Here is a 57671-nt window from a genome sequence, read left to right as displayed (position 1 = left end):
CCGCGGCAAAATGAAAAAAGCTCCCCGCTCGGTCGGAGCGGGGAGCCTGGGGACGCGATCGAGAGGGCCGACTACTTGGTATCGCCGCGGGCGTAGATGCTCGCGACGTAGTCGAGGACGTCGCGCGCGGAGACCTCGTTGTAGCCGAAGTATTTCATCATCCGCGTCTTGATGATGTCGATCTTCTCCTGCGTCTCCTTGTCGATGACGCTGGAGACGAGGGTCTGGAGCTTGATCGCGTCCTTCTGATCCTCGAACAGCTTGAGCTCGAGCGCGCGGCGCAGCCGGTCGTTCGTGTGCCACTCGAACTTCTTGCCGTCGACCGCGAGCGCGCCGATGTAATTCATGATCTCGCGGCGGAAGTCGTCCTTCCGGTTCTCGGGGATGTCGATCTTCTCCTCGATCGATCGCATGAGGCGCTCGTCCGGCTCGACGTCCTCGCGCGTGAAGCGATCCTTCACCTTCTCCTTCAAGGTGTAGGCCTTGATCGAGTCGATGTAGTTCGCCGCGAGCTTCTGGATGGCGTCCTCGTCGGCGCTGATGGCGCGCTGGACCTCGTTCTTGACCATCTCCTCGTACTCGCGCTTCACCATGCCGATGCACTCGCCGTAGCGCTTGCGTTGCTCGTCGCTCGAGATGAGCGAGTGGTGGCGCAGGCCCTTCTCGAGCTCGGAGAGCACCATGAACGGGTTGATCGTGCCCTCGCCGATGTCGTTGACGAGCGCGTTCGAGATCTTGTCCTGCACGTAGCGCGGGCTGATCCCCTCCATGCCCTCGCGCGGCGCCTCCTTGCGCAGCTCCTTCACGGTGTCCTGCGTGTAGCCCGGCAGGACCTTGCCGTCGTAGAGCTTCATCTTCTGCACGAGCGAGAGGTTGTGCTTCTTCGGATCCTCGAGCCGCGTGAGCACCGCCCACATCGCCGCCACCTCGAGCGTGTGCGGGGCGATGTGCTTGCCGCGGATCTTGTCGCGGTTGAAGTCCTTCTCGTAGATCCGGATCTCCTCGGACACCTTCGTGATGTACGGGATGTCGATCTTGATCGTGCGATCGCGGAGCGCCTCCATGAACTCGTTCGAGAGGAGCTTCTTGTACTCGGCCTCGTTCGTGTGGCCGAGGATGACCTCGTCGATGTCCGTCTGCGCGAACTTCTTCGGCTTGATCTTGTGCTCCTGCGACGCACCGAGCAGGTCGTAGAGGAACGCGACGTCGAGCTTCAGGACCTCGATGAACTCGACGACGCCGCGGTTCGAGATGTTGAACTCGCCGTCGAAGTTGAACGCGCGCGGATCCGAGTCCGAGCCGTACTCGGCGATCTTGCGGTAGTTGATGTCGCCCGTGAGCTCGGTCGAGTCCTGGTTCTTCTCGTCCTTCGGCTGGAAGGTGCCGATGCCGATGCGGTCCTTCTCGCTGAGCACGAGGCGCCGCACGCGGATGTGCTGCATGACCTTGCCCCAGTCGCCGCCGTAGCGCTCCATCAGCTTGTTGAAGATGAAGCGGCAGGCCGGATCGAGGTCGCCGTCGACGCGCACGTGGAACGTGGGGTTACTGAGCTCGAGCTCCTTGATCGCGCGATCACGCCACGTCGGCGGGATGAGGCGCAAAGGCTCCTCGTGCATCGGGCACTTGAAGCGGCCGCTCTCGGGGCCCGCCATGCCGACGCCGTCGAGGTTCACCCAGTCGAACGTGTAGAGCGCGCCGTCCGTCGACATCGAGTAGTGCTCGATGCCCTTCTTCATGAGGCGCGCGATCGTCGACTTCGAAGAGCCGACAGGGCCGTGGAGCAAGATGACGCGCTTCTCGGGGCCATAACCTTCCGCCGCCGCCTTGAGCACGTGCACGAGGCGCATGAGCGGGATGTCGAGGCCGTAGATGGCGTCCGTGCCGCCGTTCAGCTCGTCCTTGAAGAAGTTGTACCGGACGAGCTTCTTCTTGTTGTCGGTGTACTCCTCCGTCCCGTAACGGATGATCATGTCGTACGCACGCTGGAACGCGTTGCGCGTGACTTGCGGCTGCTTGCGAATGAGCCCCAGGTACTCCTCGAAGCTCCCTTCCCAAGACAGGTCCCGATACAGGGCGTAGTCCTGCATCGCTGCGATCTTGCCCACCAGACTTTGCGCGTCGCCCATGTGGATACCTTACATCACGGATCACGGTGACGCGAACGCGGCCGCGCCGTTCAAGAAGGCCTTCCAGGAAGCCTTTTCCTGACCCTGCTCCGTGAAGAGGCCGAGCGAGCATGCATAAGCTGCGTACGGTCCATCCACAGGCTCGCCCAGGACAGCCGCGCGCTCTCCGCACCGGACGGAGCCGAGATCGTGCAGCCCCTCGACGTTCACGAACACGAATCGATCGCGCCGGGGCGCGAGCGCATTGAAGAACGTCTCGAGAAAAAGCGCCTGCTTTTCCTCCGAGCCCCCGACGACAGACGAGCTCGGATACCCGACGGATTCGAGCACCAAGGCCTTGTCCGCAGCACGCGCGAGGATCGTGTCGGCATGCGCGGAGATGTCGCTCGGAGGCCCCGCCTCGGCGCCGCCGAGCCCGGGCAGATACGAAGCGACCGCGACGTCGCTCGCGTCGAGCAGCGGCAAGAACGAGGGATCCGGAGCGGACACGCCCTCGAACGAGAAGCCCACGCCCGCACGGATGTCCGGCGCCGCGAGCGGATGCGCGCGGACGTAGTCGAGGACGTCGCTCGCGAAGAGCTCGAAGGCCGCGCGCTCGTCGGGGCGCGCGGCGAGGCGGATGTCGACGTCGCGGCCGAGCACGACAAACTGCGCCGCGCCGCCGAGAGCCGCGAACGCCGCGTCGACCGAGGCATGCGCGAAGGAGAGGACCTCGGGCGCGTTCCACGGCATCTCCGCGAGCTCGGGCGGGAGAAACGCGACAGAGCGATCGACGATGACGAGCGAGAAGCCGAGGACGACGCCGCGATCGCTGAAGAAGGTGGCCTCCTCGGCGAGCGCGTTCATGCCTTCGTCGGTGGCGAGCTCCATCGGCGTGCGCCTCAGCATCGTGGCGCGCGCGCCGAGTGCGAGCGCGCCGAGGCGGGCCGCGATGACGTCGCCGGGCTTCGGCGCGCCGTCGCCCATGGGGTTCGGCGTGAGGCCGATCCAGACGGGTGAGGCGATGGCGTCGGGCGCGTCGGGATCACCGGCGTCGCCGTCGGGGAAGGCGTCGGGCCAGGTGGCGTCGAAGGAGGGACCGCCGTCGCCTGGATCGCCCGGACGAACGATGATCTGGGGGTAGCCGCTGTCGTCACACGCGAGCGGCGCGAGGGCGACGCCGAGGGGCACGCCGCCGAGCAAGAGCCAACGAAGCAAAGCGCGCACGAAGAGGATCGTAACGAATTCTTCGCGTGGTGGCTCGCGCGCGGGCGCGCGAGGGCGCTAGGGCGGCCCGCCGTACCGCGGCGGCGCGGGCATGCTTGCCCCGGACGGCAGGCGGGAAGACCACTCCACGACACCAGGCGTGGCTTGCGCGGGCGCCCAGGCCATGCCGCCCTTCTCGAGCACGCCCGGCCACGAATCGACGTACTGCGGAGGCTCGGAGGGGCCGGACGCGTCGATCCAGAGCGCGTGTCCCGTGCCGGGCCTGCGCACGTCGACATGGACGAATTTGCTGTTCGGATAGAAGCCACATCCGACGTCTTCGAGGGTGCGGCAGAGCTGAAAGATCGTGGCGTTCGGGATGCCGTGGACCTGGATGTCCGCGGCGCGCGCGGCCGCGTGCATGCTCTGGTGGCCCGTGCCCGCGACCTTCGCGCCGGGGCGATAGCCGCTGTAGATGTAGATCGGCCGCCAGGGGTACGCGTCGGCGATGCGCTGCAGCGCCCAGAGCAGACGCGGGTGCACGAGGCGCACGTCGCTGATCCACTCGCCCTTGCGCGCGGCCTCGGGATCGGGCTCGTCCGGGAGGAGATCGCCGGGGCGCGCGACGTCGGCCGGGCGCATCATGAGCGCGAGGCGATCGAGCGCCTCGGGCGCGACGGAGCCGTCGCAACGCACGAGCGGGAAGGCGTCACGCTCGCCGGGGCCGCGCACGAACGTCACGGGGCGACGACGGCAACGCCAGTCACGGACGGGCTTCGGCGGCGGCGCCCAGAGCGAGTCGAAGCCGTTCGAAGCGAAGCTCGGCCCGGTCGAGGCGAGCAGCGCCGGCGAACGCGCCGGATCGAGGCCGTTCCACGACCAGGCTGGCAAGACGTCGGGCTCGATGCGGAGGAGCTCGGAGCCCTCCGATGTCACGCGGGAAAACGGGTGCGGCGCGAAGGCCGCGGGCTCGACGTCGAGGAGACGAACGCGGCTCGCTCCGAAGGCGTGAAGGTCGTCGTGCGCGGGAGGTTCGTCCGCGGCGTCGCCTTCCGCGCGCGCAGGGCCCCACGCGAGCTGCCACCACGGCTCGTTCCGCCACTGGCCAAACGGGCCCCAGATGTAGCGGCGCAGCGGGCCGGGGCTCTCGACCTCGGCGTTGAGGTACGAGCGCAGGAGGCCGAGGCGCGGCGCGGACGGGTCGTCGAGCTTGAAGGTGTAGAGCTTGGGCGGCTGATCGAGCAGCGGCCCCGCGTGGGCCGGCACGGCGGCCGCGAGCGCGAGCGCCGCGACACCGATCGCCGGGAGCGTGGACCGGAGCGAACCACGCGTCGTGCGCGCGGGACGCTTCGCCTTTTGATCCGAACGAACCACGACCTTCGTCATCCCAAGAGCTGGCTCCTCCGTTTTGCCACAACCCACGAGGAGGCGTCAGCAATTCCCGCGCTCAAGCAGAAGAGGCGCGACGCAGGCGATCGTGGACGGCAGCCCACGCAGAGCCCGCCGGAGGCGCTTCGACCACGACGCTGTCGCAGCCCGCGTCGTCGAGGCGATGGAGCGCCGCGTAGAGCGCAGCCGCGTATCCCTCGGGGTCGGCGGGCAAAATCTCGACGGGAGGATCGAGCGCGGCGCCAGGCCCACGCAAGGCAGCGCCGGTGATGAAGCCCTGCGCGCGGCGCCTCGCGACCTCGGCGCGCGCATCCTCCGCAGGAACGACGACGAGCGTGGCGCGAGGCGCGTAGTGCCGCGCGGACGTGCCCGGCGAAGGCGCGCGTTCGTCGAGAGAGACAGTGATCGCGCCGGGATCGACGACGTCGACGTGGCGGCAGAGCTCGTCGAGGGAGATGGCGCCCGGGCGCAAAAGAACAGCAGGGCTGCGCGAGACGTCGACGATCGTGGACTCGATGCCGTGCCGGCAAGGGCCGCCGTCGAGCACGAGCGGGATGCGCCCGCTGAGCGATTTCAGGACGTGCTCGGCCGTCGTGGGCGAGAGCGAAGTCGTGCGGTTGGCGCTCGGGGCCGCGATGGGCACACGGCACGCTTCGAGGAGCGCGCGTGCGACGGGCGCGGCGGGCACGCGGATCGCGACGGTGGGTCCGCCCGCCGCGACCTCGTCGGCGACGGCGCCCGGACGGCGCATGACGACGAGCGTGAGCGGGCCGGGCCAGAAGAGCTCGGCGAGCCGCTCGGCGGCGGGCGGAAAGTCGAGCGCGAGCGCGCGCGCCTCGGCGACGCCTGCGACGTGCACGATGAGCGGGTTCGTCGCGGGACGACCTTTCGCTTCGAAGATGCGAAGCACGGCGGCAGGTTCGTCGGCGCGCGCGCCGAGGCCGTAGACGGTCTCGGTCGGGAAAGCGACGAGGCGCTTGCCGCGGAGGAGCGCGGCCGCGCGCGCGACGGCGGGCGGGTCGAAGGGCAGGAGCTCGGTGCGGATCACGGGCGCGGCGATCATGGAGCAAGGCGAGCCGCTTCGCACGCGGCGCGCGGGTTCTTCAAGGCGCGGCGCGAAGGTACCGCGGCTCGAACGGCACGAGGGCCGCGAGGGTCACGAGCGTGACTTGCTCGGCCACGACGCTCATGCCCGCCTGGCAGTCGGGCGGGATCGTCACGACGAACCCGCGCTCGAGCGCGTCCTTCGCGGTGGCGAACATGCCGATCTCGGTGGCGCAGCCCGTGAGGATGATCTGATCGGCGTGGAGCTCGTCGAGCAGCGGCCCGAACGAGCTGCCCGTGAAGGCGCTGTACGTCCGCTTGTGCACGAGGTGATCGCCGAGCGAAGGCGCGATCTCGGGCCACACGTCGCCGCCCTCGGTGCCGGCGACGGCGTGGCGCGGCCACTCGCGAAAGTCTTCGTCGTTGGGCTCGTGCGCGTCGCACACGTAGATCACGGGGACGTTCTTCTCGTGCGCCCACGTGATGCGCTCCTTCACCGCCGGGACCACGTCCCGCGCGCGCGGGACTTCGAGCGGGCGTCCGGGCGTGAGGTAGTCGTTGATCATGTCGAGCACGACGAGCACCGGCCGCCTGGGGCCACGTGCGCGCGGGCGCGTCGCGAGGAGGCGCTCGCGCAGGCGCTTCGGGGGCTCGACGGGCGGCGCGGCGTGCGCGAGGAGCCCGAGGTCTTCACGCAGCGCGGCGAGGTCGGCCGTGTCCTCGGGCGAAGCGGCAGCGAGCGACGCGAGCGCCCTGTCGGGTGTGCCCGCGAGCTGAAGTTCGAGGAGCCGTTCTCTGCCGAGCCGATCCACCATGGAACGTGCTTTTTTTTCGTAGCACGTCCGCGCGGACGAACCCACGGCGGAGGCGCGCGCGGCCGCCAGTTCCTTTGGTCGGGCCGGGAGGCCGCCGCGGTCAGGGCGCGGGCGTACCGCCCTCGGGTGCCCCCTGCGCGGGAGCGGGCGCGGCTTCTGCGCCCACGGGGATCGTCGCCTGCGTCACCTCGCCCGACTTCACCTCGATCGGGATCCGGGTGAGCGCGCGCAGGCCTTTTCCGTGAAGGTCGAGCTCGTACGCGCCCGGCGGCGCCTCGGCAGCGATGCTGGGTTCCCCGTACGTAGGGCCGATCCGAAGGAACGGGCCAGGCGTATCTCCCGAGGAGAGGAGTTCGACGCGTGCTTCGAACGGCGGATGGAGCGGCTTGCCCGCTTCGTTCACGAAGCGAAGCTCGATCGCGCCCGGCATGCGGTCCTCGTGGACGAGCGCGAGCTCGGTGAGCAGGCCGAGGGTGTCGCCGCGCGGGGCCACCACGAAGAGCCGCTCGTAATGGACCGAGCTGCCGGGCGGAAGCGCGACGTCTCGGCCGAAGCGGAGGCTCGCCGTCTCCCCAGTGCCTTCGACCTCGAGCGTGCCGCGGCGGTCGGTAGGCGTGATCGCGTAAGCCACGGCGGTCCCCAGCGCTGCGACGAACGGAGCTTCGGTCGCAGCGGCGATAGGAAACCGCTCCTTGTCGGCCGCTGGCAGCACTTCGGCCTTGCCCCAATGGACGGCGTCTCCGGGGCTCGGGATCACGAGGGGCTCGTCGGCCTTCGACGCGACGACCGTCGAGACGAGGATCACGCGGGCGCCCGGGACGAGCGTGTACCGCGTGGCGATCGTCACGCGTGGATCGCCCTCGGCGTGGCCGAGCGCAAGGACGGACGCCGAGCCGTCACGCCGTGGTTCGGCACTGACCTTCACGCCCGTCAGGCAGCCGAGCGGCGCGCCGAGGCACGTCGCCACGCGACCCATCTCGTCCTCGCCCCCCTTGCTGTTCGCCGCGGCGGCGATCGCGCCGTCCGCGACCGCGATGTTCACTGCGATCGCCCCGTTGTCGAGCTTGAAGTCGCCCTCCGTCGACGCGGGCCCGGCCGCGTAGGGCTTCTTTTTTCCGTAGATGCGCGAGATCGTGACCGCGGCGGGCTCTTCCGTCTCCGGCGCGCAGAACCCGGCCTTGCCCTCGGCTCCGCGGCGAAAGCGGCACATCGCAGCAACGCGCGCGCTTTCGCCGCCGTACATGACGACGCCGCCGCTCTGGATCGGCTCGACGCAGGCGGCGAGCCCGGCCGCGAGGCCGAGGAGGAGGGTTCCGAGCGCGAGGCGTTTGCTGTCGTTGCCGGGCGGCATGATGAGCCTCCGACGCGCGAACGCGCCGGATCTTGGGACGTCATTCGTCGTCGACCATCTCGGGGTAGTCGCCGGGCGCGAGGTTGTCGAAGCGCGTGTACGACGACGCGAACCGCACGAGCACCTTGCCCGTGGGACCGTTCCTCTGCTTCGCGATGATGATCTCGGCGATGCCCTTCGCGTTCGTGGTCTCCGCGTTGTAGTACTCGTCGCGGTAGATGAACATGATCGTGTCCGCGTCCTGCTCGATGGCGCCGGACTCGCGCAGATCGCTGAGCTGAGGACGCTTGCCGTTGTCCTTGTTCGTGCGGGTCTCGACGGAGCGGTTGAGCTGCGAGAGCGCGATCACGGGGACACGGAGCTCCTTGGCGAGCTGCTTCAGGCCTCGGGAGATCTCGCTGATCTCCTGCTCGCGGCTGCTCACGCCGTCGCGGCCCTTCATGAGCTGGAGGTAGTCGATGATGACGAGCCCCACGCGCCGCTCGGGCTGCCCCGGCCCGGCCGTACGGTTGTACTCGGCCTGGATGCGGCGGACCTTCGCGCGGACCTCGAGGAGCGTGAGCGCGGACGTGTCGTCGACCCAGATCGGGAGCGTCGACAGATACGAGGCGCTCTCGGTGAGCCTGCGCCAGTCGTCCGGCTGCAAGAAGCCCTGGCGGAGCTTGCCGAGATCGACGCGGCCTTCGGTGCAGACCATACGACTCGCGAGCTGCTCGCGGGGCATTTCGAGCGAGAACACGCAGACGCCGTAGCCGGGCTCTTGCCGCTCGTACCCATGGTCCTCTTCGCCGGGACCAGCGGCCACCGTGCGCGGCGAGGCGACGTTCACGGCGATGTTGAGGACGAACGACGTCTTGCCCATGCCGGGGCGCGCCGCGACGATCATCAGATCGCCGTCGTGAAGGCCGGCGGTCTTCGAGTCGAGCCGCTCGTAGCCCGTGGAGATGCCCGTGATGCGATCCCCACGCTCGGCGGCGGCCGTGATCTGCTCGAACGCAGCCTTCAAGACCTGCGCGATCGGCTGCACGCTCGTCGACTGCGCGGTGCGCGCGAGCGCGTAGATCGATTGCTCGGCGCCGTCGATGAACTCCTGCACCGTGCCGACGTCGCCGTAGCCCTCGGCCGCGACGCGCTGGCAGGTGGCGATGAGCTGCCGAAGTCGCCACTTCTCGGCGACGACCTTGGCGTGCGCGGCGACGTGCGCCACGGCGGGCGTCGCATCCGTGAGCTGCGCGAGATAACTGGCGCCGCCGATCTGGGCCAGCCACTCGCGATCCCGCAGCCAGGAAGCTATGGAGACGATGTCGATCGGTGTGCCGGCGAGCGCGAGCGCCGTCGCTGCCTCGAAGATGCGCTTGTTCGCGTCACTATAAAAATTTTCCGGCTTTACGATCTCGAGGACTCGATCGAGCGCATCCCGCTCGAGGAGCACCGCCGAGAGCACCGCGGCCTCAGCGTCGAGGTCATGCGGGGGGACACGGCCCGCGACCGGGGCCGGTTCCATCGGTTGGTTCGAACGTCCACGACGCTGCTGACCGATCTGCATGGCACTTCTTCACCAGATGGCCCCAAACAATCCCGAAGATATCCACATGGTGAGGCCCCAAATGGGAGACGCCCCGAAGGGCGGGCCCTCCGAGGCGTCGGGATCGTCGAGCGATCTACCAGGAAACACCCGCGCGCGGTACCCGGATCGGCAGGACGATCGCGAGGAAACGGCGACATCCGCCGACGTGGTGTGTGTGGGTGAGGCACTCTGGGACCTCTCCACGCCCCAAGGCACGTCGCTCGACGATGCGACGCAGCTTTCTCTCGCACCCGGCGGCGGCGCGGTGAACGTGGCGCTCACGCTGGCACAGCTCGGCCTGCGTGCGGGGATCGTGGCGCCGGTGGGAGACGATCCGGTCGGGCACGCGCTCGTGGCACACCTCTCACGGCGCGGGGTCGACGTGTCACGCATGCGACCGACCCGGTCGACGCGGACAGGGCTCGTGTTCCTGACGCACGCGCCGCCGCGCGCCGTGGCGTATCGCGCCGTGCGGGAAGAGGCACTCGCGTTGCGTGACGCCTTGCCGCGCTCCTTCGACGCACGCGTCGTCCACATCTCCGGGCTCTTGCCCTCGCGCGCGTGCTTGCTCGCGCTCGAGCGAGCAGCACAGCGCGCAACGCGCGAAGGGGCGCTCGTCACGCTGGACGCGAACCTCCGGCCTCGGCTCTGGGCCGGCGATGCACTCCGACGAACCGATCCGCGCAGGCTCTTCGCCGCGGCCTCCGTGCTCAAGGTGAGCGAGGACGATCTGCGCCTGCTCGGCGTGTCCGATCCGCAGGATCTCGCGCCGCTCCTCCGGCCCGACACGATCGTGGTCGCGACGTTCGGCGCGGCGACGACGCGCGCGCTCGGACCCTTCGGCGAGGTGCGCGCGGGCGGCCCTGCGCTCGCGGTGGAGAGCGCGATCGGCGCGGGGGACGCGTTCGTCGCGGGGCTGCTCTCGGTGCTCGCGCGCGAGGGGCGCGCGGCGCTCCGGGATCGCGATACGATCGAACGCGCGATCCAGCACGGCAACGAGATCGCGCGGAGGTCGCTCGCGGAGCGATCGTTGGTCGTCAAATGAACGAAGGCCCGGACCGATCGGCTCTTCGCCGTTCGATCCGGGCCGACGCCTGCTCCTCGTGGGATCAGGACTTCGCAGCGACCGTGACGTCGATCGTCGCGGTGACGCTCGTCGCGAGGCGGATCGGAACCTGGTAGGTGCCGAGCGCCTTGATCGTGTCGAGCTCGATGCGACGACGATCCACGGCATAACCCTGCGCCGCGAGCGCCTCTTCGATGTCGCGCGAGGTCACCGAGCCGTAGAGCCGATCACCCTCGCCGACAGGCTTCGTGATCGTGAGCTTCACGTTCGCGAGCTTCTGCGCGAGCTCCTCGGCCGCCTTCTTGCTCTTCGCCGCGCGGGTCTCCGCGACCTTCTTCTCGTGCTCGATGCGAGCGACGTTCTCCGCCGTCGCGCCGACCGCGAGGCCGCGGGGGACGAGGAAGTTGCGAGCGTAGCCCGGGCGAACACGCACGAGCTCGCCGCTCTTGCCGACGTTGGGGAGGTCCTCGGTCAGGACCACGTGAATGTAGTGAGCCATGACGTCCTCCTCGTTACGCCGTCACGGTGAACGGCAAGAGCGCGATGTTGCGCGCCCGCTTGATGGCGAGCGTGACCTTGCGCTGATGCCGCGCGCAGTTGCCGCTGATGCGGCGCGGGACGACCTTGCCGCGCTCCGAGATGAAGTACTTGAGCGCCTGCGGGTCCTTGTAGTCGATGAAGAGCGCCTTGTCGGCGCAGTAGCGGCAGACGCGCTTGCGACCGGTGCGGCGGCGTCCGGGGGCGTCGGCGTTCAGATCCGGCGTCCGCCCGAAATCGCGGTCGTCCATGTCCATGTTGCGGCTGCCCGAATCCATTCCTCGTTGGTTCATGGCTCAGCCTCCCTCTTCCTCGGTGCCGGTCATGTCCGCCTCGCCCTCGAGGTCGTCGAACTCGCCCGAGGCCGGCGCCTCGCTGGTCCGCTCCTGACGACGCTCCGGCTCGATCAGGCCGAGCTGACGCTCCCTCGACTCGTCGCGCTCCTCCTCGATCGGCGGCAGCTCGACGCGCTCGAACTTCACGTCCTCGTCGGCGATCGCGATCCCAGCGAGCTCCACGTCGTTGCGGACGAGGACCGTCTGGTACTTGATCACGCCGTCCATCAGGCGCAGGTTGCGCTCGATCTCGGAGACCACGCGGCCCGTGCCGAGGTACTTGAGGTAGATGTACACGCCGCGACGGTGCTTGCGGATGTCGTACGCGAGCCGGCGGCGGCCCCAGTTCTCGACCTTGGTCAGCCGACCTTGCTCACGGCCGATCACGTCGGACAGACGCGAGCCGACACGCTCGGCGGAGTCCGCGTCGATGTCGGGCTTCAGGATGTAGATCGTTTCGTATTCTCTGGCGCGGTTCGGCGCCGTCACGAGTCGACTCATGCTTCTCCTCTTGGACGATGGCCCCGGAGACATCGTGCCCCGGAGCGAGGATGGCGCGCTCGCCGGTGTTCCATCGGGACGAACCAGCGATCACGCCTCACGAAGGTACGGAAAGCGTCCGGGTTACTCGCCCTCGCGCTTTTCGCCAGGCGAAACCGACGGTTTGTCCTCCGCCGCCTTCGCGTTCGCGGGCTCGGGCGACGTGCGCGCCTCGCTCCGCTCCTTCGCTTGCTTCTTGCCGGCTTTCGGCCGGCTGTTTCGAACGTTCATCGCGGCGTCGAAGCCGCGGGTCGCGACTTCTAGCACAGTTTCCGTCACGAGCTTCAAGATGTCGGGCAGGCGCGAGCGTTCGACCGCGTCGAACGGCGACAGCACGTAGTCCGCCACCTCCCCCCGGAACCCGGCCGGGGGACGCCCGACGCCCACGCGGACGCGCGCGAAGTCGCCCGTGCCGACGTGGGACATGATGGAACGCAGCCCGTTGTGCCCGGCGTGTCCGCCACCGAACTTGAGCCGGACGTCCCCGAACGGAAGGTCGAGCTCGTCGTGCACCACGACGAGGTCTTTCGGGGCGATTTTGAAGAACGCGAGGGCGGGCTGAACGCTGCGGCCCGACTCGTTCATGTACGTCATCGGCTGGAGGAGCACGCCCGGTTCGTCCCCGAGCGTCGCGCGCGACCACACGCCCGAGAACTTCTCGCGGAACGCATCGGCGCGCGCGCGCGCCGCCAGCGCCTCGACGGCCATGAAGCCGACGTTGTGCCGGTGCGACGCGTATTTCTCGCCCGGGTTGCCCAGGCCGACGACGAGCAGCATGACGAGGAGGTCGAGGCCCCAGAGACGAACGTGCCCCGCGGAGTCGCGCGCCTTCGTGAGTGGAGGCGCGCGCCGCGGGGCGGATCGCTCGGACCGTTTGAGCCGAAACTACTTCTTCTTGGCGTCCTTGGCGGGAGCCGCCGCCTTCGCCGCGGGAGCCGCGCCCTTGGCCGCAGGAGCCGCCGCCGCCTTCGCCGCGGGAGCCGCGCCCTTCGCGCCGGCCGCAGGGGCCGCCGCCGGAGCACCCGGAGCGCCCGGAGCCGCGGCCGCCTCCTCGCCCTTCTCGGGCACGGCGACGACGACGACCGTCTGATCGTCGGGCAGGCGCGTCTTCACGCCCTCGGGGAGCGCAACCGCGCCCGCCTTCACCGTGTCGCCGAGGTCGAGCTCGCTGATGTCGATCTCGACGAGCGCCGGAATCTTCTCGGGCAGGCAGCGGATGGGCAGGTTGCGGAAGATCTGCTGGAGGATGCCGCCGCCCGCGACGCCCTTCGACTTGCCGACGCAACGAACGGGCACCTCGACGTCGACCGGCTGGTCGAGCTTGACCTGCAGGAAGTCCGCGTGGACGAGCTCGCGCGAGATCGGGTGATAGCCGTAGTCGCGCACCATGACGGTGAGGTTGTCGCTGCCCTCGACGGCCAGCTCGATGACCGAGTTCTTCCCGTGGGCCGACTTCAGCACCTCGAGGAGGGCCTTCGGAGAGACGGCGACCGGGAACGCTTCGAGGCCCTTGCCGTAGCAGATGGCAGGGATGTTCCCCGTGCGGCGGAGCCTGTTCGACGGGCCCTTTCCGCTTTCCTGACGACGGGTGGCGCTGAGCTTGATGATTTCCATCATGGGACGACTCTCCGGTTCCGATCCGAGGTGCGGCGCTATAGCAGAGATCGATCGGGTTGTGCGCCGATTCCGACGATCCTCCGAGGCGAAGCCGCAAGCCTGAGAGGAAACTGCACGGTTGTCCAGGCGCTTAGGGGGTCACGATACGACGAACGCGAGGCGAGGACGCTAGACGAAGAGGGAGCTCACCGAATCCGAGTGGTGGATCCGGCGGATGGCCTCCGCGAGCAGGCGCGCCACGCTGACGGTCTTGAACTTCCCGCACGCCTTGGCTTCCTCGGAGAGCGGGATCGAGTTGGAGACGATGACCTCGACGAGCGGCGACTCCATGATCCGCGACAGCGCCGGGCCCGAGAGCACGGCGTGCGTGGCGCAGGCGGCGACGCTCTTCGCGCCCGCCTTCATGAGGGCGTTGGCCGCGTTCACCAGCGTGCCCGCCGTGTCGATGATGTCGTCGAGGATGAGGCAACGCTTGCCCTCGACCTCGCCGATGATGTTCATCACCTCGCTCTCGTTCGCGCGCTCGCGGCGCTTGTCGATGATGGCGAGCGTGCCGTCGAGGCGCTTCGCGTAGGCACGCGCGCGCTCGACGCCGCCCGCGTCCGGCGAGACGATCACGCAGTCGCGGCTGTAGTGCTCGCGAAGGTGCTGATCGAGGAACGCCGGCATCGCGTGGAGGTGATCGAAGGGGATGTTGAAGAACCCCTGGATCTGGCCCGCGTGCAGATCGAGCGCGACGATGCGGTGCACGCCCGCGGCCACGAGAAGATCGGCCACGAGCTTCGCCGTGATCGGCGTACGCGGCGCGGCCTTGCGGTCCTGCCGGGCATAGCCGTAGTACGGAATCACGGCGGTGATGGAGCCCGCGGAGGCGCGCCGGAGCGCGTCCACCATGATGAGCAGCTCCATCACGCTGTCGTTCACCGGCGAGCACGTCGGCTGCACGACGTACGTGTCCACGCCACGAACGTTCTCCTGGATCACGCAGAACGTCTCCCCGTCGGAGAACCGCGAAACGCGGCACTTCCCGAGCGGGAACTCGAGGCACTGGCAAATCTCCTGCGTGAGCGTGGGGTTCGCGTTCCCCGAGAAGATGCTCACTCTCTTGAACATCGGCCAGCCTCCCTGCCTACCGGTTCGGTCGACGCTCAGCCTGTCCGAGCGACCACGACAACCCCGAACGCCGAAGGGTCAACGGCGGCGCGGCTCTACCAGCCACCCCTACTTCCGTCAAGGATCTTCTGGTCAATGCGTCCAGACACGACCTCGGCTTTGCGCGGGGCCTCGGGTTTGGCTAGGTAGCGCGATCGTGGATCGGCAGAGCGGCTCCCAGCGCGGCGAGACGAGCGGACGTACCGGAACCCTCGTCGTCATCGGCAACTTCGACGGTCTGCACCGAGGTCATCGCGCTGTCCTGGATGAAGCCGCCCGGATGGCCGCCGAGCGCGGGCTCGCCCCGGTGGTCCTGACGTTCGATCCACACCCGGCCGAGGTCCTCGGCCGCAAGGCGCCTCCGCTGCTCACGCCGCTCGCGCGCAAGATCGCGCTGTGCGAGCGCGCCGTGCCGGGCCTTCGGGTCTCCGTGGCGCACTTCGATCGCACGTTCGCCGCGCAGGGCCCGCGCGACTTCGCCGAGCGCGTGCTCGGCGATCTCGATGCGCGCGTGGTGATGGTCGGGCAGAACTTCCGCTTCGGCGCGCAGCGGGCCGGCGATTTCGCCGAGCTCGAGCGGCTCGGCAAGGAGCTCGGCTTCGAGACGCGATCCCACGCGCTCGTCGGCGACGAGAAGGGACCGTGGTCGAGCACGCGCGCGCGAGAGGCGATCGCGCGGGGCGATCTCGACGAAGCGCGACGCATCCTCGGGCGATGGCACGCGCTCTCGGGGACCGTCGTCGCCGGAGACAAGCGCGGGCGGACGATCGGCTTTCCCACCGCGAACATCCTCGACGCGCCAGAGGCGCTCCCCCCGTTCGGCGTGTACGCCGTGCTGATCGATCGTTTGCCCGCGGAAGGGGCGGGCGAGCGCGGCGCGACGGCGCTCGGGCGCGGCGTCGCGAACCTCGGCGTGCGGCCCACGGTCGATCCGACGGCGGCGCGCCCGCGGCTCGAGGTGCACGTCTTCGATCGCGACGAGGATCTGTACGGCGCGCGGCTGCGTGTGCACCTCGCTCGGCACATTCGTCCGGAGCAACGCTTCGCGGGGCTCGACGCGCTGAAGGCGCAGATCGCGCGGGACGCCGAGGAGGCGCGCCGCGCGCTCGAAGGCATCACGCCCGATCCCGACGCGGCCCCGGCCTGGGCTTGATCCCCGCGCGTCATCGCACGCACCGCACACGCGCATTCAGCGTCGCCGGCTGGTGATCGATGCGGCCCGTGAGGCCGTCGAGCAGCCATGCGTCGGTCGGCGCGGCGGCGACGGGCGTCGACGACCAGAAGCGGCCCTCGCCGTCGGGGAACGACGTCGCCGCGGACATGGGCTCTGCCTCCTCGCCGTGGCCGAGGCTCGCGAGCTCCTTGATGCTCGGCAGCCGGAAGCCGGATGCGCCGCCGATCGACAGCGACGCGCAGAACGCGAGCGCGCCTTGCCACGTGCTCACCTCCGGCGTGCTCACGCGTTGCCACACGAGGCCCGTGCGCCTGTCGATCGAGGTCTCGCCGTCCGCCCCCTCTTCGAGGCACGTCACGCGCAAAGGACCCTCGACGCAGCGGACGCGCGCGGTGAGCGTGCGATCGAGCGACGTCATCGCTCCGTCGACGAACCCGACGGCCCACACACCATCCATCGCCGTCGTCGCGGTCCAGTAGAGATCCGTGGACGACGTGGGGACGTAGATCTTCGAGGGATTGATCGCGGGCCCGTCGCGCCCGTAGTCCACGAGCGAGACGAGCTCCACGCGGGAAGGCAGCCGCGTGCCTCCGCCGAGTTTTTCGCATCGCGCGCGCGCCTCCCCCCACGACACCGGCGCCGGGGCCGCGCCGCTCTCCCACACGAGGTCGAGGATCTCGTCGCGCACGCCGGCGCCCTCGGCCCCCCCGAACGGAGCTTCCTCGTAGCTCGGCAAGACGCCGAGGACGCGTCCGTCCTGGCCCGGCGCGAGGCTCGGATCGTCGCAAGAAACCGCGCCGGATCCGTCGGAGCAGAACAGCGTCGCCGAGTCGGGGAAACCCACGCCGGCGCCCTCCGCGCACGCGCCCGCAGGCCCGACCGACGGCGCGAGCGTGCGCGACTCGATGCCCGCCACGATCTCGCAACCGAGCGGGCCCACGAGGAGGAGCGACCCCACGGCGAACCGCGAAAGCGTGGGGATCGCCGATCGTTTTGTCCTCAAAATGTTCCTCCCAGGAGCAGCGTCGCGCCCGATCCCGCGGACGGCGCGATCGCGATCGACGCGCGTGGATCCTCCGGGCTCTTCGAGCGCGACACCCAGTAGAGGGTCGCGCTCGTCAAAAGGCTCAGCGTGCCCACGCCGAGCGCCACGTCGGCGATCCGCGCCGACGTCCGCGCGTCCTTGGCCACGTCGAGCGACGCCGCGCTCGGGCACAGGAGGTCCGGGCACCGCGCGCGCGCCTCCTTCTCCTTCATCAGCGCGCGGATCCCGAAGAACGCGCCCGCGCCGAGGGCGCCGATCGACAGCCCCGCGGTGACGTGCGCCGCGATGCGCGCCCCCGAGGGACCTCGCGACGGCGCGAGCGCGGGCACGATCACGGTCACGCGCGCGCCCCGCGCGACGCGCACGCTCGTCCTGAACGGCTCCTTCCCTTCGGCGGTCGCGACGACCACGTGCTCGCCGGGATCGACCGGCGCGGGCTCGCCGAGCGACGCCTCCCCGATCGACGCGCCGTCGCGCTCGATCACCATCCCCGCGACGCGCGCGCCGGGCCCGAGCACCACCACGAGCCGCGCGAGCTTGCCTTCGAGCGCGTCGAGCCGCTCGTGGGCGATCTCCGCGCGATCGGGCCGCGCATCCGTGCGCGCCCACGCGAGGGCCTCGCCGAGCTCGCGGTACGCCGTCGCCGTCTTGCCTTCCGCCTCGTGGCAGAGGGCGAGGTTCAGGATCGTCCCGCCGCCCGGATCGAGCCGATGGCTCTCCGCGAGCTTCGGGCAAGCCTCGGCATACCGCTTCTCCACCATGAGCTGCTTGCCCTCGCGGAAGAGGACCTCCGCCTCCGTCGCGGCCTCGTCGGCCGCGCGGGCGGTCCCCTCGCCCGCGAGGACGATCGCGGCGAGCCCTGGGAGGAGAAGTCGATTGGCGAGACGAACGTATCTTTTATTTGCGGCTGCCGAGTGGATCAAGGAAGCTCCCTCCTTTGCGGCGCCCCGCGGGGCTCCCAGAGGTTCGATAAGGCAAAGTCGTGCCCCCCTTTGGCTCCTTCGCGGACGGGCTCGGCGCGGGAGCCGCGGTCTCGTCGAGGTCCAGGGTGGGAACCGCGCTCGGGCCGTCCGGCGCGACGACGACCGCGGGCTCCACGGGCCGCTCGGGGGCCGCGTGGGCCTTGCCCGGCGAGGGCGCGACGGCGTCGGGGGCTTCTTCGCGCGACACGACGAGCGCCCCCACCACGAGCAGCGTCACGCCGAGCAAGCCGAGCCCCGCGCGGAGACGCGCGGAGCGCCTGAGCGCCGCGGGAATGAGGGCCGTCGAGAGCGCGCCGGGCGGGCCGTCCACGTCGCGGCTGCCGGCCGTACCGACAAACGCCTGGAGTTTCTCCGGAGGAATGCCGATCACCCGGATCACCCTCCGCACGCTGGTCTCGCTGCGCTCGGGCGCGAAGGGCCGGAGCGACGCGGCGAGCTCGGCCACGTCGGGCGTGCGTTTGCTCGGGTCTTTTTGCAAGCACTGGAGGATCGCCGTTTCGAGCCCCTCGGGTATGTCGGGACGAACATCCCGTACCCGCGCGGGCGGGTCCGCGGCGATGCGGAAATAAAGCGACGAGATGGTCTTCGCCTCGAAGGGGCTCTGGCCGGTCAAGAGCTCGTGCAGGACGATGCCGAGGGACCAGATGTCGGTGCGGGGATCGACGTGGGTCGGGTCCCGCAGTCGCTCGGGCGAGGTGTACCGCGGCGAACCCACCACGAATCCATTGCCCGTGAGGGTGACGACGTCCTCCGGCTGCACGGCGTCGCCCCGTCGAAGAAGCTTGGCGATGCCGAAATCGAGGACCTTGATGAGCGGCGACCCGTCGGCGCGGCTCGTGAGAAAGAGGTTCGAGGGCTTGATGTCGCGATGGACGATTCCCATGGAATGCGCCTCGGCGAGCGCCTCGCAGGCCTGGAGGATGTAATCGACCGCGTCCTCGACGGGCAGCGGGCCGCGGCGGCCGAGCACGCCCCGGAGATCGATTCCGGTGAGGTATTCCATCACGACGAACGGCGAGCCCGACGGCAGGGTGCCCATGTCGAGCACGCGCGCCACGTGCTCGCTCTTGATCGCGCTCGCGGCCCGCGCCTCGCGGAGGAGCCGCGCGACGGAGACGTCGCTCGTGGCCACCTTGGGGTGCAGGAACTTGAGCGCGACGCGCTGCCGGAGGCTCGCGTGCTCCGCCTCCACCACGACCCCCATCCCCCCGGCGCCGAGGATCCGCAGGACCCGATACTTGTCCGCGACCACGTCCCCCGGGCGCGGCAGCGAGGCCTCGCCGAGATCGACGTCGACGTCGATCGCATATTCCGCGCTCTTCATGCCCCCCATGATCCCCGGGTTTTACGATAGCGCGCGGGGGCGGAAACTCAATCGAAGGCGGGCGATCACGACACTTCGTCATCGCGCGCCGTTCCGGCCGAAACCCTTGGAATGCGGACGATCTCGGATTGGTTTGTCTTTAACGCACAATGGCGCAGATGCCCCGGACGGGGAATACGTCTCCCCTGCCCCGGGCCGTCCCGGGCAGCCGCCCTAGGGGCGGTTCTGTTCGTCCCGACTGCCGGGCGAGACAAAAATCCCCTCGGCCCTCGGCTTCTGCTAGAGCCTGCCCGTGACCGACCTCGTCGTCTTCCCATCCGACCGCCCTCTGACGGGCAGTGTCCCGATCCCGGGCGACAAGAGCATCGCCCACCGGGCCATCCTGTTCGCCGGTCTCGCCGAAGGACAGAGCCGCATCGAAGGCGGTGCGCTCGGCGCGGACAACATGTCGACGCTCGCCGCGCTCCGCGCGATGGGCATCACCACCGAGCAGCAAAACGAGACGCTGCTCGTCGGAGGCAAGGGCCTCTACGGCCTGCGCGAGCCGAGCGAGCCCATCGACTGCGGCAACTCCGGCACGACGATGCGCCTTCTCTCCGGTGTGCTCGTCGCGCAGCGCTTCGCCACGGTGCTCGTCGGCGACGAGTCGCTTTCGCGCCGCCCGATGGAGCGCATCGCGAGGCCCCTGCGCCTGCGCGGCGGCCGCATCGAGGGCAAGCTCGATCCGAAGCGCGTCGGTGAGATCACGGCGCCGCTCCGGATCGGCCCTCTGCCGGAGCCCAACGTGCTCGGGCCGCTCGAGTACGAGATGCCCGTCGCGAGCGCGCAGGTGAAGAGCGCGATCCTGCTGTCGGGCCTCTACGCCGACGGATCCACGTACGTGCGCGAGCCGCTCGTGTCGCGGGATCACACCGAGCGCCTCATGCTCGCGCTCGGCGTCCCGCTGCGCACGGTCGGCGCGATCATCGAGCTCGATGGCCCCTCGTTCTCGGGCAAGCTCCCGCCCTTCTCGATCACGGTCCCGGGGGATCCCTCGTCCGCGTCGTTCCTCGTCACGGCCGCGCAGCTCATCCCTGGTAGCCGCGTGACCGTGCGCCGCGTGGGCCTGAACCCGACGCGCACCGGGCTCTTCGAGGTCCTGCGCGACATGGGCGGCTCGCTCGTCCTCGAACCGAAGGGCGAGGAGATGGGCGAGCCGATCGGCGATCTGCATGCCGGCGCGGCGGATCTGCGGCATGGAAGGCTCGGCGGCGAGCTCGTGGCGCGGACGATCGACGAGGTGCCGATCCTGTGCGCGCTCGCGGCGCGCGCGAGCGGCACGACGCTCATCGAGGACGCGGCGGAGCTCCGCGTGAAGGAGAGCGATCGCATCGCCATGATGGCGCGCGTGCTGCGGGCGTTCGGCGTGACGTGCGAGGAGCGGCCGGACGGGCTCGCCATCGAAGGAAAGCCGGAAGGCAAGCTCAAGGCTGCGGACATCGAGAGCGGCGGCGATCACCGCATCGCGATGGCATCGTGTGTGCTCGGCCTCCTCGCGGACGGGCCCACGCGCGTGCGCGACGCCGACAACATCGCGACGAGCTTCCCGCGGTTCGTCGGTACGATGCGCGCGCTCGGGGCACGGATCGAGGTGGAGTCGAGCGGAGGAACTCCATGAGCAGCGGACGGCAGAGGGCAGTACGCGTCGCGATCGATGGGCCGGCAGGCGCGGGCAAGAGCACCGTCGCGCGCAGGCTCGCCGAGCGGCTCGGCTACCTGCTCCTCGACACGGGCGCGCTCTATCGCACGGTCGCGCTCGCGGCCGTGCGCGCGCCGATCCGCTGGGACGATCGCGAGGCGCTCGGCGCGCTCGCCGAGGATCTCGTGGTCCGCAAGCGCATGGTGATCGAGCGCGCCGAGGGCGCGACGGGCGGCGGCAGCGGCATGCGTGTCCTGCTCGACGGCGAGGACGTCTCGACGGCGATCCGCTCGCCCGAGGTGAGCCTCGGCGCGAGCCGCGTCTCGGCCGTGCCCGCGGTGCGCGCGGCGCTGCTCGACATGCAGCGCGGCCAAGGCGCCGAGGGCGGCGTGGTGCTCGAAGGTCGCGACATCGGCACGGTCGTCTTCCCGGACGCCGAGGTGAAGTTTTTCCTGACCGCCTCGCCCGAGGTGCGCGCGCGAAGGCGCTACGAAGAGCTCGTCGCGCAGGGCAAGGAAGCCACCTACGAGACCACGTTCGCGGACGTCGAGCGCCGCGACAAGGCCGATACGGAGCGACCCGTGGCGCCGCTCCGGCAGGCCGACGACGCGCTCGTCGTCGACTCGAGCCACAGAGATGTCGCCGAGCTCGTCGAGGAGATGGCGCTTGTCGTCGAAGCGCGCGAGCGCGCCGGCTGAGGTGCTCCGCCGCGCGTTCGTGCTCGGCCTCCTCGCGTTCGCCGCGGCGTGCGGCGGCGAGGTGCCCGCCCCGAAGACGCCGTCCCGGGGCAAACGCGACCTCCTCGATCCCGCCGAGCTCTTCCCTGCCGATCTGGATCTCGTGCTGCGCGTCGATCTCGGCCGCATGCACGCGCAGCTCGGCCCCATGGCGGACGCGCTCCGCGCGCGTGTCGAAGAGGAGAGCGGCGGCGAGGAGGCCCTCGTCTCGCAGGCGATCGCGCGCGCCAAGGTCGTGTGGATCGGCCTGCGCGCCGCGGACGTCGAGGTCGGGGATCGCGTGCTCGTCGTCGAGGGCGAGGTGGAGGACGTGCGGCCCGACCCGAAGCTCTACCGCCTCGTCGATCCTCCGATCGCGGACGACGTCCGCACCTGGGAGCGCACGGGGCCCCTCGGCCGCGCCACGACCGCGCGCATCCACGTCTTCGCGGGGCGCACGATCGTGTTCGTCACGCCCGTCGAGGTGGACAGCGTCGAGCGCGTGCTCGCGAAGGGCCCGGACGAGCGCCGCCGTGATCCCGCGGCCGAGGGCCTGATCAGCGCGGACCTGCGCGCGCGTCGGCTACCGCCTTCGCTCGAGCGGCGCTTCCCTTCCATCGCGTCGATCATCGGCGGCCTCGAGCGCGCCCGCGCGACCGCTGCGATGGTCGGCGACGCCCTGCGTGTCGACGCCGAGATCACGGCCGGCACGGGGCAGGCCGCGGGCAAGGCCGAGAACCTGCTCCGCGCGCTGCGCGAGGGTGGGCAGGGCAGCCGCTACGCCGCGCTCTTCGAGGACATGCGGATCGAGCGCGTCGATCGCGCCGTGCGTGTGCGCTGGGACCTCTCCTCGGACGTCCTGCGCGCCTTGCTCGAAGGCAAGCTCGCGGCGCCGGAGAAGATGCAAGACGAACGCTGAACGCTTACCCTCGGGGGCGATGGCCGACACGCTCGTGGATCCGATCGAGCCCGTCCCGCCCACGCAGCGCGATCCCGAGGCGCTCGGGGCCGCACCTCTGCCGGAAGCACCCGCGGTCGCTCCGCCCGAGCCTCCGCCCGAGCCTCCGCCCGAAGCTCCGCCCGAGCCACGCGCCGAAGCGCCGCTCCCGAAGCCGCACGGATCGCGCATCGTGCTCGTGGGCGTGGCCGCGGTCTTCGTGGTCGCGGCGATCGCGGCGCTCGCGTTCTGGAACTTCGTCCTTCGGTACCGGCCCACGGCGCGCGCGCACGTGCCTGCGGGGACGAACATCGCGATCCGTCTCGAAGCGGCGGACATCGTGCTCTTCGGGCCCGTGCGCGAGCACCTCTTGAAGCTCGCGCTCGACGAAAGCAGCGCGCCCGAGGCGAAAGCGCCGTCGCGCCCCTCGCGCGCCGCCCGCATCCAGGATCAAACGGGCGTGCGTTTGCCCGCGGACCTGCGCGAGGTCGTCGTCGCGTCGATGGACGGCAAGAGCTGGGTCGCGCTCCTCGGCGGTCGCATCGAGCGCGGGCGGTTCGTCAAAGGACTCGCGGAGGTCGCGCGCGAGGAGGGATGGACGGGGTATCGCCGGGAAGGCGAGCTCTTCGTGGGGCCTTCGATCGTGATCGGACAGGCGGACGACGGGACGATCCTCGTCGGCACGGATCGATCGATCGTGGAAGCCGCGCTGCCTGCGACGGAGGAGGGCCAGAAGCTCGGTTTGCCCGAGAAGGGCGCGGTCACGTTCGCGATCGCGCGGCAGGCGTTCGAGGCCTTGTCGGGGGCGAACATGATCACGCCACGCGCGTCCGTTCTCGGCACGGTCGAGCGAGCCACGGGCACGCTCGCGCTCGGTGGTTCGCCGGAGCTCGTCGTTCGACTCGAACCGACGAAAGCCGCGGATGCGCCGAAGCTCGAGGAAGGCGCACGCGGGCTGCTCGGCGATCTCGGACTCGCGCTTTTGCTCTTGCCGGATGTCGCGGGCGAGAAGGAAGCGCTCCGTGGGACGACGGTGAAGCGCGAGGGGAATGTCGTCGTGCTGCGCGCGCCGTGGCCGTACGAGGGGCTGGATCGGGCGACGGCCACGCTCGCGGACAAGCTCCGAGGAGCGGAGATCCCTGGCAAAAAGCCTTGATCTCGCGCGCCCCGGCCGAACTCCGCGTTGCGGATCGGGTCGGACAAAACGGACGCCTTGGGGGCATCGGATTGACAAGGCGCTGGCATCGGACTAGAGGGACCGCTCTCCCGGATCCGGCTCGACGCCCGACGTGTGCCCGAGGCCGGCTCAATTCGAGCCGCACGCCCGCGCGGCGCATCGCATCCGAGCTCCGGGAAATCCTAGGGAAGGACGGTTTCAAGAGACCAGATGGCAAGTAACGCGAACGTGGAGATGACGGGGTCCGACATGGGATCCGGCATGGAGAGCTTCGCCGCGCTGTTCGAGCAGCGGGTCGAGTCCGATTTCGCGCGCGAGGGCGAGATCATCGCAGGGACGGTCGTTCAGGTCGGCCGTGACTCGGTGGTGGTCGACATCGGCGGCAAGAGCGAGGGCGTGATCCCGCTCCGAGAGTTCGCGGACGCCACAGGTCAGGTCGGCGTCAAGCCCGGCGACAAGGTGGACGTCTACATCGAGAGCCGCGAGAACGACGACGGCCTCGTCACCTTGTCGAAGGAAAAAGCCGACAAGATGAAGGTCTGGGATGAGATCTCGAACGCCTGCGAGGCGGACGAGCTCATCGAGGGCACCATCAGCCAGCGCGTGAAGGGCGGCCTCTCGGTCACCATCCGCGGCGGCGTGAAGGCGTTCCTCCCGGGGTCGCAGGTCGACCTCCGCCCGATCCGCAACTTGGACAAACTGATCGGCCAGACCTACAAGTTCAAGGTCATCAAGTTCAACAAGAAGCGGGGCAACATCGTCCTGTCCCGCCGCGTCCTGCTCGAGCGCGAGCGCGACGAGATGAAGCAGAAGACGCTCGAGACCCTCACCGAGGGCATGACCGTCAAGGGCACCATCAAGAACATCACCGAGTACGGTGCGTTCGTGGACCTCGGCGGCATCGACGGCCTGCTCCACATCACGGACATGAGCTGGGGCCGCGTGAACCACCCGAACGAGGTGTTCAACGTCGGCGACGAGGTCACCGTCAAGGTCCTCAAGTACAACCCCGAGACCGAGCGCGTCTCCCTGGGCCTCAAGCAGACCCAGGAGGATCCGTGGAACCACGCCGAGGAGGCCTACCCGGCGGGCAAGAAGGTCCGCGGCAAGGTCATGTCGATCACGGACTACGGCGCCTTCGTGGAGCTGGAGCCGGGCGTCGAGGGCCTGATCCACGTGAGCGAGATGAGCTGGACCAAGAAGGTCAAGCACCCGTCGAAGCTCCTCGAGGTCGGCCAGGAGATCGAGTGCCAGGTGCTCGAGGTCGACGCGCGCGCCAAGCGCATCAGCCTCGGTCTCAAGCAGCTCGAGCCCGATCCGTGGATGCTCTTCACGGACAAGTACCACCCCGGCGACAAGATCGCGGGCAAGGTCCGTTCGCTCACCGATTACGGCGTGTTCGTCGGGATCGAAGAGGGCGTCGACGGCATGGTCCACAAGAGCGATCTCTCGTGGTCGGTGCGCGTCAACAACCCGAGCGACCTCCACCACAAGGGCGACGACGTCGAGGCGATCATCCTCTCGATCAACCACGACGAGAAGAAGGTCTCCCTCGGCATCAAGCAGCTCTGGGACGACCCGTGGCCGACGATGCTCAGCGAGTTCGCGCCCGGCCGCGTGATCGACGAGTCGCAGGTGATCAGCATCGTCGAGTACGGCATCTTCGTGCGCCTGCGCGAGGGCGTCGAGGCGCTCATCTCGACGGGCGACATCCTCGAGCCCGAGGGCACGAAGATCAAGGTCGGCGACCTCGTGAAGGTCGAGATCTCGAGCGTCGACACGATCGAGCGCCGGCTCTTCGCGACGATGAAGAACATCGGCGTCGAGAAGCCGCAGCCCGCCGAGCGCCCGAAGCGCGCGAAGAGCGCGGGCGGCGGCGGCAGCGCGGCGGCCGAGGAGGAGAAGAGCGTGGCCGGAACGGTCGGCGATCTCATCCGTGAGAAGCTGGCCGGCAAGCTCGACCTCAAGAACAAGACGAAGGATCAGGAGTAATCCTGCCCCTTCCCTGGTGACCGTTCGCGGCGCCTTCCCCCAGGGAGGCGCCGCGCGCGTTTTGTCCCTACGATCGGCGCATGACAGGACGAACCCTCGTCGCGCCCGTGGTCCTCGCGGGGCTCCTCGCCGCGCTCCCCGCCCACGCAGAGCCCCCGACAGACCCCGATCCTTTCTTCGGCCGCGACAAGGCCCTGCACTTCGGCTTCTCGGCCGCGCTCGCGGGCGGCGCGTACGGCGCCTCCGCGCTGTACGGGCTCGACGGGCGGGCGAACCGCGTCGCGGTCGGCATGGCCGTCGCGCTCGGTGCTGGGTACACCAAGGAAATCCTCGACGCCGCCAGGTTCGGCACACCCTCGTGGAAGGACTTCGCCTGGGATCTCATGGGGACGGCGGTGGGGCTCGGCGTCTCGCTCGCCATCGATTACGCCCTTTCACCTTCCCCGACCGAGAAATCCGGTAGGCCAGCGCCCGCGCGTTGATCGCCACCGGCCGGTGCCGGTGCTAGCGTGCCGCGATCGATGGGCAATCCGCTCTGGGCGCCGTGGCGCATGGAGTACATCCTTTCGAAAAAGGGTGGATCCTGCGTGTTTTGCGGCATTGAGGCCGCTCCATCCGAGGAGCTCCGCGCGCGGCTCGTGGTGTGTGACACGCCGCGCGCGTTCGTCGTGTTGAACCGTTACCCGTTCGCCGCCGCGCACCTGCTCGTGGTGCCACACGCGCACGTCGACGCGCTGGAGAAGCTCTCGCACGAGGATCATCACGCGCTCTTCGATCTCGTGCGCGAGGCGACGGTGCGACTGCGCGCGGCCGTGAAGCCCGAGGGGCTCAACGTGGGGTTGAACCTCGGCGCGGCTGCGGGCGCGGGGATCGCCGAGCACCTGCACGCGCACATCGTCCCGCGCTGGAGCGGAGACACGAACTTCATGCCGGTGCTCGCCGACGTACGCGTCGTGCCGCAGTCCCTCGAAAAGACGCGCGACTACCTCGTGCCGTTCTTCGCGGATCTGCCGGGCGTGCGTTTGCCCGCGGCGGGCGAGGGAGCCGGAAACCCGTGAGCGAAGCGCCTCCGCCCATGTCTCTGCCCCCGGAGCGCAAGACCGCGCGCCGCATCTTCCTCGCCACGAGCGCGGTGCTCGTCGTCGCGCTGTGCATCGTCGCGCACGAGGTGATGCTGCCGTTCGTGCTGGCGCTCGTCGTCGCGTACGTGCTGACGCCGGCGGTGCTGCGCGTCGAGCGCATGCGCGTGCCGCGCTGGGCCGCGATCCTGCTCGTCTACGCGCTGACGCTCGGCGTGATCGGCGGCTTCATCGGGATGATCGTCCCGCGCCTCGTCACCGAGGGACAGGCGCTCGCGGCCGAGTGGCCGAACCTCACGCGCAAGGTGCGCAACGAGTGGCTGCCCGCGATCGACTCGCGCCTCGTGCGCTGGTCGGGACAACGCCCCGCGGAGCAAGCGGCGCCGGAGCCCGCGCCGAACCCGAGCCCGGAGATGGGCGCGGGCGAGCCGGGCAAGCTCGACGCGCGCGCGGACGAACGACCGCCGCTGCGGATCGTGAAGCGCGACGACGGCTCGTACGACGTCTTCGTGAGCGAGGACCTGCGCCTGCACGAGGTGCAGCACGGCATGTGGGAGGTCCAGAACCAGGAGCCGAAGCGGCTCTCGAGCGCGGGCCTCTTGCGCGAAGGGTTCGACAAGGGCCTGCTCTACCTCCGCCAGAACACGACCGTCGTGCTGCAGATCGGCCAGCGGATCGCGGGCGCGATCTCGCGCGGGATCTTCAACCTGTTCATGACGTTGATGCTCGCGGGGTACATCATCCTGACCCACGAGAAGATCCTCGCGTTCTTCCGCGATCTCTGGGATCCGCGGTCACATCACACGTTCAATCGCTTCATGCGGCGGCTCGATCGGGGCCTGTCCGGCGTGGTGCGCGGGCAGCTCCTCATCTGCCTCGTGAACGGCGTGCTCTCGGCGATCGGCTTCTGGCTCTTCCACCTGAAGTACTGGCCGATCCTGTCGATCCTCGCGGCCGTGATGTCGCTGATCCCGATCTTCGGCTCGATCCTGAGCTCGGTGCCGGCCGTGCTCATCGGCTTGACGCAGTCGCCCATGACGGCGGTCAGCGTGCTCGCGTGGATCGTCGGCATTCACCAGCTCGAAGCGAACTTCCTGAACCCGAAGATCATCGGCGACGCGGCGAAGATCCACCCGGTCCTCGTCGTCTTCTCGCTGCTCGTGGGCGAACACTTCTTCCAGATCACGGGCGCGCTCTTCGCGGTGCCGTGCATGTCCATCGCCCAGACCATCTTCCTGCACTTCCGCGAGTCCACGATGGGCCTGTCCGATCCCATGTCGACGCACCCGCCCGCGGCGAAGGTGCGTCCGGACGTGACGGAGAACCCGCCCGCACCCGACGCGGGCGCCGCGGGCTGACGAAGTCGGGAGGGGCCGCGCTACTGTTTCCCGCGGCACGTGGTATGAAGCGCTCGCCTTGAAGACGTCCGACAAGCCGAAGAGCAACACGCAGGAGAAACCGAAGACCGCGGACAAGCCGAAGGCCGCGGCGAAGCCGGCGAGCGCGAAGGACGCGCGGGAGGCGCTCATCGCGTCCGCGCGCGACAAGCAGGCCGCGCAGCCCGATCCGCTCCAGATGCTCGAGCCGAAGAAGCTCGCGGTCCGGATCGGCATCCCGCTCGCGATCGTCTGGATCATCGCGCTCTTCATCTCGGGCTGGATCTCGAAGGTCGTGGCGCTCGTCGTGACGATCGCGGTCGCGGCGCTCGTGGTCTGGGTGGTCCGGTACGCGAAGCGCTCGCGCGCCGTCGCGAACCTCGTGCGCGGCGCGGACACGCCCGAGGCGCGCAAGGAGGCCATCGAGAAGCTCGAGAGCGAGTTCGGCAAGGACGACCCCGCGGCCGTGTTCGCGCGCGCGCAGCTCGAGCTGCAGGAGGATCCGAAGAAGGCGCTCGCGACGCTGGAGAGCATCAAGCTCGAGAAGGTCATGCCGCCCGTCGCGGACGAGGCGCGTGCGCAGCGCGCGATGATCCACCTCGTGCTCGGCGAGACCGAGGCGGCCAAGGGCCTCGTCGACAAGATCGATCTCGGCAGGCACAAGGACGCGAAGAGCCGGGCGACGATCGCGGCGATCGTGGGCGAGGCGTGGGCGCGCGCTGGTCAGGCGAAGAAGGCCGTGGAGCTGCTCGACACGCTCGATCCGAACGACGCGACCTTCGCCGAGATCAAGCCGCAGCTCTTGCGATCGCGCGCGTTCGCGTACGCGTGGACGAACGACACGAAGCGGATGAAGCAGATCCTGCGTCAGCTCTCGGCGATCAACCCGCAGTACCTCGCCTCGTTCATCACGAAGAAGAAGATCGCCGGCGGCGTCTCGCCGAAGGGCGTGCACCCGCTCCTCGAAAAAGAGGCGTTCGAGATGATCTCGAAGAGCGGCATGATCCCGCGCAAGATGGAGTACCGCCGGTCCTGACGCGCTACGGCTTGAGGTAGCGCTGGACGGTGCTCAGCAGCGTCTCGATGCCGACGGGCTTGCGCAGGTAACCGTTCGCCTGGATCTTCGCGGCCTGCTGCCGCAGGTTGCCGTCGGCCGAGATCACGACGACGGGGATGTCGGCGATCTTCGGATCGCTGCGCTGCTCGGTCCGGAAGAGCCATCCGTCCATGATGGGCATCATCAGGTCGAGCAGGATGAGCTGCGGGCGCGCGCCGTCGCGGAGCAGGTCGAGGGCCTGCTTCCCGTTGCTCGCCCCGCGCACCTCGTAGCCCTCTTCCTCGAGGATTTGCGCGATGGTTTCGCGGATGTCGGGATCGTCCTCGACGATGAGGACACCGCGGCTTCCCTGCTCGATCGTCCCCATGGTCCCCACCCGGCGAAGGCGTGCCACTCTACTGAGCCGGTCCCAGCGTCGCTAGGCTCCCGGCCGAACGCACGGAGCGAATTTGCGTAGGCAATCGCTCAAAACAATTCGCGTGTGACAGGAATCTCCATCATGGCCCACGCATGCACCTTTTGTCGTATTGCATCCGGTGAGCTTCCTGCCCAGCTCGTGCTCGACGAACCCGAGGTCCTCGCGTTCCTCGATCGCAGCCCCGTGTTCCCTGGCCACTGCCTCGTCGTGCCCCGCGCCCACGTACCAACGCTCCTCGATCTGCCCACGCCCTCGATCGCGCCGCTCTTCGGGGCGGCGCAGCGCGTGGCCCGCGCGATCGAACCCGCGCTCGCGGCCGAGGGGTCCTTCGTGGCGATGAACAACAAGATCAGCCAGAGCGTGCCGCACCTGCACGTGCACGTGGTGCCGCGGCGCAAGAAGGATGGGCTCCGGGGGTTCTTCTGGCCCCGCGCGAAGTACGAGAGCGACGAGGAGATGGCGCGCGTCGCGGAGGCGCTACGTACGGCGCTGCGACATCCCGCATAATGCGCGCATGAGTGACCCCCCCCCCTCCTCCCGCCCACGCTCGCCCGTGCGCGAGGTGGCGAGGCTCTGGTTCGGCCTGGAAGCGCCGGTCGGCAGGCGCGCCTATCTGCTCACGGGCGCCACGTTGATGGTGCTCAAGTACGGCATCGATGCGCTGCTCGTGTACCTCGCGTCCGGCGTGCTCTTCTCACCGCTCGCCTACCTGAGCCCGGCCATCAGTTTGCGTACGGAGGGCATCCCGAACGCACCTTCGTGGCTCTTCGTGGCGATGGGCATCGCGACGCTGCCGTTCCTCTGGATCGGCGTGTCGATGAGCATCCGCCGCGCGGCGAACGCGGGCCTGTCGCCCTGGGCAGGGCTCACGTTCCTCGTGCCGGGGCTGAACTACCTTGCGATGCTGGTCTTGGCGGCGATCCCCGAGCGCGGAGACGCGTGGAAGCCGGACCCGACGTCGCCGTATCGAGCGGGCGGGCCGCAAGAGAAGATCCAGCCGAAGATCGAAGGGACGCTGCGGAGCGCGCTGCTCGGCATCGTCGCGGCCGTCGCGGTGGGGCTCGGGATGGCGGGCCTCAGCGTGTACGCGCTGGATCTCTACGGCTTGTCGCTCTTCTTCGTGACGCCGTTCGTGATGGGCGCGGTGAGCTCGTTCCTCCTGAACCGCGAGGCGCCGCAGCCGCTCCGGCGCGCCGTGACGGTCGCGTGTTTGTCCGTGGCGCTCACGGGCGCGGCGATGCTGCTCTTCGCGCTGGAGGGGCTCGTGTGCCTCTTGATGGCCGCGCCGATCGCGGGTGTGGTGGCGGTGATCGGCGCGATCCTGGGTCGCGCGATCGCGCTGCAGGCGAAGACGCCGCACAGCCACGCGGCGGCGGCAGTGCTGGCGCTGCCGGGGCTCGTGGGCGCGGAGGCGGCGGTGGTGCAGGCGGATCTGCGCGAGGTGAAGACGGTGATCGAGGTGGACGCGCCGCCGGATCGCGTGTGGGAGAACGTGATCGGCTTCGGCGAGCTCGCGCCGCCTGCGGAATGGTTCTTCCACACGGGGATCGCCTACCCGGTGCGAGCGCGCCTCGAAGGTGAAGGCGTGGGCGCCGTGCGGTACTGCGAGTTCTCGACGGGCCCGTTCGTCGAGCCGATCACGGTCTGGGACAAGCCGCATCGCCTCGCGTTCGACGTGTCGAAGCAGCCGCACGCGATGAAGGAGTGGAGCCCGTTCCAGTACGTGCACGCGCCGCACCTCGACGGTAGTTTGAGGTCCAAGCGTGGACAGTTCCTGCTGACGGAGCTTCCGGGCGGGCGAACGCGGCTCGAAGGGACGACGTGGTACGAGCTCGAGATGGCGCCGAACGTGTACTGGGCGTTCTGGTCCGACAGCGCGATCCACGCGATCCACAAGCGCGTGCTCGAGCACGTGAAGAAGCTCAGCGAGAAGAAGTGACGCCCGCGGGCGGGGCTAGGCCTCCACGCCCACCCGCCCCGCGCCTCCATCCACCGTGATCTCTTGCCCCGTCGTGATCCGCGACGTCGCGCCGGCGACGCCGACCACGGCCGGGATCCCGTACTCGCGTGCGACCACCGCGCCGTGCGACATGCTGCCGCCCATCTCCATCACGAGCCCGCCCGCCGTCAAAAACAGCGGCGTCCAGCCTGGATCCGTGGAGGGCGCGACTAGGATCTCGCCGGGCTCGATCTTGGCGCCCACCGGATCCAGCACCACGCGCGCCTTGCCCGTGACACGCCCCGCGGAGGCAGGCGTACCGGACAAACCTCCTTCGCCCGACGCCGCGGCGGCCATCATCTCGGGCTCGGTGCCGTCCGAGAGCAGGATGCGCGGCACGTGCTTGCGGCCGATCTCCTGCGTGATCGTGCGGCGACGCGCGGCCACGAGCGCGCGGAGATCCGTGCCGCCGGTGACGGCGCGTAGCTCGCGCAGATCGAGGAGAAACACGTCGTCCTCGGCGGCGAGCTTGCCCTCCTGCACGAGCAACCGGCCCGCCTGAAGGAGCAGCGAGCGCGCGTGCGCGATGATGCGCACGATCCCGAACTTCGGCGCCTCGCGGACCCCCATGAGCCTGCGCACGCGGTCCGCCGCGAACCGCACGACCTCACCACGCAGGGCGCCCTTCGCGCGCGCACGCGCCACGAGCTCCTCCGCCTTCCGCTCCGCCTCGCGCGCGCCGCGCTCGAAGGCCACGTCCGGCGGAGCCGCGTCGTCGCCGAGCGAGAGGTAGTTCGCAAGGCTGCCGAGGATGTGCGTCGGATCGTCGCGCCAGCGCGGCACGCCGATGTCGATCTCCGCGACGCCGCGCGCGCCCCAGCGCGCGAGGAACGCCGCAAGCTCACGCTGGAGCACGGCCGGCAACGAGTGATCGGCGAAGCGCTTCGCCAGCGCAGCAGGCGCCTCCGCGCGCAGCGCGCTCCGGGACGCGGGATCAGCGCCCACGCGGCGCGAGAGCGCCCAGAGCTCGAGATCCATCTCCGTCGTCGGGTTGTTCGGGAGCGACCGCAGGAGCGTGTGGACCTCGGCCTCGTCCAGGTCGTCTCCGAGCAAGCTGCGCAGCACACGCAACGCGACGAAGCCGACCGCGACGCTCGGCATGTTCAGGAAGATGAAGAAGGGTACGCGGAGCATCCGCTCGACGGCGTCGAGATAGGCCGACGGAGGCGACCCCTCGGCAACCGCGCCGAGCGCGATCGTGGCATCGGCATCGGCCGCGATCCTCGCCGCGACTTCGTCGGGCTTCACGAGCCCGCGCAAGACCTTCCGCGGGGCACCGATCGACACGAGCGCACGGGCGACGCTGCGCGCGGTCTTCCAGGAAGGCGTGTGCACGAGGCCGAGGCGCTCGTCTTCCAGGAGCGTGCGCACCACGGTGCCCGTACGCGCCTCCATCCGTGTCGATGCGAAGAGGAAAACGCGGCGACCAAGCGGATTGCGAATGACGCCCGTGATGTCGAGGAACAACCGGTTCGCGCCGATGGCCCAGAACGGCGCGCCGTCCAGGGGATCGCCGTCCCAGAGGCCCATCGCCTTCGCGGCGTTGCCGGAGAACGCGCGCCAGAACTGAAGGCCCATCGGCGAGAACGGCCGGAACACGCCCTGCGCCACGTTGAAGCTGAAATAGACACGTGGGCCTTCCTTGGAGGACCAAGGACCTTCGGGGATCGGGAACAACGTGGTGATCGGGCGCGACTGCACGAGGAGGATCTTCCCTTCGGGATCGATCGCCCACTCGATGTCCTGCGGCGCGCCGAAGTGCGCCTCGACGCGCGCGCCCATGGCCGCGAGCGCGCGCGCCTCCGCGTCGGAGATGCTCGCCTCGGCCGAGCCGTCCGCGCGCTCTTCATGGCGTGTCCCGCCGCCCGGGAGCGCTTCGATCACGACACGTTTGTCCCCGAGGCGGCGCGTGACGATCTCGCCCGTGTCGACGCGGACCTCCAGATGATCGGGGTTCGTCGCTCCACTCACGACCGCCTCGCCGAGCCCCGGCGCCGCGTCGATCACCGCCTCGCGGCGCCGACCCGTCACGGGGTTCGCCGTGAAGAGCACGCCCGCCGCGCGCGCATGCACGAGGCGCTGCACGACGACCGCGAGCGATACGTCGCGTGGATCGATCGAGCGATCCGCGCGATACACGACGGCGCGCTCCGTGAAGAGAGACGCCCAGCAGCGACGAACGGCGTCGAGCAAGGCCTCCTTGCCGAGCACGCCGAGGTAAGTGTCCTGTTGCCCGGCGAAGCTCGCGTCCGGCAGATCCTCGGCCGTGGCCGACGAGCGCACGGCCACGGGCGCGCCGCCGAGCTCGACGTCGTACGCGCGGACGCACGCCTCGGCGATCGCATCGGGCACCGTCACGGACGAGAGCGCGGCGCGGATCTCGGCCGCGAGTATCGCGAGGCGGGCGCGATCGCTCGGCTCGGCCTTCGCGAGCGCTTCGAGCTTCGCGCCGATGTTCGCCGCTTCGGCCGCGGCGCGGAACGCGGAGGTGGTCAGGACGAACCCCGGCGGGACCGGCGCTCCGGCGCGGATCATCTCGCCGAGGTTCGCAGCCTTTCCGCCGGCGATGGGGAGCGAGGATCGATCGAGCGCCGAGAGCGGGAGCACCGTGCCTTCTGTCGTCATCGTCGGACCTCCTTTTTCGTCATCCTTTGCGCGGCCTCGCCGAGGACGGCGAAGGCCCGCAGGACGAGCGCGTGCTCGTCCTCCGAGAGCGCGGCCATCACGCGGATTTGCGCGTCCGTGCGGCGATCGAGCAGCTCCGCCACGAGGCGGGCCGCGCGCGGGCTCCGCGTGACGCGCCGCGCGCGCCGATCCTCGGGATCCTCCTCGCGCGTGAGCAGCTTGCGCCGCACGAGCTGATCGACGAGGCGGCTCGTCGCCGAGGGCGAACGGCCAATGAGCTCCGCGAGCTCCTTCAACGTGCGGGGCACGCCGTCGTCGAGCAGGAGGAGCACGCCGAGCTGAACGAGCGTCAGATCGACCTCGTCGAGCGAGGCGAGCGCCCCGATCAGGAAGTCGCGCGCCGTCGCCATCCGCGTGACGCGGATGCTCTCTCGCAGCGCTCGGCGGTCATCGGCCTTCATGTGCACGATTGGAATCGTTGCATCCATGCACATAATTGACCAGAAAAAAGGAGCCCGTGCGTGCGCCGGGCTCCTTCGTCGGGGTTCAGAACTCGCAGTGGCCGGGCGTGCGCGGGAACGGGATGACGTCCCGGATGTTGCCCATGCCCGTGCAGAGCAGGACGAGGCGCTCGAAGCCGAGGCCGAAGCCTGCGTGCGGGGCCGTGCCGTACTTGCGGAGGTCGATGTAGAACTCGTACTCCTCGGGCTTGAGGCCGGCCTCCTTCATGCGCTCGAGGAGCACGTCGTAGCGCTCCTCGCGCTGGCTGCCGCCGATGATCTCGCCGATCTGCGGCACGAGCACGTCCATGTTGCGCACGGTCTTCTTGTCGTCGTTCAGGCGCATGTAGAAGGCCGTGAACTCCTTCGGGTAGTCCGTGAGGATGACGGGCCGCTTCAGGTGCACCTCGGTCAGGTACCGCTCGTGCTCCGTCTGCAAGCTCGATCCCCACTTCGCGGGGTACTCGAACTTCTGGCCGGACTTCTCGAGGACCTCGATCGCCTCGGTGTACGTCATGCGCGCGAAGGGGCCCGCGACGATGTTCTGGAGGCTCTCCTTGAGGCCCTTCTGCACGAAGCTGTCGAGCAGGTGGAGGTCCTCCTGGTTCTGTTCGAGCACGGCGCGGATGACGTGCTTCAAGAACTCCTCGGCGATGTACGCGTTGTGATCGAGATCCGCGAACGCCATCTCGGGCTCGATCATCCAGAACTCGGCGAGGTGGCGCGTGGTGTTCGAGTTCTCGGCGCGGAACGTGGGGCCGAACGTGTAGATGTTGCCGAGGGCCATCGCGTACGTCTCGCCCTCGAGCTGGCCGCTCACGGTGAGGCTCGTGCGGCGGCCGAAGAAGTCCTGCGCGTAGTCGATCTTGCCCTCGGGCGTGCGCGCGATCTTTTCGAGGTTGAGCGTCGTGACCTGGAACATCTCGCCCGCGCCTTCGGCGTCGTTCGCCGTGATGATCGGCGTCTGGACGTAGAAGAAGCCGCGCGAGTGGAAGAAGTCGTGCACGGCCATCGACAGCGTGTGGCGGATGCGCGTGACGGCGCCGAAGGTGTTCGTGCGCGGCCGGAGGTGCGCGATCGTGCGCAGGTAGTCGAAGCCGTGGCGCTTCTTCTGCAGCGGGAAATCCTCGGACGCGAAGCCGTAGACGTGCACGCGCTCGGCCTTGATCTCGATCGCCTGCTCCTTGCCCTGGCTCGCGACGACGATCCCCTCGACGCGCAAGCTCGAACCCGTGCCGAGCTTCTTCACCTCGGTCTCGTAGTTCTCGAGCGTGCCGTCCGCGATGACCTGCAGATTCTTCAAGCAGGAGCCGTCGTTGATCTCCAGGAAGGAGAAATTGTTCTTCGCGTCGCGGCGCGTGCGGACCCAACCACACACGCTCACGCGCTGACCAACGGGCGACTGCTTGAAAAGCTCCTGTACGCGATGGATCTGCATGGCCTTTCCTCGATTCGACGCCTTCGGCGTCCCCAAACCCCAAAGCACCAGACCTCGCGCGGCGCAAGGGGCTTGCCGGATCGAGGCTCAGCCAGTCTCGATCGGGAGGGCCGCGTCCCGCGACCAGTCGCTCCAGGATCCCTCGTACAGAGCGACGTCTTCGCGGCCGAGGATCGCGAGGGCGAGGAGATCGTGGCAAGCGGTGACGCCGGAGCCGCAATAACAAGCGACGTTCTTCGCATCGAGCGCGCCGAGCGCCCGGTACCGCGCGGCGAGCGCCTCGCGCGGCAGGAAGGCCCCGCCGGGCGCCACGAGGTTCTCCACGAAAGGCGCATTCCGCGCCCCGGGGACATGCCCGGCGCGCGCGTCGACAGGCTCCGATCGGCCCTCGTACCGCTCGCGAGCCCGCGCATCGAGGACGACGGCAGCAGGTAGACCAAGCGCGGCGAGGCGAGCGACGTCGGCTTTGTCCACGACGGGTGCGCCGCCAGGCCGAAGCGCGAGGAGCGGCGTGGGCGTGATGCGAGGAGCGTCGGTCGTGAGCGCGTGGCCAGCCGCGATCCACGCGCCGATGCCGCCATCGAGGACACGACCGCCAGGATGCCCGAAGTAGCGGAGCAGCCACCACACGCGCGCGGCGATCGAGCCGCCGGCGTCGTCGTACGCCACGACGATCGAATCTTCGGTGACGCCGAGCCGCGAGAGCAGCGCTGCAAATTTCTCCGGCGCGGGCAGCGGATGACGGCCGGGGCCGCGCGCCGGATCCCCCGCGAGCTCGGCGCCGAGATCGACGAACGAAGCGCCGGGGATGTGGCCTGCGTCGTACGCGTCGACGCCGCGCTTGCCCGAGAGATACCAGCGCACGTCGACGACGCGGACGCGCGGATCGGACGCATGCGCCGCGAGCCAATCCACCGTGACGAGCGGACCTTCGGACATCGACGCCTCCTTCGACGTGCGGCTAGAACGTACCCGACAAACCCACGCTCCCCGGCCCGATGTACGGCACGATCACGGGCGCGAGGTGCGCATCCTTCTTCGGCGCTTTCTTCCCACCGCCCGAGGGCAAGAGCCAGAACGTGAGCGCGAGCGCGCCCATCACGCCGCCGCCGATCGCGAGGCCGAGGCCCGCCGTCTGGAACGTGCGTCGCTCGTCGTCGCGCGCCTTGATCTCGCCGTAGTCCGTCGCAGGCAAGCTCGTGCCCGGCTCACGTAGCGCCGCGAGGTCCTCGATCTCGCTCGTGCGTGACGCCGCCGTGTAGAGAAGCACGCCCGAGGCGGCGCCGAGCCCGACGGTCAAGCCGGTCGCGATCCACGCGAACGTCCGGCCGCCGCCCTTCGTCGGCGAGAGCGCCACGCGCGCCACGCTCCCACGTTGCACCGTGACGGTCGTGCTCGACATCGCGCCGTCCACCTGCATCTCGACCTCGTGCTTGCCCGGCTCGACCGCGACGCGCCCGTCATCGTCGGGATCGACAGGCTTGTCGTCGACGAGCACCACGGCCGAGCCCGGCACGTCCCCGAGCGCGACGATCGCCTCCTCGGCAGGAACGGTGAGCGTCTTCGTGAGCGCGGTCGTCGCGAGATCGCCGAACTTGTCCTGCGCGACGATCGTGATGTCGAGCTTGGCCTTCGGCCGGATGAACGAAGGATCGAGCGTGCCGCGCAGCGGCCCATCGGGCGAAGGCGCGAGCGGCAGATCGAACGAGCCTTCGATCGCGCTCGATCGAACCCGCGCGATCACCCGCAACCACGAAGGCGCGGCGCTCGCCGTCGCCGAGATCCGCACTGGCGCCCACGCCACCTGAGGCGCCTCGATCTCGAGGTCCGAGAGCTTCACGCCCGCACGCTCGATCCGCTCTTTGCGCGCGGTCTCCGCGGCCGCGCGGCAAGCCGTGCGCACCTTCGGCGACTGATCCCGCGCGACCTCGGGATCGTAGCCCGCCGCGACGACCGCCTTCGCGCACGCCTGCGCGCCCGCGCCCTCGCCTTTCGTGACCAGCGCGGCCTGCGTCTCGAGCAAGCCCGCTTCCACCGCGAGCGTCGGCGGGATGTCCGACTTGGGCAGCGTGCTCAGCGTGCGCAGCGCATCCGCGAACGCGCCGTTCTCGACCTGCTCGCGCGCCCTCGCCACGACGCTCGCGAGATCCTGGCCCCGCGCCTCCGTCCCGACCGCGCCGAGCGCCGCACACACCGTGAGAGCCACCGCGACTCGCCCGAGCCGAGCGCCCATGCTCCGCCTCCCGTTCTTCATGGCAAACCCTACTCCGCCCTGCGCAAATCCACCCGGACCGACGACGGTTTGCCCGGCTTGATCGTGACCGACAGGCTGCGCGACGCGCCGAGCTCGCTGTTGCGCAAGACCACCGAGTGCGGGCCCGGCGCGAGCGAGATCGGCGCGAGCGGCGTGGTCCCGACCGAACGACCATCCACGCTCACGTCGGCCCAAGGCGAGACGGACACGACGAGCGTGCCCGGCTCGTTCGAGCTCGCTTCCTCGGGGGCCGCAGACGCGCTCGGCGCAGTCGACGAGCCTTGCCCCTGTCGCTTCGGATCCACGTTCCGCGCGCCCGTCCCCTGCGCGACCGTCGCCGTCGGCGTGGCCGAGGTCGCGCCCGTCGAGGAGGGCGCAGCCAGCGCCTCGGGGCCCGTCGTGCTCGGCGCGGCCGCGACCGTTTCCGTCGGCAGAGGCGCGGCCACCGACGGCGACGCCGACGCGACGGCTTGATCCGTGCGCGGCCCCGACGCGCTCCGCGAGAGGACGAAAAAGGCCGTCACGCCGCCGAGGATCGTGAAGCCCGCGAGCGCCATCACCGGCAGGACCATCGAGCGGCGCCCGCGCGCCTGCAAGCTCGACGGCGCGCCCGCCTCCGCGAAGGTCGAGACGTTCGTCACGCCGAGGCCGCCGCTCGTCGGGTTCGATCCAGGCCCCGATGCCGTCGCGCCCATCATCGAGGGCGTCGAGATACGACCCGCGCCGGTGCCGGGCTGTCCCGTGCCCGCGTACGTGCTGTACGAGGCTTGCCCCGGCGCGTCCGACGAGCGCGTGGTCTCCGCGGGAAATCCGCTCGGCCGCTGCGCGCCCGTGCCGAGCTGCATGCTCCACTCCTGCGGCCGCTTCGTTTGCCCCGTGCCCGGCGCGCTCGATCCAGCGGCAGGCGCGCCCGCCACCTGCTCGACGCGCGCGCGAAGCTCGGCTTGCGCTTCCTTCACGGCCATCGGCCCGAGCGCGCGCAACGCCTCGTCCATGAGATACGCGAGCTCGCCGCCGTCCGCGATGCGCCGCCGCGGATCGATCTCCGTCGCGCGATCGATCGCGTGCGCGAGCGCGTCGGGGACGCCCGGCATGACCTCGTGCACGCGCGCGACCGGCTCGCTCGCGATCATCATGAGGAGCTGCGTCTGCGTCTCCGCTTTGCGCAACCTGCGCCCGAGGAGCCCCTCGAAGAGCGTGATGCCGAGCGCGAAGACGTCGGCGCGGCCATCGAAAGGCTCGCCGCGCGCCTGCTCGGGCGGCATGTACGGGAGTTTGCCCTTGAACACGCCGGTCTCGGTCTTTTCACCGCCGAGGCCCGAGATGCGCGCCACGCCGAAGTCCGAGAGGCGCACGCGGCCGTCACGCGCGACGAGGATGTTCGACGGCGTGACGTCGCGGTGCACGACGCCGACGTTGTTGCCGTTCTCGTCGCACATGCCGTGCACGGCCTCGAGCGCCCGCGCGACCTCGCGGCCGATGTACGCGACCGTCGCGGGCGCGAGCGTGCCTGTGCGCTTGAAGATGCGATCGAGCGCGGCGCCGTCGACGAACTCGAGCACGAGGTAGAGCCCGCCCTCGGCGTTGCCGAGCTCGATCAGACGCACGACGTTCGGATGATCGAGGCGCGCGATCACCTGGGCCTCGGCCACGAACGAGTCGGTCGCGATGTCGCCGAGGTCGCCCGCGGTGAGCAAGCGCTTCACCGCGACGCGGCGGCGGAAGTTGCGCGGCCCTTCCTCCTCGGCGAGCCAGACCTCGCCCATCGCGCCCTTGCCGAGCATGCGGATGAGGCGGTACTTGCCTGCGAACAGAGGCTGGGAGCCAATGGAGCCGATGCTCATACGCGCCTCAAGGTGCCGCCGGGGGCTCGGGCTCGGGTAGGATGGCCATGCGGATCGTGGCCGATGTTTCGTCCGTCTCGAGCCAGCCGACGAAGAGCTTGCCCGAGGTGAGGACCGCATGGAGCGCGCCGATGCTGCGCGTCGAGAGCCGCGGAATCGAAGCCACGCGCGTCGTCGCGGCGGTCGCCGGATCGACGAGGTAAACCGCGAGCTCGGGCGCATCGACGGCCTCGCCGGGCGTCACGAGGATGGGCTTTGCGCCTTCGCGGCCGATCCACGCAGGGCGCGGCGTGTCGCGCAGGCCGGGGAGCGCGCCGATCGAGGCCTCGCTCGGCGGCATGGGATCTCCGATCACGGGCGCCGCGACCGTGCGCAGCTCGGCCGGTCCCGACACGGGATCCGTCGGCTGTTTGTCCCCCGTGCGCGACGAGGGCTCGACGTACGTGAGCGACGCGGCATCGGCGGCGACGGGGACCGCGAGGCGACCGAGCTTCACCTCGGCTTCGCCGCCGTCGTCGGGCAAGAGCACCGCGCTCGGCCGCTCGTTGTCGAGGATCCACCACGCGCCCGTGTTCACGGCGAACGCGCCGAGGACGCCGACGGCGACGGGCAGCTGCGCGCGGGCTGGGTGATACGTGGGATCGGGCGCGAAGAGCGTCCCGTCCTCCTGCATCGAGAAGACCGCGAGCTCCGCGATCGTCTCGAGGTTGTTGTCGAGGATCGTCGTCCGCGATCGCACGTAGCCGAGCTCGACACGATCGCCGCGGTGAAGGAGCTTCGGAAAGCTCACCGCGCCATACCCCACGGTCGCGAGGCGCTCCTCCGCAGCCCACGCGGACTCGAACGACGCCGGCTGATCCTCGCGGCCCTCCGGCGGCAGATCGACGCGGTACGTGACGAGGCGCGGCTCGAGAATGGGATCGTCGGGGAGCGAAGGCGCGCTGATCGCCACGAGCACGCGATCACCGCTCACGGGCAGGACGTCGAAGTAAGGCTCGAGCGACTCGGCGTCGGCGACGAAGCGACCCACGATGTCCATGCGCGGGCTCACGGCGCCGTCGGGCGCCACGCGCGCGCCCACGAAGCGCTGCCCTTCGTCGGAGTACGCATACGTCTCCCACACGACGAGCACGCCCGAGGCTTGCGGCACGATGCGCACGTCCGATCCACGCAGGTACGGGACGGCGCCGACGGTGATCGGAACGGGCGTGCCCGGCAGCGCGCAGACGCCGTGGATGCAGTCGTATCCCTCGGGGCAAGCGCCGCCCTCCGCGCAGAGCGCCGGCATCTCCCCGTACGAAAGTTCCCCGCAGCCCGCCCCGAACATCCCGAGCGCAGCCACCATGGCGCCCGAAAGAACCCGTCCCCTCGATCCCCTCAAGGTGCCCCCTGTCCTTCCGCCTTCTCGATCCGCGTCCCTCCGCTCGGCCGCGAGAGCCCCCGCACGCGCGCCGATCGACCGAGGAGCGTCCCCATGCCCCCGCGACGCAGATCCGACACGCCGATCCAGAGGTCCATGTTCGACTCGTAGAACTCGGTCCACGCGACGTACGCCTTGTCGCCGAGGCCAAACGCGCGCGCCGTGAAGACCCCGCCCGTGCTCGTTCGCGGCACGCTCGCCACGATCCGCAGAGGCTCCGTCGGCGAGCGCCACGCGACGTCGATCGTCGGCATCGCCGGATCACGCGACACCGGCGCGACGAGCGCGCCTCCCTCGAACGGGCTGCCCACGAAAGGCGTCGTCGTGTCCGGCAGCGTGAAGCCCTTGTCCTCCGTGGCCATGCCCATCGCGGAGGTGAACACGTAGCTCACGGCGTACGTCGCCTTCGCCGGATCGTAGTCGCCGCGCCGCAGCGCGAAGACGCCGTCTTTCCAGCCGAAGAGCGGCTCGTCGGTGGTCGGCGCGAAGTCGGTCATCGAGCCCATGCCGCCCATCGCGGTCGCGGGATCCAGCGTCGAGAGCGCGTAACTCTCGAAGCCCACGCGCACCGTGAGCATGCCGCCCTCGTCGCGGAAGATCTGGCAGTCGCCGGAGAGCGGCGGCACGTTGGCCGGCAGGCTCGCCGACGCCTTCCACGTGGGGTTCCAGAGCGAGCCCTGTCGTTCGAGGTGCAAGACCTCGACGCGCCCGCCGCCGGACGGCACGGTCCACGCGATGTTCAGCGTGGTCCCGTCGATCGCGGCGCCGACGTACGGAGGCTCCACGCCGCCGAGGAACGGCGTCGTCGTCGAGAAGAGTTTTTCCACGGCGGGCGTCGAGCCGCTCGCCGACGTGCGCTCGATCCCGAGCAGCTCGAGCGTCGTCTCGTCGGACTCGACGTTCGGGAAACGCACGAGCACCACGCCGTAACGACCGTCCGGCAGCGGCACCACGGCCGAGGAGATCGTCGCGCCGCCGTACGTGAAGAGCGCGCGTGGCTCGGACAGCTTGCCCTCGGGCGAGACGTGGATCTCGTAGATCCCGCGCGCGCCCGGGGTGAAGCCGTCGTTCACGATCAGCGTCGCGCCCTCGCCCTCGGCCGAGAGCCAGAACATCTCGGGTGGGTTGATCCAGGCGACGCGCTTCGGCCTGCGGCTCGTGGGGCTGGCGCCGTCACGCACGCAAACCGTCGCCTGGCACGAGTACCCTTCGGGGCAGAGCCCGCCGGCTTCGCACGCGAACGGCACGTCGCCGAGCTCGGGCGTGCAGCCCGCGCCGAGGAGCGCCGAAAGGACCAAAACGTAGCGGGCCGTCCGCCCGATCATGCGAGCAGTCTACCCCCGGACCCGGCCGTTTTGCGTCGGAAATACGCGGCGCCCAGGTCAGCCTTCGTGCGCGCCGCCGGGCGTGAGGCCCAAGGGAGCGGGCGGTTTCGACCCGCCCGCCTCGCGCCGCGCCCCGTCGAGATGGGGAAACCACTCGAAAAACTCGTGCAGATGGGCGTGCCTCTCCGGCTCGATGTACTCGAAGACCACCCCCCGATCGTTGATCTCCCAGAACTCGTTGGTGGTCACGGAGAGCATCTCGTTCTTGATCGAGCGCAGCCGATCGGGCCGCTCGTCGCGCATGTCGGCGTGGATCCGCCGCGCCAGATCGATCTCGCCCTTCTGCAGGTAGTACGTCGCGAGCTTGACCTGGGCCTTGCGCACGCCGCGGAGCGACTGCTCCTGCTGCGCGACCTCGGCCTCCTTGTCGACCTCGAGGAAGATCTGCAAGAGCTCGTCGCGCACGTCCGCGCCGAGATCGTAGGCGAGCTCGTTCAGCGCGCAGAGGTCGAAGGCCACGGTCTCGGTGACGAACGCGAGCTTCATCCCGTGGGCCGTCTGCGCGTAGTACTTGAAGTGCCCCGCGATCCGGAGCGCCTCGTCGCCCCATCCTTGCGAGAGGATCTTCTCGCCGAGGTAGCGGTACTGGTTCAGGCAGTTGTACGCCGCCGGCACGTCCCGCGCGTTCAGCGCGCGGCGCATGTACGTGTTGAAGAACTTGATCACCGTGGCGAGCGCGGCCCGATCCTCCGCCGCGAGCGCCGCGAGCCCGATGTACCGCGTGCCGATCGCGATGCGGTTGACGATGTCGGGCATCTCCGTGAGCGCCTCGCGATAGACCATCAAGAACTGCCGCAGCGCCTTGTATTCGAGCCAGGTGCGATCGCTCTGGAGCTTGCCGAGCGCGACCTCGTTCATGCTCACGAAGTCCGCGTCCTTGAGGAGCCGCCCGCGGATCGAGAACCAGCGATCGTCGAGCTCGCGCTTGTGCGGCATGTACGCGACGACGAGATCGCAGATCGCGTCGACCGTGTTCGAGGCGATGCCCTTGTCCTTCTGCTCGATCGCGTTGAGCCCGATGTCGGCGAGGTGCTCGAGCGCCGAGAGCGCGGTCATGCGCCGGCCGTCGACCTCTTCCTCGGACTCGCCGCGCGAACGGAGCAGCGCCTGCGCCACGCCGCCTCTGCGGATGCGCTCGACGATCTTGTCGGGCTCGAGGAAGTCGAAGACGTAATTGAAGTACGGCGCCATCACGAGCAGGCTCAGCGTGAGCAGCACGATCGAGCCCATGACGCCGAAGCGCGGGACGAACGAGTGCGCGGGATCGGGCGCCTGCCGGATCGCGTAGTTCACCCAGAGCGAGAAGACCGCCGAGACCACGAAGAACGCGATCACCGCGCGATTCGTACGGTCCCGAAAGAACATGTCCGTGATGCGCGGCGTGTACCGCGTCGCCGCGAGCTGCACGATGATCGACGCGACCGTGATGACGATCCCGAGGATCGCCGCGATCACCTCGCCCGCGCCGCCCATGATCCGGCTCGCGTCGTCGGGTGACATCGCGTCGAAGAGCGCGGTCACGCCGCCGGGCTGCGTGCGCGAGAGATCGACGAGGCGGAGCGCGACGAACGCGGTCACGCTGACGATCGCGAGGATCGACAGCGGGTAGAGCCACAAGCTCTTCGAGAACGCGAGGCGAGCTTTACGCACGGGCCTCCTCGAGAGGACGAGAGCGCGGCTACGGGCTCTCGCCGCCCTCGAGGTCCTCGGCCAAGTAGCTCAGGATGACCTCGTCGAGCGATTTCTCGCTGATGAGATCCTCTCCGAAGATCGAGGTTCCCTGCGCGGGACGCGCGGTCGCGAAGATGGCCGGCGGGCGCGTCTGCGCGTATCGACCCGCCGAGGACGGCGACGACGCGGGCTCCGGCGTGCCGAGCGCGCGGTAGACGCCCGCCGTGAAGAGCGCGCCGCCCTTCTTGACCGACGTGGGCGGCGGCGGGACGTCCTGCGTCTGCTGCACGAACGCCGGCGTCTCGGCCGGCTTCATCTGCTGCTCGAGCCCGGCCAGCGAGGCATCGATGTCCGCAGGCGACACCGACGCGAGCGGCGGCCGCGGCGAAGGCGGCGGATTGCCACGAAGCGCGGCCTGCAGATCCGACGCGTTCATCAGCACGGAGGGCCGCTGCGGCAGATCCGGCTTGAAGCTCGGCGGAGGCGCCGCGGGCTCGGGCGCGGGAGGAGCGGGCGCGGGCGCCGCGGCGACCGGCGCAGGCGCCGGAGCGGGCGCTGCGGCCTCGGTCTTCTCCTCGAAAATGTGGTCGAACTGCCCGTCTCGCAAAGCGACGAACATCGCCTTGTGCTGATCCTTCATCAGCTGACGGACGATCTCCTGCACGTTCGCCTCGTTGAGGTGCTCCGCGTAGGAGGTCTTCAGGGTCTTCAGGATGCGCCCGCCGTCCGCAAAAAGATGCGTGATCACGTGCGGGTGACGGTGCCCCGAGTCTTCCGTTTGAATATGGAAGACACGTCCCTTGTGTTTGACGTTGTTGTTGAAGCCGAGAAGCGGTGAGATGACTTTCACGGCGATCGATAAGGCTCCTGAAGGCCCGAAGAGACCCTACCATAGGGTCCGCCGACGCGACCAGGAAACGACGCGCGGATCGACACGACAGCTGGAATCCTGCGCGCCGGGCGGCGCGGCTCTCCCGGATTGTCGTCCTTCCTCAGGGAAGACATCGCTCGAACTCGTCGGCGTTGTTCGCACGCATCGCACACTCGGCCTCGTCGACGGTGAGGTACACCGGACAGCGAGCAAACTTGGGATCTGTCGAGGCGATCGTCCGCGCCTGGGTCTTGCGCGCGACGAGCTCCGATGCAGGGGGCTTCTCGTCGATGGCGTGGACGATGTGCTCCACGTAACGATCGAGCAGGGCCGCGCACGTGTCAGGCGTCGGGTGCGCCGCCAGGGAGCGGCGAATCGGCTTCGACAGGACGAACCCCACGACGAGGAGCACGATCACGACCGTCGCGATCACCTCGGCGCGGCTCGCCGGCGCGCTCATTCCAGGCACCGATCGACCTGCTCGGCCGTCCCGGCCTTGCGCACGCACTCCATCGCGCGCTGCGTGATCCTGCGGCCGACGCACTTGCTGACGAGCTCGTCGCCCCGCGCGGCGCGGACGGCGGCCGTTCGCTTCTGCACCTCGGCCGGGTCGGTGACGTTCTGCGCGGCGAGCTCGATCGCGGCGCTCTTGTCGAAGATCTCGTCACACTCGGCGCGCGTCGCCGGGCGACCGCACCCGACCCCGAAGAACCCGAGCGCGAGCATCAGGGAGGCCCCGGCGAGGCCCCTCCTCGCGCTCGAACCACCCTGCTCCGTTACCCGCTGGCCCATGGCGTCGAGACCTTGGCGTGCCTCCGCCCACGGCGCAACCTCGCCGCGCGGGGGGCACGGCCTCGCACCAAGGGCCCCGCCCGAATTCTGGACGCTTGTAGAGGCCTTGCTAATCTCGATCCGTGAGCAAGGCGAAGGACAACCCAGCTTCCTTCGCCCCCGCAGGAGCGGGGAAGACGGCCAAGCCAAAGGCGCCGCGACGCTCCTCGCGCGAACGCGAGCCGGACGTCCCTGCCGCTGCCACGGAAAAAGTTTCCGCGCGGCGTGAGCGCGTGAAGGTCGCGACGAAGAAGCGGCCCGCGCGGCCGAAGTCCGTGCTCGCCGAGGACATGCTCCGCCGCGCGCTCGAAGCGCCGACGCCGCGCTCGCGCGCGCTCTGGGCCCGGCGCGGCCTCGCGACCCGCGCGCAGCTCGATCGCACGACGCAGGCCATGCTGCTCCGCCAGCTCTACCTCGCCTATTACGAGGAGGGCCGCTTCGTGCAGGCCGCCGCGATCGCCGAGCAAGCCCTCACGCTCGACGTGCTGCCCGACGTCGGGCATCAGGACGCCGCGCGCGCAAAACAGGCGCTCGGCGACGTCGAGGGCGCGGCCGCGCATCTGCGCCTCGCCGCGCGCATCGGCCCCGCGAGCCGCAAGGCGTTTCACTACTGGACCCTCGGCAGCCTGTTTTACCTGCACCACCGCTACTCCGAGGCGATCGCCGCGATGTCGCGCGCCGCGCGCTGGGGCACGACGGACAAGCCTCTCTACCAGGGGCACCTCGCGCTCTCGCGGCTCGCGCTCGGACAAGACGTCGACGGGATCGGCGAGCTCATCGAGAGGCTCGCCGTCGCGCCCGCGGGCCAGGGGTACGGCCGCTTCGTGCTCGGCCTCCTGGCCTTGCATGCCGGCCGACCGGACGACGCCCGCCGCTGGCTCGAGGCCTTCGTCGAACGCACCACGTCCGGCCGCAGGGCCGCCGCCATCGCGCTGCGCGGAGAGATCGAGGCCGCCCGCCAGGCGCTCGCTCGCCTCCCGGAGGTTTGAAGCGCGTCTTGCTCGTGGCTCGGGCCGAACGTCCGACCCTTTGGTAACATACGCGCCGTGCGACCCGCCTTTCGACGTGCTCACGCTCTGTCTGCGCCGCGATCGCTCGCGCCGCTCGCCCTCGCAGCGCTCGCGCTCGGGGTGCTCTTGCTCTCGCCGTCCGCGGCCTTCGCAGCCGAGGACAGCCGCGACCTCTTCACACGCCTGCGCGAGGACTACGGCCTCATCGGCGGCGCGGTGGGTGCGTTCGCCGGTGGCCTCCTCACGTGCCTCACGCCCTGCGTCTACCCGATGATCGCGATCACGGTCAGCGTCTTCGGGGCCAAGCAGGCGTCGAGCCGCAAACAGGCCGTGCTGCTCTCGCTCTCGTTCGTCATGGGCATCGCGGTCCTCTTCACCACGCTGCTCGTCGGCGCGGCGCTCACGGGTGGCCTCTTCGGCTCGGCGCTCCAGAAGTGGTGGGTCAACGTCGGCATCGCGCTCGTGATGGGCGCGATGGCCGCGTCGATGTTCGGCGCCTTCGAGCTCACGCTGCCCGATAGCTTGATGCAGCGGCTCTCCAGCGTCGGCGGCGTCGGCTACGGCGGCGCGTTCGCGCTCGGCCTCGTGAGCAGCCTGATCGCCGCGCCGTGCACGGGCCCTGTGCTCACCGGCGTGCTGCTCTGGATCGGCAAGACGCAGAGCGTGGTGCTCGGCGCGCTCGTGGGCTTCTGCTACGCGCTCGGCCTCGGCCTGCCCTTCTTCCTCGTCGGCGCGTTCGCGGTCGGCCTACCGAAGAGCGGCAAGTGGATGGTCTCGGTGAAGTCGTTCTTCGGGACCGTGCTGCTCGTCTGCGCGCTCTACTTCCTGCGTTACGCGATCCCCGCGATGACCAAGGTGGCACGCCATGACACGATGTTCATGGTGGCGGGCGGCGGCGCGATCCTCTTCGGGATCCTGCTCGGCGCGGTGCACCTCGACTGGAGCGACGGCGGCCTTGGCGTGAAGATCCGCAAGGCGCTCGGCATCGCGGCGGCGACGGCCGGCGGCTTCGTCCTCTGGATCAGCATCGAGCTGCCCCCCGAGACGCCGCACATCGTGGCGACGGTGGAGACGGCGCCGGGGAAGAAGCTCCTCGCGTGGGAGCACTCGGAGAAGGACGCGACGGAGAGGGCGCAGCGCGAGAAGCGTCCCCTCATGGTCGACTTCACGGCCGACTGGTGCGGCGCTTGCAAAGAGTTCACGAAGCACACCTTCTCCGATCCACGCGTCATGGAAAAGGCGGGCAACTTCGTCGCGGTCAAGTTCGACGCGACCGACGACGAGGATCCGCAGGTGGATCAGGTGAAGAAGAAGTACGGGGTGGTCGGGCTCCCGACGGTGGTCATCTACGACTCGAATGGCAAGGAGCGGCAGCGGTTCACCGAGTTCGTCCCTGCCGAGAAGTTCCTCAAGGCCATCGAAGGCATCGACTGACCGACGCGCCCACGCCACCTCGCATCCTCCCCTGTCGCGAGGTCCGTCATGGGTATCGTCATCCGGCTTCTCTCCCTCCTCGTCACGCTCCTCCTCGTCCTTCCTGGTTGCTCCGGCGGTGAACCGCTCCGGGGCAGCCTCGTCGTCGGCGTCACGAGTGATCTGCGCGTCGGCGTGGACGTCCTGCGCCTGCACGTGATCCGCAAGGTCAACGGCGCGATCGTCACCGAAGAGGATCTCTTCTCCGACGGCGCGTCTCCCTTTCAGCTCCCGCTCGAGATCGGCTTCGCGGACCTCGAAAACGGCGATGACGTCGACATCGAGATCGAGGCCTTCGGCAGCACGAGCACGCCGCTCCTCGTCCGCACCGCGGGCAGCACGATCCAGGCGGGCCGCACGCTCCTCTTGCGCGTCGACCTCGCCGCCGCGTGTGCCGGCTCGACGGCCCCGAGCTGCGACGCGTCGCAGACGTGTACCGGCGGCGTCTGCGGCGCTTCGTACGTGAGCTCCGCGGTGCTCGAGGACTACCGCTCCGACTGGTCCAAGGGAAAGGCCGACACCTGCAAGCCGAACGATGGCCCGCCGACGCTCCTCGTGGGCAAGGGGCAGGCCGATTACCTGCCGACGAGCGACTACGATCTCGCGCAGATCGAGGCAGGTCCGCAGGGCGGCCATCACATCTGGATCGCGCTGCGCATGAAGAACCTGCGCCAGTCCGGCAGCATCACGACGCTGTCGGGCCACGTCGACGAGCTCAACCTCGACATCAACCCGTTCACCGTGATCTTCACGTTCGACCCCGACGAGGGCGGGTACTGCAAGCTCTACGGCCTGCGCTTCCAGCTCGACGGCGGGACGGACATCCAGCAGCTCCTCGGCAAGACGCTGCTCGTGAAGGCCAGCGTCAAGGACAAGGACGGCGACGTCGGCACGGCCGAGCGCTGGGTGAAGCTGTCGTCCGACATCCTCTAGTCCCGAGGGGGACGCCTCGCGTCCCCCTGTCGTCTGGGCAAAGCCCAGACGATTCACCCCCCGAGCGAGCTCGCTTCGCGATCTCGGCGCCGACGAATCGGCGCACGATCATCGCGTCGCCGTCGCGCCCTCTCCGCTCCGCGTCGCCTTCCACCGCGACCAGAAGCCGCCCGTCAGCACGTCGAGCGTGCTCTCCGCCTCCATCGCCGTCAGCGTCGCGCGTGTCCGCACCTCGGGATCACGCGCCTCGTCGTCTCGCTCCACGCACGCGCGTTGCCACGTGAAGAGCGCTTCGAGGACACGGGCTTCGAGCTTGTGCCTCGCGCCGGCGCGCTCCTCGCGGAGGCGCTCGAGCGCGACCTCCTCATCGGCGAAGACCAGCCGGTCGAGGCGAAACGTCGCCCGCGCTTCGAGCCACAGGCTCGATCCACCGGAGGCCGTGACGCGATCCGGATCGTACTCCGTCGGCGCGAGCGCGCGCGACTCGTCGAGCAGGCGCGTCACGCGCAGCCGAAGCTCGGGCAAGAGGGCGGACGCGCGTGCACGGGAAGCCACGCGATCGACACGCGCGACGTGCTCTTCGAGGCGCGCATGCTCGATCGCCGCCGACACGACGGCGCGCGCGACGGCCGGCGAGATCGAGAGCTCGGGCATCGCGCGTGGTGCCTCCGGCGGCGCCTGTGGATCGATGGGAGGCGCGGGCTCCTTCGAGGGCGCGGCCGGATCCGCGCTCGTGGCCTTGGCCACGCGACCACGCGCGCGCCGCGTCCCTGCGGACTCGGCGAGACGTTCGAGCGGAACCCCGACGAGCACCATCGCGCCGAGATCGTTTTTCCCCTCGTCGCGACGCACGAACGACGCCTGCAACGAGACCCAGAGCGATCCCTGTGACGCGCCGTCGCTCCAGAGCTCGTGCGTGGAGGCGTCGTCGAGATCCGCGACCGCGTGAAACGCCCAATCGTCGTCCAGCGACGTCGACGCCGCGCGCGCCGGCGTCACGTGCACGATCACGAGGAGCGCGGCGGCAAGGGCCAGGAGACTGGAAGACCGAACCTCGGAGCAAACTCGTTGGACCATGCGCCTACATCGACGCGGGCCGCGACGAGTTGCGCGTGATCCGACGAGGGTCGTCGCGATCTACCGTTCGCGGGTTCCGGGACGAACCTGCTCGCTCGCGCCGCCACGCGGAAGCTCGCTCGCGCCGCCGCGCGGAAGCTCGTTCGGCCTCGAAGCCCCGACCGACGCGCCGCGGTCACCGAAATCCAGCGTGGGCCATCGATCGCCGATCGCCTCGATCCGCCCCGCGGCGCCCGCCTGCGCGGGGGCCGGGGTGCCCGTGAGGATCGGCCCGAGCATCGCTTCGATCTCGGCAGGCCCGGGCGCCCTGGCCTCGGCGCGAACCGCCTGTGCAGCCGCGACGCCGACCGCGCCGGCCGCGCGTCGCTCGGGCGTCCATCGCGCGACGCGGAGCGAGACCGACGTCGTGGGTTCGCTCCGCGACGTCATCACCTCGGCGCCGATGGCGAAGGGCTCGAACATACCGTGCGCGAGCCAGCCGATGCTGACGCGCACGTTGGATCCCGGGCGCAAGTTGCGGAGGTAGGCATCCCCGAAGAGCGCGTCGATGCGCAGATCCCGCTGCTCGACGATCGGACCATCCCAGCTCGGCGTGACCTGGATCATGCGCACCACGAGCGAGCCGTCGGTGTGCCGCGCTCGCGCGCGCGCGAGGCTCACGGGGCGCACCTCCCAGTAGAGGTAGATCGTCGCGGGATCGACGGCGATCGCCACGATCTCGTCGACGTCGTAGCGCTCGGGCAGCGGCAGCTCATCGATGGCGTCCGCCTCTTGCGCGGCCCACGCAGGCGCTTCCGCCGCTTCCGCTTCCGCTGCCGCGACCGGCGCCGCTTCCGCTGCCGCAACCGCAACCGGCGCCGCTTCCGCAACCGCAACCGGCGCCGCTTCCGCTTCCGCTTCCGCGACCGGCGCCGCTTCCGCTTCCGCTTCCGCGACCGGCGCCGCTTCCGCTTCCGCCTTCGCTTCCGCCGCGACCTCGACGACCGCGGCTTCCGTCGTGCTCACATCTTCGGTTGGCTGGGGTTCGCTGTCCGTCTCGCTTGGCGTGGTCACGGCTTCCTCCCGCATCTCTTCATCGACGGCGGACGCCGCTCCTCCGGCGACGAGCCGCTGCCTCAGCACGCGCGCTTCCGTGTGCTCGGGCTCCCGCGCGAGCACCTCGTCGAGCACGCCGATCGCTTTGTCCACGAACCCCTGCGCCGCGTAGATCTCCGCGAGCGTCACCGTCGCGAGCGGGGGCGGCGCCGTCGGCCAGCCCTTCGCGGGCGGCGCGCTCCGCACGGCGCTCGCCACGTCGGGCAGATGCAGACCTCGCTCGATCACGCCGACGAGCAGATCCCTCGCTCGCCCCATCCATCCACGCGACCTCGCGCGGTCCCGCTCGCTCCGCGCCGTGCGCGTCACGATCTCGTCCACGAGCTCCGGCATCGTGAGCGCGCGCGGACGGGCCACGCCGAGCTCTTCTGCCAGCGCGATCAGCTCCTCCCGCGTCAAACTCTCGAGCTCGTGCCGCTCCATTTCGTGCGCAACCTAGCACGAAGCGTGACGCGACGAGAGCGTCCCAGGCGGGGAGCCATTCGTCGATTCCGTTCGTCCGGAGCATCCCCGCAGAATGCCTTCGGAAAACCGCCGAGCCCCGGGCGGCCTCGCACTAGACTTCGAAGCATGACGCCGCCTCATGTGCTCGCCTTCCGCGGCCAGGACCGCGTCGAACGAAGGCCGGGCACGCGCGCGTCCGGCTGGGCGCATTTCGCGTTCACGAGCCTCGCCTCGCTCGCCGTCGTCGTGTACGCCGCTTCTCGCGTCGAGCGTGTCCGGCTCCTCGAAGCGCTCGTCGTACCGAGCACCTTCCTGTTCGCGAACCTCGTCGAGTACCTCGTGCACCGCGGCCCGATGCACCGCCGCAAGAAGCTCCTGCCGATCCTCTACGAGCGCCACACCCTGCGGCACCACCGCTTCTTCACGCACGAGGCGATGGCCTGCGACTCCGCGGCCGACTTCTCCCTCGTGCTCTTTCCCCCCGTGATGATCCTCGTGGTCCTCGGCGGCGTGGCCCTACCCGTCGCGCTCCTCCTCTTCGCCGTCGCCACTCCGAACACAGGCTGGCTCTTCGTCGCCACCGCCATGGCGTACTTCCTGACCTACGAGTGGCTCCACTTCGCCTACCACCTGCCGGAGCGCTCGCTCGTCGCGCGAAGCCCCCTCGTCCGCGCCCTGCGCCGGAGGCACGCGCTCCATCACGACCTCGGCCGCATGGCGCACGAGAACTTCAACATCACGTTCCCGCTCTGCGACTGGCTCTTCGGGACGCTCCGTCAGCCGAGAAACGACGACCGAGAAGGCTGACGCGCGTCCACCCACGCGGGTCACGATGACCAGCGCCCGGAGGCGCGCGTCAACCGCCGCTGGTCGCGATGACCAGCGCCGCCCCGACGCGCATCAGCACACGCTGGTCACGATGACCAGCGGCCCGGGGCGCGCATCAACACCCGCTGGTCACGATGACCAGCGGCCCTCGACGCGCGTCGACCCACGCGGATCACGATGATCAGCGCCGCCTCGACGCGCATCAACCGCCGCTGTCCACGATGACCAGCGGCCCGGGGCGCGCGTCGATGGGCACGAGAGATGATTTTTGGGGGTTTCGGGGAGCGGGGGCGAGAGCTGGGCTCAGCCCACCGACTTCATCATCGCGACCGGGGCCGCCGCGTTCGCGCGGAACCCGCCTGCCGCGAGCGTCTCCACCGGCGTCTTCCGGCGTGCCGGCTGGTTCAGCTTCGCGCCGTCGAGCACCGTCTCGCAGAGCTCGCCGAAATCGTAGCCCTTCGCCGCCGCCGCGCGGGCGAGCAGGCCGTCCGGCGAGAGCGCCGGCAGCGTGTTCACCTCGAGCACGTACTCGTTCTCGCCCGCCGTCACGAGCAGGTCGACCCGCACCGCGCCCGTGCAGCCGAGCCCACGCGCCGCGCGCTCCGCCAGGTTCTGCACGTTGCGCTCGCGCTGCGGCGAGAGCGCCACCTTCACGAGCTCCGCCCCGGGCCCCTCCAGCATCGCCTTCGGCGTCGCCACTTCCACCGAGCCGAGCACCTGCCCGTCGAGGATCGCGACGTTGATCTCCACGCCCGTCACGAACCGCTCCACGAGCGCAATGTCGTCGTACTCGAACGCCTGCTCGAGCGCCGCCCGCAGCTCGTCGAGGTTCGTCACCCGGCTCACGCCCTGGCTCGAACCCTCGCCGCGCGGCTTCACGATCGCCGGGAACCCGAACGAGCCGTGCAGGCCTTCGAGGTCCGTGAGGTCCGCGTCCTCCGACACCGTGTAGTACGGCGGCGTCGGCACGTTGTGCAGGCGGAACATCTCCTTCGCCTTCAGCTTGTCCATCGCGAGCGCGCTCGCGAGCACGGACGAGCCCGTGTACGGGATGCGGAGCAGCTCGAGGAGCCCCTGCACGCAGCCGTCCTCGCCCATGCGGCCGGAGAGGGCCAGGAAGGCCACGTCGATCCGGGCTTTCTGGACCACGGACGCGAGGTCGGGACCGTAACTCTCGCCGAGCGACAGGCGCACCACCTCGTGGCCACGCGCCGACAGCGCCTCCGCGACGGCATGCCCGGCAGACAGCTCCGACGACGAGCCGCCCATGATCACGCCGACCCGCCTCCGCATCGATCGCCTCTTCATCGAATCCACCTCCGTCGGCGTGAACGCTCGGACCACGTCACGACCTTCAAGTCGGCGGGTATCAGACAATGGATGAAGGGGTCAACAAAACGGACAACTTCGGATCTGCGCGAGGTCGTTCGGAAATCAGACAACTTCGACGAGGACCGCCGTGATGTTGTCCTTCCCGCCTCGCCCGTTCGCGAGGTCGATGAACCGCGTCACCGCCTCGCTCGCACCGAGCGCCGCGATCTCCGGGATCTCCTCGGTCCGCAGGTAGCCGTGCAGGCCATCCGAGCAGAGCAGGTACCGATCCCCGGCCCGCACCGAGATCACCGCCTTGTCCACCTCGACGTAGTCCCGGTTGCCCACCGCGCGCGTGATCACGTTCTTGTGCGTGGCCTTCGCCGCCTCCGCAGGCGTCAGCAGGCCTTGCTTGATCTGCCAGGCGAGGAGCGTGTGATCCTCGGTGAGCTGCACCGCGGTGCCCTCGCGGATCTGGTAGATGCGGCTATCACCCACCTGCCCCGTCACGAGCGATCGACCGAGGAAGAGCGCCGCGCTGATCGTCGTGCCCATCCCGAGCTTGTCGCGCTCGAGCTCCGCCATCGCGTAGATGAGGTACGTCGCCGCCTGGATCGCCCCCTCCATGATCCGGCAGGCCGCGCGCCCCTGCGCCTCGTCGAGCTCCCCGTCGATGGTCCCGAGCGCCGTGATCCCGCGCTTCACCATCCCGTGGATCGTGTCCACCGCCTGATGGCTCGCGACCTCGCCCGCAGCATGGCCGCCCATCCCGTCCGCCACGATGTAGAGCCCGAGCTCGTCGTCGTGGAAAAAGGCGTCCTCGTTGCCCTTGCGATGCTTGCCGATGTCGGTCTGCGCCGCGGAACGGACGGGCCACCGCCCACAGAGCGTCGGCGCCTCGTTCTGACGCAAAGCGTCGTTCCGGTCGTGCGGTGTGCTCATCGTGGAGCTCGTGCTTCTTCCGACGATAATCCGCCCCGGGCCCCCCTGTCGAGAGGCCCGTCCGCTCGGGTAGACTCCCTCGTCACCCATGTCTGCGCGGAGCTTTTGCACGAGCGTGACGTCTCCCGACGGGCTCTTCCGCGTGCTTCGGGAGACACGCGCAGCCGTCCCCTCTCCGGCAGGTGGGCTCGTCTTCGTGACGGGCCCACTCGTGCCGCACCTCCGCGCGCTCGCGAGCCGCGTGGCGAGCGCATGGAAAGGTGTGCCGACCGTGCTCGTCCCCGGCGCCGGCGTGCTGCACGAGCGCGCCGAGCTCGAAGGAGTCCCCGCCGCGAGTGGCCTCCTCTGGAGCGGAGGACAAGCGACGCCGTTCGCGCTCGGCGACGCGGAGGATGCACCGCGCGCGCTCGGCGAGTCGATCGGGCAAGCGCTCGGCGCGCGCCCTTCCTCGGCGCTGCTCTTCCACCGGGCCGACGGCTTCGACACGAGCCTGCTCGAAGGCCTCGCGGTCGCGGCGCCCTCGGCGCGTGTCTTCGGCGCCGGCACCGTGGGCGCAGGGGGCATGGTGATCACGGCGGAGGGCGAAGAGCGCGCGGCCCGCGCCGTGGGGATGACGCTGAAGGGGCTCGCCTCGCCGATCGTCGCGTCCTCGCCTGCGTGCCGCCTCGTCTCGGATCTCGCGCCGATCGAGGAGGTCAACGCGGGCATGGTGATGCGCCTCGGCGGACGCGCCGCGCTCGACGAGCTCTCGCGCTGCGCGCCCGGCGCCGCGAGCCCCGGCGCGCCCTCGCCGCTCGTGTTCGCCGCGCTCGTCGAGCCGGACGACGTCACGGACGACGGACGCCCGCGCTTCGTGATCCGGCCCGTGCGAGGGATCGATCCCTCGCGGCGGGGCGTGATGATCGGCGCGGACGCGCGCCCCGGGCTCCACATGGCGTTCGCGGTGCGGGACGCCCAGACGGCAAAGACCGACCTCGAAACGATGGCGCGCGTGGTCTCCAAGAACGCGCTCGGCGCGGCGCCGCGCTTCGCCCTCTACCTGACGTGCGCGGGCCGCGGCCAGAGCTTGCACGGCGTGCCCGACGCCGAGGTGCGGATCCTCCGCCAGCGCTTCGGCGACCTCCCGATCGCCGGCATGCACGCGGCCTTCGAGATCAGCCCGCGGGAAGGCCGTCCCTCACGGCTCGACCTTTACACGAGCGTGCTCGCGCTCTTCCGCTCGCCGAGCTAACCCGCGCGCCACGCTTCGAGCATCCGCGACACCCGCTCGTCGACCATCACGCGCGCGGCCTGAAACTCCGGCGTCCCGCGGAGCGGCTCGAGCAGCGGGCAACGATCCATCCACAGGAGATCGATGAGCCCGCTCTGCGCGCAGGGCACGATCGAGGAGACCGCGCGCGCCACGTCGCCCACGTACATCGCGAGCTCGACCTCGACCTGCCGGAAGTACGCGTTCCGCCTCCATCCGCCGTCGCGGTTCGCCACCGCCTCCTGGAAGATCGGCGAGTCGAACGGCGAGATCTTGTCGACCAGCGCGTCGCGGATCGCCACCTGGATCGGCGCGTCGGTCTTCACGTCCCGCAGCCGCTCGGCGACGTCCTTCGAGAGGGCCTCGTCGCGAAGCCACATCGCGTACCGCGTCAGGGCCGCGAAGTACGGGAACTCGCCCTCGACCGTGCGCACGTGATCGAGGAGCTTTCGCGCGCCGTCCCAGTCGCCGCGCAGCACGAAGACACGCACGAGGTTCCGGGCCACCGAGGGCCCCGCTGGATCGAGCGACCGCGCCGTCTCGAGCACGCGCGCCGCCTCGTCGAGCGGACCCGACTCCGACAGGATCATCCCGATGAGCCCGTGCGCCTCGGCGAGCGCGGGCGCGCGCGTGATCGCCTGGCGCGCGCTCCGTATCGCGCCGGGACCGTCGCCCGACTGGAACAGCCCGTGCGCCATCGCGAGGTGCGCCTCTGCGAGGTGCGGCGCCGCCGCGAGCGCGCGCTCGGCGGCTTGTTTCGCCTGCACCGCGCTGTCGCCGTTGAAGAACGA

52 protein-coding genes (1 of these 52 running past the window's edge) are annotated in these 57671 nt (G+C 69.8%); 18 read left to right on the top strand and 34 right to left on the bottom strand.

The annotated features are described in order from the left end of the window. Positions 1-71 precede the first annotated feature (71 nt). The 7 genes from QHF85_RS21045 to dnaB all read right to left on the bottom strand — a co-directional run bounded on the left by QHF85_RS21045 (position 72) and on the right by dnaB (position 9414). Positions 72-2126 carry a serine protein kinase gene (locus QHF85_RS21045; protein WP_281329037.1) on the bottom strand — a complete coding sequence of 685 codons (2055 nt, stop codon included), beginning with the start codon at positions 2124-2126 and terminating at the stop codon, positions 72-74. A gap of 21 nt (positions 2127-2147) precedes the next feature. After that, positions 2148-3332, bottom strand: coding sequence for a hypothetical protein (locus QHF85_RS21040; protein ID WP_281329036.1), 1185 nt, complete (start codon positions 3330-3332; stop codon positions 2148-2150). 57 nt (positions 3333-3389) lie between these two features. Next, on the bottom strand, positions 3390-4697 hold the full coding sequence (locus QHF85_RS21035; RefSeq protein ID WP_281329035.1) for a D-Ala-D-Ala carboxypeptidase family metallohydrolase: 1308 nt from the start codon (positions 4695-4697) through the stop codon (positions 3390-3392). A 61-nt stretch (positions 4698-4758) separates the two neighbouring features. After that, positions 4759-5763 (bottom strand): L-threonylcarbamoyladenylate synthase, encoded by a 1005-nt coding sequence (locus QHF85_RS21030; RefSeq protein WP_281329034.1) that lies wholly within the window; start codon positions 5761-5763, stop codon positions 4759-4761. Positions 5764-5803: 40 nt separating this feature from the next. Then, positions 5804-6559: an isochorismatase family protein gene (locus tag QHF85_RS21025; RefSeq protein WP_281329033.1), complete on the bottom strand. Its 756-nt coding sequence runs from the start codon at positions 6557-6559 to the stop codon at positions 5804-5806. A gap of 100 nt (positions 6560-6659) precedes the next feature. Next, entirely contained in the window at positions 6660-7910 is a 1251-nt protein-coding gene (locus QHF85_RS21020; RefSeq protein WP_281329032.1) for a hypothetical protein, read from the bottom strand. A 40-nt stretch (positions 7911-7950) separates the two neighbouring features. After that, positions 7951-9414 (bottom strand): replicative DNA helicase, encoded by a 1464-nt coding sequence (gene dnaB, locus QHF85_RS21015; protein WP_281329031.1) that lies wholly within the window; start codon positions 9412-9414, stop codon positions 7951-7953. A gap of 88 nt (positions 9415-9502) precedes the next feature. On the opposite strand from dnaB, the gene QHF85_RS21010 reads away from it, so the two are divergent. Continuing rightward, complete coding sequence (locus tag QHF85_RS21010) at positions 9503-10522, top strand: PfkB family carbohydrate kinase (protein WP_281329030.1); 1020 nt, start codon at positions 9503-9505, stop codon at positions 10520-10522. 64 nt (positions 10523-10586) lie between these two features. On the opposite strand, the gene rplI is transcribed toward QHF85_RS21010, so the two are convergent. The 6 genes from rplI to QHF85_RS20980 all read right to left on the bottom strand — a co-directional run bounded on the left by rplI (position 10587) and on the right by QHF85_RS20980 (position 14685). Next, positions 10587-11030, bottom strand: coding sequence for a 50S ribosomal protein L9 (rplI, locus tag QHF85_RS21005; protein WP_348652750.1), 444 nt, complete (start codon positions 11028-11030; stop codon positions 10587-10589). A 25-nt stretch (positions 11031-11055) separates the two neighbouring features. Beyond that, positions 11056-11373, bottom strand: a complete 318-nt coding sequence (rpsR, locus tag QHF85_RS21000; RefSeq protein ID WP_136929515.1) for a 30S ribosomal protein S18 — start codon at positions 11371-11373, stop codon at positions 11056-11058. 3 nt (positions 11374-11376) lie between these two features. Then, on the bottom strand, positions 11377-11916 hold the full coding sequence (rpsF, locus tag QHF85_RS20995) for a 30S ribosomal protein S6 (protein ID WP_281329028.1): 540 nt from the start codon (positions 11914-11916) through the stop codon (positions 11377-11379). 123 nt (positions 11917-12039) lie between these two features. Then, positions 12040-12732, bottom strand: a complete 693-nt coding sequence (gene pth / locus QHF85_RS20990) for an aminoacyl-tRNA hydrolase (RefSeq protein ID WP_281329027.1) — start codon at positions 12730-12732, stop codon at positions 12040-12042. Positions 12733-12840: 108 nt separating this feature from the next. Next, on the bottom strand, positions 12841-13572 hold the full coding sequence (locus QHF85_RS20985) for a 50S ribosomal protein L25/general stress protein Ctc (protein ID WP_281329026.1): 732 nt from the start codon (positions 13570-13572) through the stop codon (positions 12841-12843). Positions 13573-13740: 168 nt separating this feature from the next. Next, the gene (locus QHF85_RS20980; protein ID WP_281329025.1) at positions 13741-14685 is read right to left on the bottom strand and encodes a ribose-phosphate pyrophosphokinase; all 945 of its coding nucleotides are present in this window, start codon (positions 14683-14685) and stop codon (positions 13741-13743) included. Between the two features lie 196 nt (positions 14686-14881). Here QHF85_RS20980 and ribF point away from each other — a divergent pair, with 196 nt between their 5' ends. Beyond that, positions 14882-15877, top strand: a complete 996-nt coding sequence (gene ribF, locus QHF85_RS20975) for a riboflavin biosynthesis protein RibF (RefSeq protein WP_281329024.1) — start codon at positions 14882-14884, stop codon at positions 15875-15877. Between the two features lie 10 nt (positions 15878-15887). Here the strand turns inward: ribF and QHF85_RS20970 are convergent, their stop codons facing one another. The 3 genes from QHF85_RS20970 to QHF85_RS20960 are packed head-to-tail and all read right to left on the bottom strand — an operon-like array spanning position 15888 to position 19250. Beyond that, positions 15888-16856 carry a DUF1566 domain-containing protein gene (locus QHF85_RS20970; protein WP_281329023.1) on the bottom strand — a complete coding sequence of 323 codons (969 nt, stop codon included), beginning with the start codon at positions 16854-16856 and terminating at the stop codon, positions 15888-15890. Positions 16857-16897: 41 nt separating this feature from the next. Beyond that, on the bottom strand, positions 16898-17866 hold the full coding sequence (locus tag QHF85_RS20965; RefSeq protein WP_281329022.1) for a hypothetical protein: 969 nt from the start codon (positions 17864-17866) through the stop codon (positions 16898-16900). Beyond that, positions 17841-19250, bottom strand: a complete 1410-nt coding sequence (locus QHF85_RS20960; RefSeq protein ID WP_281329021.1) for a serine/threonine-protein kinase — start codon at positions 19248-19250, stop codon at positions 17841-17843. The genes QHF85_RS20965 and QHF85_RS20960 overlap by 26 nt, the downstream gene beginning before the upstream one ends. 292 nt (positions 19251-19542) lie before the next feature. Here QHF85_RS20960 and aroA point away from each other — a divergent pair, with 292 nt between their 5' ends. The 9 genes from aroA to QHF85_RS20915 all read left to right on the top strand — a co-directional run bounded on the left by aroA (position 19543) and on the right by QHF85_RS20915 (position 29241). After that, positions 19543-20907 (top strand): 3-phosphoshikimate 1-carboxyvinyltransferase, encoded by a 1365-nt coding sequence (aroA, locus tag QHF85_RS20955; protein ID WP_281329020.1) that lies wholly within the window; start codon positions 19543-19545, stop codon positions 20905-20907. Next, positions 20904-21626: a (d)CMP kinase gene (cmk, locus tag QHF85_RS20950; protein WP_281329019.1), complete on the top strand. Its 723-nt coding sequence runs from the start codon at positions 20904-20906 to the stop codon at positions 21624-21626. Before aroA ends, cmk begins: the two co-directional genes overlap by 4 nt. Continuing rightward, positions 21595-22563: a hypothetical protein gene (locus QHF85_RS20945; RefSeq protein ID WP_281329018.1), complete on the top strand. Its 969-nt coding sequence runs from the start codon at positions 21595-21597 to the stop codon at positions 22561-22563. Before cmk ends, QHF85_RS20945 begins: the two co-directional genes overlap by 32 nt. Before the next feature lie 19 nt (positions 22564-22582). Next, positions 22583-23737 (top strand): hypothetical protein, encoded by a 1155-nt coding sequence (locus QHF85_RS20940; protein WP_281329017.1) that lies wholly within the window; start codon positions 22583-22585, stop codon positions 23735-23737. 231 nt (positions 23738-23968) lie between these two features. Continuing rightward, positions 23969-25750 carry a 30S ribosomal protein S1 gene (locus QHF85_RS20935; protein ID WP_281329016.1) on the top strand — a complete coding sequence of 594 codons (1782 nt, stop codon included), beginning with the start codon at positions 23969-23971 and terminating at the stop codon, positions 25748-25750. Positions 25751-25830: 80 nt separating this feature from the next. Then, positions 25831-26232 (top strand): hypothetical protein, encoded by a 402-nt coding sequence (locus tag QHF85_RS20930; protein WP_281329015.1) that lies wholly within the window; start codon positions 25831-25833, stop codon positions 26230-26232. Positions 26233-26271: 39 nt separating this feature from the next. After that, the gene (locus QHF85_RS20925) at positions 26272-26808 is read left to right on the top strand and encodes an HIT domain-containing protein (protein ID WP_281329014.1); all 537 of its coding nucleotides are present in this window, start codon (positions 26272-26274) and stop codon (positions 26806-26808) included. After that, the gene (locus QHF85_RS20920) at positions 26805-28187 is read left to right on the top strand and encodes an AI-2E family transporter (RefSeq protein WP_281329013.1); all 1383 of its coding nucleotides are present in this window, start codon (positions 26805-26807) and stop codon (positions 28185-28187) included. The genes QHF85_RS20925 and QHF85_RS20920 overlap by 4 nt, the downstream gene beginning before the upstream one ends. A gap of 58 nt (positions 28188-28245) precedes the next feature. After that, entirely contained in the window at positions 28246-29241 is a 996-nt protein-coding gene (locus QHF85_RS20915) for a hypothetical protein (protein ID WP_281329012.1), read from the top strand. Positions 29242-29245: 4 nt separating this feature from the next. On the opposite strand, the gene QHF85_RS20910 is transcribed toward QHF85_RS20915, so the two are convergent. Further along, positions 29246-29629, bottom strand: a complete 384-nt coding sequence (locus tag QHF85_RS20910) for a response regulator (RefSeq protein WP_281329011.1) — start codon at positions 29627-29629, stop codon at positions 29246-29248. A gap of 132 nt (positions 29630-29761) precedes the next feature. Between QHF85_RS20910 and QHF85_RS20905 the strand changes: the two genes are divergently transcribed. After that, positions 29762-30187, top strand: a complete 426-nt coding sequence (locus QHF85_RS20905; protein ID WP_281329010.1) for an HIT family protein — start codon at positions 29762-29764, stop codon at positions 30185-30187. A 7-nt stretch (positions 30188-30194) separates the two neighbouring features. After that, positions 30195-31619: a hypothetical protein gene (locus tag QHF85_RS20900; RefSeq protein ID WP_281329009.1), complete on the top strand. Its 1425-nt coding sequence runs from the start codon at positions 30195-30197 to the stop codon at positions 31617-31619. A 15-nt stretch (positions 31620-31634) separates the two neighbouring features. Here QHF85_RS20900 and QHF85_RS20895 read toward each other — a convergent pair whose 3' ends face one another. From QHF85_RS20895 to QHF85_RS20840, 12 genes are all read right to left on the bottom strand, one after another. Next, a complete protein-coding gene (locus tag QHF85_RS20895; RefSeq protein WP_281329008.1) occupies positions 31635-34304 on the bottom strand; it encodes a PEP/pyruvate-binding domain-containing protein in 2670 nt (889 codons plus the stop codon). Beyond that, positions 34301-34765 (bottom strand): MarR family transcriptional regulator, encoded by a 465-nt coding sequence (locus QHF85_RS20890; RefSeq protein ID WP_281329007.1) that lies wholly within the window; start codon positions 34763-34765, stop codon positions 34301-34303. Before QHF85_RS20890 ends, QHF85_RS20895 begins: the two co-directional genes overlap by 4 nt. A gap of 85 nt (positions 34766-34850) precedes the next feature. Next, positions 34851-36242, bottom strand: a complete 1392-nt coding sequence (gene asnS / locus QHF85_RS20885; protein WP_281329006.1) for an asparagine--tRNA ligase — start codon at positions 36240-36242, stop codon at positions 34851-34853. Between the two features lie 87 nt (positions 36243-36329). After that, positions 36330-37181, bottom strand: coding sequence for a sulfurtransferase (locus QHF85_RS20880; protein WP_281329005.1), 852 nt, complete (start codon positions 37179-37181; stop codon positions 36330-36332). Between the two features lie 22 nt (positions 37182-37203). Next, positions 37204-38496, bottom strand: a complete 1293-nt coding sequence (locus QHF85_RS20875) for a hypothetical protein (RefSeq protein ID WP_281329004.1) — start codon at positions 38494-38496, stop codon at positions 37204-37206. An 8-nt stretch (positions 38497-38504) separates the two neighbouring features. Beyond that, positions 38505-40340 carry a serine/threonine-protein kinase gene (locus QHF85_RS20870; protein ID WP_281329003.1) on the bottom strand — a complete coding sequence of 612 codons (1836 nt, stop codon included), beginning with the start codon at positions 40338-40340 and terminating at the stop codon, positions 38505-38507. 7 nt (positions 40341-40347) lie between these two features. Further along, positions 40348-41685: a hypothetical protein gene (locus QHF85_RS20865; RefSeq protein ID WP_281329002.1), complete on the bottom strand. Its 1338-nt coding sequence runs from the start codon at positions 41683-41685 to the stop codon at positions 40348-40350. Positions 41686-41717: 32 nt separating this feature from the next. Further along, positions 41718-43085 (bottom strand): hypothetical protein, encoded by a 1368-nt coding sequence (locus QHF85_RS20860; RefSeq protein WP_281329001.1) that lies wholly within the window; start codon positions 43083-43085, stop codon positions 41718-41720. Between the two features lie 57 nt (positions 43086-43142). Continuing rightward, the gene (locus QHF85_RS20855) at positions 43143-44795 is read right to left on the bottom strand and encodes a DUF2254 family protein (protein WP_281329000.1); all 1653 of its coding nucleotides are present in this window, start codon (positions 44793-44795) and stop codon (positions 43143-43145) included. 28 nt (positions 44796-44823) lie between these two features. Continuing rightward, complete coding sequence (locus tag QHF85_RS20850) at positions 44824-45666, bottom strand: hypothetical protein (protein WP_281328999.1); 843 nt, start codon at positions 45664-45666, stop codon at positions 44824-44826. A 142-nt stretch (positions 45667-45808) separates the two neighbouring features. After that, on the bottom strand, positions 45809-46156 hold the full coding sequence (locus QHF85_RS20845) for a hypothetical protein (RefSeq protein WP_281328998.1): 348 nt from the start codon (positions 46154-46156) through the stop codon (positions 45809-45811). Next, complete coding sequence (locus QHF85_RS20840; RefSeq protein ID WP_281328997.1) at positions 46144-46479, bottom strand: hypothetical protein; 336 nt, start codon at positions 46477-46479, stop codon at positions 46144-46146. Before QHF85_RS20840 ends, QHF85_RS20845 begins: the two co-directional genes overlap by 13 nt. Positions 46480-46601: 122 nt before the next feature. Between QHF85_RS20840 and QHF85_RS20835 the strand changes: the two genes are divergently transcribed. Genes QHF85_RS20835 through QHF85_RS20825 form a run of 3 tightly spaced genes read left to right on the top strand, consistent with a single transcriptional unit; the run spans position 46602 to position 49934 of the window. Beyond that, entirely contained in the window at positions 46602-47507 is a 906-nt protein-coding gene (locus tag QHF85_RS20835) for a tetratricopeptide repeat protein (RefSeq protein WP_281328996.1), read from the top strand. A 57-nt stretch (positions 47508-47564) separates the two neighbouring features. After that, positions 47565-48962: a cytochrome c biogenesis protein CcdA gene (locus tag QHF85_RS20830; RefSeq protein ID WP_281328995.1), complete on the top strand. Its 1398-nt coding sequence runs from the start codon at positions 47565-47567 to the stop codon at positions 48960-48962. Positions 48963-49010: 48 nt separating this feature from the next. Beyond that, the gene (locus QHF85_RS20825) at positions 49011-49934 is read left to right on the top strand and encodes a hypothetical protein (protein WP_281328994.1); all 924 of its coding nucleotides are present in this window, start codon (positions 49011-49013) and stop codon (positions 49932-49934) included. A gap of 108 nt (positions 49935-50042) precedes the next feature. Here QHF85_RS20825 and QHF85_RS20820 read toward each other — a convergent pair whose 3' ends face one another. After that, positions 50043-51011: a hypothetical protein gene (locus QHF85_RS20820; protein WP_281328993.1), complete on the bottom strand. Its 969-nt coding sequence runs from the start codon at positions 51009-51011 to the stop codon at positions 50043-50045. Between the two features lie 60 nt (positions 51012-51071). Then, a complete protein-coding gene (locus tag QHF85_RS20815) occupies positions 51072-52529 on the bottom strand; it encodes a DUF4912 domain-containing protein (protein WP_281328992.1) in 1458 nt (485 codons plus the stop codon). Positions 52530-52676: 147 nt separating this feature from the next. On the opposite strand from QHF85_RS20815, the gene QHF85_RS20810 reads away from it, so the two are divergent. Continuing rightward, on the top strand, positions 52677-53357 hold the full coding sequence (locus QHF85_RS20810) for a sterol desaturase family protein (RefSeq protein ID WP_281328991.1): 681 nt from the start codon (positions 52677-52679) through the stop codon (positions 53355-53357). A 324-nt stretch (positions 53358-53681) separates the two neighbouring features. Here QHF85_RS20810 and QHF85_RS20805 read toward each other — a convergent pair whose 3' ends face one another. Next, on the bottom strand, positions 53682-54686 hold the full coding sequence (locus QHF85_RS20805) for a D-alanine--D-alanine ligase (RefSeq protein ID WP_281328990.1): 1005 nt from the start codon (positions 54684-54686) through the stop codon (positions 53682-53684). A gap of 126 nt (positions 54687-54812) precedes the next feature. After that, positions 54813-55631 carry a protein phosphatase 2C domain-containing protein gene (locus QHF85_RS20800; protein WP_281328989.1) on the bottom strand — a complete coding sequence of 273 codons (819 nt, stop codon included), beginning with the start codon at positions 55629-55631 and terminating at the stop codon, positions 54813-54815. A gap of 88 nt (positions 55632-55719) precedes the next feature. Here QHF85_RS20800 and QHF85_RS20795 point away from each other — a divergent pair, with 88 nt between their 5' ends. Beyond that, the gene (locus QHF85_RS20795; RefSeq protein WP_281328988.1) at positions 55720-56862 is read left to right on the top strand and encodes an FIST C-terminal domain-containing protein; all 1143 of its coding nucleotides are present in this window, start codon (positions 55720-55722) and stop codon (positions 56860-56862) included. On the opposite strand, the gene QHF85_RS20790 is transcribed toward QHF85_RS20795, so the two are convergent. Continuing rightward, positions 56859-57671: the 3' end of a protein kinase gene (locus QHF85_RS20790; RefSeq protein WP_281328987.1), read on the bottom strand. 1566 nt of this gene lie beyond the right edge of the window; 813 of the gene's 2379 nt are visible here — the last part of the coding sequence; the start codon falls outside the window, past its right edge; the stop codon is at positions 56859-56861. The two genes, QHF85_RS20795 and QHF85_RS20790, sit on opposite strands and share 4 nt — an antisense overlap.

The organism is Polyangium sp. 6x1 (assembly GCF_029946515.1).
Lineage (GTDB): Bacteria > Myxococcota_A > Polyangia > Polyangiales > Polyangiaceae > Polyangium.
The sequence above is the reverse complement of the archived record's forward strand: the minus strand, read 5'-3'. Positions and strand labels throughout refer to the sequence as shown.

Bases quoted from the DNA above. Each gene is read 5' to 3' on its own strand.
- QHF85_RS21045 (WP_281329037.1), bottom strand. From the start codon at position 2,126: ATGGGCGACGCGCAAAGTCTGGTGGGCAAGATCGCAGCGATGCAGGAC.
- QHF85_RS21035 (WP_281329035.1), bottom strand. From the start codon at position 4,697: ATGACGAAGGTCGTGGTTCGTTCGGATCAAAAGGCGAAGCGTCCCGCG.
- QHF85_RS21030 (WP_281329034.1), bottom strand. From the start codon at position 5,763: ATGATCGCCGCGCCCGTGATCCGCACCGAGCTCCTGCCCTTCGACCCG.
- QHF85_RS21025 (WP_281329033.1), bottom strand. From the start codon at position 6,559: ATGGTGGATCGGCTCGGCAGAGAACGGCTCCTCGAACTTCAGCTCGCG.
- QHF85_RS21020 (WP_281329032.1), bottom strand. From the start codon at position 7,910: ATGCCGCCCGGCAACGACAGCAAACGCCTCGCGCTCGGAACCCTCCTC.
- dnaB (WP_281329031.1), bottom strand. From the start codon at position 9,414: ATGGAACCGGCCCCGGTCGCGGGCCGTGTCCCCCCGCATGACCTCGAC.
- QHF85_RS21010 (WP_281329030.1), top strand. From the start codon at position 9,503: ATGGTGAGGCCCCAAATGGGAGACGCCCCGAAGGGCGGGCCCTCCGAG.
- rpsR (WP_136929515.1), bottom strand. From the start codon at position 11,373: ATGAACCAACGAGGAATGGATTCGGGCAGCCGCAACATGGACATGGAC.
- rpsF (WP_281329028.1), bottom strand. From the start codon at position 11,916: ATGAGTCGACTCGTGACGGCGCCGAACCGCGCCAGAGAATACGAAACG.
- pth (WP_281329027.1), bottom strand. From the start codon at position 12,732: ATGCTGCTCGTCGTCGGCCTGGGCAACCCGGGCGAGAAATACGCGTCG.
- QHF85_RS20985 (WP_281329026.1), bottom strand. From the start codon at position 13,572: ATGATGGAAATCATCAAGCTCAGCGCCACCCGTCGTCAGGAAAGCGGA.
- QHF85_RS20980 (WP_281329025.1), bottom strand. From the start codon at position 14,685: ATGTTCAAGAGAGTGAGCATCTTCTCGGGGAACGCGAACCCCACGCTC.
- QHF85_RS20960 (WP_281329021.1), bottom strand. From the start codon at position 19,250: ATGAAGAGCGCGGAATATGCGATCGACGTCGACGTCGATCTCGGCGAG.
- cmk (WP_281329019.1), top strand. From the start codon at position 20,904: ATGAGCAGCGGACGGCAGAGGGCAGTACGCGTCGCGATCGATGGGCCG.
- QHF85_RS20940 (WP_281329017.1), top strand. From the start codon at position 22,583: ATGGCCGACACGCTCGTGGATCCGATCGAGCCCGTCCCGCCCACGCAG.
- QHF85_RS20935 (WP_281329016.1), top strand. From the start codon at position 23,969: ATGGCAAGTAACGCGAACGTGGAGATGACGGGGTCCGACATGGGATCC.
- QHF85_RS20930 (WP_281329015.1), top strand. From the start codon at position 25,831: ATGACAGGACGAACCCTCGTCGCGCCCGTGGTCCTCGCGGGGCTCCTC.
- QHF85_RS20925 (WP_281329014.1), top strand. From the start codon at position 26,272: ATGGGCAATCCGCTCTGGGCGCCGTGGCGCATGGAGTACATCCTTTCG.
- QHF85_RS20910 (WP_281329011.1), bottom strand. From the start codon at position 29,629: ATGGGGACGATCGAGCAGGGAAGCCGCGGTGTCCTCATCGTCGAGGAC.
- QHF85_RS20905 (WP_281329010.1), top strand. From the start codon at position 29,762: ATGGCCCACGCATGCACCTTTTGTCGTATTGCATCCGGTGAGCTTCCT.
- QHF85_RS20900 (WP_281329009.1), top strand. From the start codon at position 30,195: ATGAGTGACCCCCCCCCCTCCTCCCGCCCACGCTCGCCCGTGCGCGAG.
- QHF85_RS20895 (WP_281329008.1), bottom strand. From the start codon at position 34,304: ATGACGACAGAAGGCACGGTGCTCCCGCTCTCGGCGCTCGATCGATCC.
- QHF85_RS20890 (WP_281329007.1), bottom strand. From the start codon at position 34,765: ATGAAGGCCGATGACCGCCGAGCGCTGCGAGAGAGCATCCGCGTCACG.
- asnS (WP_281329006.1), bottom strand. From the start codon at position 36,242: ATGCAGATCCATCGCGTACAGGAGCTTTTCAAGCAGTCGCCCGTTGGT.
- QHF85_RS20880 (WP_281329005.1), bottom strand. From the start codon at position 37,181: ATGTCCGAAGGTCCGCTCGTCACGGTGGATTGGCTCGCGGCGCATGCG.
- QHF85_RS20875 (WP_281329004.1), bottom strand. From the start codon at position 38,496: ATGAAGAACGGGAGGCGGAGCATGGGCGCTCGGCTCGGGCGAGTCGCG.
- QHF85_RS20870 (WP_281329003.1), bottom strand. From the start codon at position 40,340: ATGAGCATCGGCTCCATTGGCTCCCAGCCTCTGTTCGCAGGCAAGTAC.
- QHF85_RS20865 (WP_281329002.1), bottom strand. From the start codon at position 41,685: ATGGTGGCTGCGCTCGGGATGTTCGGGGCGGGCTGCGGGGAACTTTCG.
- QHF85_RS20860 (WP_281329001.1), bottom strand. From the start codon at position 43,085: ATGATCGGGCGGACGGCCCGCTACGTTTTGGTCCTTTCGGCGCTCCTC.
- QHF85_RS20840 (WP_281328997.1), bottom strand. From the start codon at position 46,479: ATGGGCCAGCGGGTAACGGAGCAGGGTGGTTCGAGCGCGAGGAGGGGC.
- QHF85_RS20825 (WP_281328994.1), top strand. From the start codon at position 49,011: ATGGGTATCGTCATCCGGCTTCTCTCCCTCCTCGTCACGCTCCTCCTC.
- QHF85_RS20820 (WP_281328993.1), bottom strand. From the start codon at position 51,011: ATGGTCCAACGAGTTTGCTCCGAGGTTCGGTCTTCCAGTCTCCTGGCC.
- QHF85_RS20815 (WP_281328992.1), bottom strand. From the start codon at position 52,529: ATGGAGCGGCACGAGCTCGAGAGTTTGACGCGGGAGGAGCTGATCGCG.
- QHF85_RS20810 (WP_281328991.1), top strand. From the start codon at position 52,677: ATGACGCCGCCTCATGTGCTCGCCTTCCGCGGCCAGGACCGCGTCGAA.
- QHF85_RS20805 (WP_281328990.1), bottom strand. From the start codon at position 54,686: ATGAAGAGGCGATCGATGCGGAGGCGGGTCGGCGTGATCATGGGCGGC.
- QHF85_RS20800 (WP_281328989.1), bottom strand. From the start codon at position 55,631: ATGAGCACACCGCACGACCGGAACGACGCTTTGCGTCAGAACGAGGCG.
- QHF85_RS20795 (WP_281328988.1), top strand. From the start codon at position 55,720: ATGTCTGCGCGGAGCTTTTGCACGAGCGTGACGTCTCCCGACGGGCTC.